44 protein-coding genes, 2 tRNA genes and 1 pseudogene (1 of these 47 running past the window's edge) are annotated in these 42,568 nt (G+C 52.2%); 17 read left to right on the forward strand and 30 right to left on the reverse strand.

Annotated elements, in window-relative coordinates:
- A protein-coding gene (locus MJ768_RS05240; protein WP_239288631.1) for a hypothetical protein crosses the window boundary here: on the forward strand, positions 1-633 show its final stretch. Its footprint begins 876 nt before the window's first position; the window shows 633 of its 1,509 coding nt (coding positions 877-1,509); its start codon lies off the left edge, out of view; it ends in the stop codon at positions 631-633.
- A gap of 205 nt (positions 634-838) precedes the next feature.
- On the opposite strand, the gene MJ768_RS05245 is transcribed toward MJ768_RS05240, so the two are convergent.
- A tRNA-Gly gene (locus tag MJ768_RS05245) sits at positions 839-912 on the reverse strand.
- Positions 913-953: 41 nt separating this feature from the next.
- On the opposite strand from MJ768_RS05245, the gene thiS reads away from it, so the two are divergent.
- From thiS to trmB, 3 genes are read left to right on the forward strand one after another with little or no spacing between them, the layout of a single operon-like run.
- Complete coding sequence (gene thiS, locus MJ768_RS05250; protein ID WP_239288632.1) at positions 954-1,157, forward strand: sulfur carrier protein ThiS; 204 nt, start codon at positions 954-956, stop codon at positions 1,155-1,157.
- 15 nt (positions 1,158-1,172) lie between these two features.
- Positions 1,173-1,958: a thiazole synthase gene (locus MJ768_RS05255; protein WP_239288633.1), complete on the forward strand. Its 786-nt coding sequence runs from the start codon at positions 1,173-1,175 to the stop codon at positions 1,956-1,958.
- Positions 1,955-2,632 carry a tRNA (guanosine(46)-N7)-methyltransferase TrmB gene (gene trmB, locus MJ768_RS05260; protein ID WP_239288635.1) on the forward strand — a complete coding sequence of 226 codons (678 nt, stop codon included), beginning with the start codon at positions 1,955-1,957 and terminating at the stop codon, positions 2,630-2,632. The genes MJ768_RS05255 and trmB overlap by 4 nt, the downstream gene beginning before the upstream one ends.
- Before the next feature lie 43 nt (positions 2,633-2,675).
- Here the strand turns inward: trmB and hemW are convergent, their stop codons facing one another.
- Entirely contained in the window at positions 2,676-3,869 is a 1,194-nt protein-coding gene (gene hemW / locus MJ768_RS05265; RefSeq protein ID WP_445082970.1) for a radical SAM family heme chaperone HemW, read from the reverse strand.
- A 31-nt stretch (positions 3,870-3,900) separates the two neighbouring features.
- Here hemW and msrA point away from each other — a divergent pair, with 31 nt between their 5' ends.
- Positions 3,901-4,368, forward strand: coding sequence for a peptide-methionine (S)-S-oxide reductase MsrA (gene msrA, locus MJ768_RS05270; protein ID WP_239288636.1), 468 nt, complete (start codon positions 3,901-3,903; stop codon positions 4,366-4,368).
- 199 nt (positions 4,369-4,567) lie between these two features.
- Here msrA and rdgB read toward each other — a convergent pair whose 3' ends face one another.
- Both rdgB and rph read right to left on the reverse strand, forming a co-directional pair.
- Entirely contained in the window at positions 4,568-5,161 is a 594-nt protein-coding gene (gene rdgB / locus MJ768_RS05275) for an RdgB/HAM1 family non-canonical purine NTP pyrophosphatase (protein WP_239288642.1), read from the reverse strand.
- A gap of 6 nt (positions 5,162-5,167) precedes the next feature.
- On the reverse strand, positions 5,168-5,884 hold the full coding sequence (gene rph, locus MJ768_RS05280) for a ribonuclease PH (protein ID WP_239288644.1): 717 nt from the start codon (positions 5,882-5,884) through the stop codon (positions 5,168-5,170).
- A 260-nt stretch (positions 5,885-6,144) separates the two neighbouring features.
- On the opposite strand from rph, the gene MJ768_RS05285 reads away from it, so the two are divergent.
- Positions 6,145-7,011 (forward strand): YicC/YloC family endoribonuclease, encoded by an 867-nt coding sequence (locus MJ768_RS05285; protein WP_239288646.1) that lies wholly within the window; start codon positions 6,145-6,147, stop codon positions 7,009-7,011.
- 222 nt (positions 7,012-7,233) lie between these two features.
- Complete coding sequence (locus MJ768_RS05290; protein WP_239288648.1) at positions 7,234-7,719, forward strand: GNAT family N-acetyltransferase; 486 nt, start codon at positions 7,234-7,236, stop codon at positions 7,717-7,719.
- Between the two features lie 268 nt (positions 7,720-7,987).
- On the opposite strand, the gene MJ768_RS05295 is transcribed toward MJ768_RS05290, so the two are convergent.
- Positions 7,988-8,125: a DnaJ domain-containing protein gene (locus tag MJ768_RS05295; RefSeq protein WP_239288654.1), complete on the reverse strand. Its 138-nt coding sequence runs from the start codon at positions 8,123-8,125 to the stop codon at positions 7,988-7,990.
- Between the two features lie 142 nt (positions 8,126-8,267).
- On the opposite strand from MJ768_RS05295, the gene MJ768_RS05300 reads away from it, so the two are divergent.
- Together MJ768_RS05300 and MJ768_RS05305 are read left to right on the forward strand one after the other, a co-directional pair.
- Positions 8,268-8,687, forward strand: a complete 420-nt coding sequence (locus MJ768_RS05300; RefSeq protein WP_239288655.1) for an Hsp20/alpha crystallin family protein — start codon at positions 8,268-8,270, stop codon at positions 8,685-8,687.
- A 14-nt stretch (positions 8,688-8,701) separates the two neighbouring features.
- Entirely contained in the window at positions 8,702-9,076 is a 375-nt protein-coding gene (locus MJ768_RS05305) for an Hsp20/alpha crystallin family protein (protein ID WP_239288657.1), read from the forward strand.
- A gap of 112 nt (positions 9,077-9,188) precedes the next feature.
- Here MJ768_RS05305 and pepN read toward each other — a convergent pair whose 3' ends face one another.
- The 4 genes from pepN to MJ768_RS05325 all read right to left on the reverse strand — a co-directional run bounded on the left by pepN (position 9,189) and on the right by MJ768_RS05325 (position 14,576).
- Positions 9,189-12,065, reverse strand: a complete 2,877-nt coding sequence (pepN, locus tag MJ768_RS05310) for an aminopeptidase N (protein WP_239288658.1) — start codon at positions 12,063-12,065, stop codon at positions 9,189-9,191.
- Between the two features lie 324 nt (positions 12,066-12,389).
- Entirely contained in the window at positions 12,390-13,415 is a 1,026-nt protein-coding gene (locus MJ768_RS05315; RefSeq protein ID WP_239288659.1) for a RelA/SpoT domain-containing protein, read from the reverse strand.
- Positions 13,416-13,918: 503 nt separating this feature from the next.
- The gene (locus tag MJ768_RS05320; protein ID WP_239287719.1) at positions 13,919-14,263 is read right to left on the reverse strand and encodes an HVO_A0114 family putative DNA-binding protein; all 345 of its coding nucleotides are present in this window, start codon (positions 14,261-14,263) and stop codon (positions 13,919-13,921) included.
- On the reverse strand, positions 14,244-14,576 hold the full coding sequence (locus MJ768_RS05325; RefSeq protein WP_239288660.1) for a toxin-antitoxin system TumE family protein: 333 nt from the start codon (positions 14,574-14,576) through the stop codon (positions 14,244-14,246). The genes MJ768_RS05320 and MJ768_RS05325 overlap by 20 nt, the downstream gene beginning before the upstream one ends.
- Before the next feature lie 227 nt (positions 14,577-14,803).
- Here MJ768_RS05325 and MJ768_RS05330 point away from each other — a divergent pair, with 227 nt between their 5' ends.
- Positions 14,804-15,286, forward strand: coding sequence for a YicC family protein (locus tag MJ768_RS05330; protein ID WP_320415725.1), 483 nt, complete (start codon positions 14,804-14,806; stop codon positions 15,284-15,286).
- A 256-nt stretch (positions 15,287-15,542) separates the two neighbouring features.
- Here MJ768_RS05330 and MJ768_RS05335 read toward each other — a convergent pair whose 3' ends face one another.
- The gene (locus tag MJ768_RS05335; RefSeq protein WP_239288662.1) at positions 15,543-16,418 is read right to left on the reverse strand and encodes an HDOD domain-containing protein; all 876 of its coding nucleotides are present in this window, start codon (positions 16,416-16,418) and stop codon (positions 15,543-15,545) included.
- A 445-nt stretch (positions 16,419-16,863) separates the two neighbouring features.
- Here MJ768_RS05335 and MJ768_RS05340 point away from each other — a divergent pair.
- A pseudogene (locus tag MJ768_RS05340) lies at positions 16,864-17,019 on the forward strand (transposase); the annotation flags it as partial.
- Positions 17,020-17,385: 366 nt separating this feature from the next.
- On the opposite strand, the gene MJ768_RS05345 reads toward MJ768_RS05340, so the two are convergent.
- The 7 genes from MJ768_RS05345 to hrpA all read right to left on the reverse strand — a co-directional run bounded on the left by MJ768_RS05345 (position 17,386) and on the right by hrpA (position 25,485).
- Positions 17,386-17,462 (reverse strand) — tRNA-Met (locus MJ768_RS05345).
- A gap of 110 nt (positions 17,463-17,572) precedes the next feature.
- The gene (locus tag MJ768_RS05350) at positions 17,573-18,256 is read right to left on the reverse strand and encodes an SPOR domain-containing protein (RefSeq protein WP_239288663.1); all 684 of its coding nucleotides are present in this window, start codon (positions 18,254-18,256) and stop codon (positions 17,573-17,575) included.
- 90 nt (positions 18,257-18,346) lie between these two features.
- Entirely contained in the window at positions 18,347-19,075 is a 729-nt protein-coding gene (locus tag MJ768_RS05355; protein WP_239288664.1) for a type III pantothenate kinase, read from the reverse strand.
- A complete protein-coding gene (locus MJ768_RS05360; protein ID WP_239288665.1) occupies positions 19,072-20,118 on the reverse strand; it encodes a biotin--[acetyl-CoA-carboxylase] ligase in 1,047 nt (348 codons plus the stop codon). The genes MJ768_RS05355 and MJ768_RS05360 overlap by 4 nt, the downstream gene beginning before the upstream one ends.
- Positions 20,115-21,281: a patatin-like phospholipase family protein gene (locus MJ768_RS05365; protein ID WP_239288666.1), complete on the reverse strand. Its 1,167-nt coding sequence runs from the start codon at positions 21,279-21,281 to the stop codon at positions 20,115-20,117. Before MJ768_RS05365 ends, MJ768_RS05360 begins: the two co-directional genes overlap by 4 nt.
- Before the next feature lie 24 nt (positions 21,282-21,305).
- Entirely contained in the window at positions 21,306-21,563 is a 258-nt protein-coding gene (locus MJ768_RS05370) for a hypothetical protein (RefSeq protein ID WP_239288667.1), read from the reverse strand.
- Between the two features lie 163 nt (positions 21,564-21,726).
- Positions 21,727-25,485, reverse strand: coding sequence for an ATP-dependent RNA helicase HrpA (gene hrpA / locus MJ768_RS05375; RefSeq protein ID WP_239288674.1), 3,759 nt, complete (start codon positions 25,483-25,485; stop codon positions 21,727-21,729).
- 896 nt (positions 25,486-26,381) lie between these two features.
- Here hrpA and MJ768_RS05380 point away from each other — a divergent pair.
- Positions 26,382-27,188 carry a class I SAM-dependent methyltransferase gene (locus MJ768_RS05380; RefSeq protein ID WP_239288676.1) on the forward strand — a complete coding sequence of 269 codons (807 nt, stop codon included), beginning with the start codon at positions 26,382-26,384 and terminating at the stop codon, positions 27,186-27,188.
- A gap of 522 nt (positions 27,189-27,710) precedes the next feature.
- On the opposite strand, the gene MJ768_RS05385 is transcribed toward MJ768_RS05380, so the two are convergent.
- From MJ768_RS05385 to MJ768_RS05395, 3 genes are all read right to left on the reverse strand, one after another.
- Positions 27,711-28,772, reverse strand: a complete 1,062-nt coding sequence (locus MJ768_RS05385) for a serine hydrolase (protein ID WP_239288678.1) — start codon at positions 28,770-28,772, stop codon at positions 27,711-27,713.
- Positions 28,773-29,035: 263 nt separating this feature from the next.
- Positions 29,036-29,725: a VIT1/CCC1 transporter family protein gene (locus tag MJ768_RS05390; RefSeq protein WP_239288680.1), complete on the reverse strand. Its 690-nt coding sequence runs from the start codon at positions 29,723-29,725 to the stop codon at positions 29,036-29,038.
- Positions 29,726-29,976: 251 nt separating this feature from the next.
- On the reverse strand, positions 29,977-30,225 hold the full coding sequence (locus MJ768_RS05395; RefSeq protein WP_239288682.1) for a hypothetical protein: 249 nt from the start codon (positions 30,223-30,225) through the stop codon (positions 29,977-29,979).
- Between MJ768_RS05395 and MJ768_RS15130 the strand changes: the two genes are divergently transcribed.
- Together MJ768_RS15130 and MJ768_RS05405 are read left to right on the forward strand one after the other, a co-directional pair.
- Positions 30,173-30,580 carry a tetratricopeptide repeat protein gene (locus tag MJ768_RS15130; RefSeq protein WP_256449827.1) on the forward strand — a complete coding sequence of 136 codons (408 nt, stop codon included), beginning with the start codon at positions 30,173-30,175 and terminating at the stop codon, positions 30,578-30,580. The genes MJ768_RS05395 and MJ768_RS15130 overlap by 53 nt on opposite strands.
- 109 nt (positions 30,581-30,689) lie before the next feature.
- Positions 30,690-31,115, forward strand: a complete 426-nt coding sequence (locus tag MJ768_RS05405; protein ID WP_239288684.1) for a hypothetical protein — start codon at positions 30,690-30,692, stop codon at positions 31,113-31,115.
- A 167-nt stretch (positions 31,116-31,282) separates the two neighbouring features.
- Here MJ768_RS05405 and MJ768_RS05410 read toward each other — a convergent pair whose 3' ends face one another.
- From MJ768_RS05410 to MJ768_RS05445, 8 genes are all read right to left on the reverse strand, one after another.
- Complete coding sequence (locus MJ768_RS05410) at positions 31,283-31,720, reverse strand: OsmC family protein (protein WP_239288685.1); 438 nt, start codon at positions 31,718-31,720, stop codon at positions 31,283-31,285.
- A gap of 318 nt (positions 31,721-32,038) precedes the next feature.
- The gene (locus tag MJ768_RS05415) at positions 32,039-32,497 is read right to left on the reverse strand and encodes a hypothetical protein (RefSeq protein WP_239288686.1); all 459 of its coding nucleotides are present in this window, start codon (positions 32,495-32,497) and stop codon (positions 32,039-32,041) included.
- A 90-nt stretch (positions 32,498-32,587) separates the two neighbouring features.
- Positions 32,588-33,172: a hypothetical protein gene (locus MJ768_RS05420; protein ID WP_239288687.1), complete on the reverse strand. Its 585-nt coding sequence runs from the start codon at positions 33,170-33,172 to the stop codon at positions 32,588-32,590.
- Between the two features lie 134 nt (positions 33,173-33,306).
- Complete coding sequence (locus tag MJ768_RS05425; protein ID WP_239288688.1) at positions 33,307-34,068, reverse strand: hypothetical protein; 762 nt, start codon at positions 34,066-34,068, stop codon at positions 33,307-33,309.
- Between the two features lie 216 nt (positions 34,069-34,284).
- Positions 34,285-37,167: an AMP-binding protein gene (locus MJ768_RS05430; RefSeq protein WP_239288689.1), complete on the reverse strand. Its 2,883-nt coding sequence runs from the start codon at positions 37,165-37,167 to the stop codon at positions 34,285-34,287.
- 28 nt (positions 37,168-37,195) lie between these two features.
- Positions 37,196-38,533, reverse strand: a complete 1,338-nt coding sequence (locus MJ768_RS05435) for an MFS transporter (RefSeq protein ID WP_239288691.1) — start codon at positions 38,531-38,533, stop codon at positions 37,196-37,198.
- A gap of 7 nt (positions 38,534-38,540) precedes the next feature.
- Positions 38,541-39,323 (reverse strand): ceramidase, encoded by a 783-nt coding sequence (locus tag MJ768_RS05440; protein ID WP_239288694.1) that lies wholly within the window; start codon positions 39,321-39,323, stop codon positions 38,541-38,543.
- Positions 39,320-40,669, reverse strand: a complete 1,350-nt coding sequence (locus tag MJ768_RS05445; protein ID WP_239288695.1) for an alpha/beta hydrolase — start codon at positions 40,667-40,669, stop codon at positions 39,320-39,322. Before MJ768_RS05445 ends, MJ768_RS05440 begins: the two co-directional genes overlap by 4 nt.
- A 174-nt stretch (positions 40,670-40,843) precedes the next feature.
- Between MJ768_RS05445 and MJ768_RS05450 the strand changes: the two genes are divergently transcribed.
- The 3 genes from MJ768_RS05450 to MJ768_RS05460 are packed head-to-tail and all read left to right on the forward strand — an operon-like array spanning position 40,844 to position 41,629.
- A complete protein-coding gene (locus tag MJ768_RS05450) occupies positions 40,844-41,074 on the forward strand; it encodes a hypothetical protein (protein WP_239288697.1) in 231 nt (76 codons plus the stop codon).
- Between the two features lie 52 nt (positions 41,075-41,126).
- Entirely contained in the window at positions 41,127-41,378 is a 252-nt protein-coding gene (locus MJ768_RS05455; protein WP_239288699.1) for a type II toxin-antitoxin system Phd/YefM family antitoxin, read from the forward strand.
- A complete protein-coding gene (locus MJ768_RS05460; RefSeq protein ID WP_239288701.1) occupies positions 41,375-41,629 on the forward strand; it encodes a Txe/YoeB family addiction module toxin in 255 nt (84 codons plus the stop codon). Before MJ768_RS05455 ends, MJ768_RS05460 begins: the two co-directional genes overlap by 4 nt.
- 257 nt (positions 41,630-41,886) lie before the next feature.
- Here the strand turns inward: MJ768_RS05460 and brnA are convergent, their stop codons facing one another.
- A complete protein-coding gene (gene brnA, locus MJ768_RS05465) occupies positions 41,887-42,132 on the reverse strand; it encodes a type II toxin-antitoxin system BrnA family antitoxin (protein WP_239288703.1) in 246 nt (81 codons plus the stop codon).
- Positions 42,122-42,385 carry a BrnT family toxin gene (locus MJ768_RS05470; protein WP_239288705.1) on the reverse strand — a complete coding sequence of 88 codons (264 nt, stop codon included), beginning with the start codon at positions 42,383-42,385 and terminating at the stop codon, positions 42,122-42,124. Before MJ768_RS05470 ends, brnA begins: the two co-directional genes overlap by 11 nt.
- Positions 42,386-42,568: the final 183 nt, after the last annotated feature.

Consider the following 42,568-nt stretch of genomic DNA (forward strand, 5'->3'; position numbering starts at 1 on the left):
CTAATGCACGACAATATCATCAACGAGTTTGTTTTGGACAGCGCAACCCTGTCTGGCACTGACTGGGTGATAACGATGCCGACCAAACGATATGATGTCCCGGTGCACAGCAAGTTTTTGGCGACGGACTCCACTCAATTGTATAGTCCGTTTACCAGCAAGTTTTGGCTTGGTGGCGCGTGTGAGCGATTTCAATATCTCTTCACCAATCGCGAAAATTATTCCATCTACTTCGCTTATTTTACAGGACAGCTCAGCGGAGAACTCCTGTGCTGGGCGTCATCCGTTGTAGGTTTATTCAAAACGCCGGGATTGGCCGTTAATAGTAGCTTGCTGGGATCGACCAACAAAACCGAGCTTGCTAGCTACTTAGAGAATGGTTGGCTGAAGATGTCTTTTAACGAAACCTACATATCTGTCGTCAATGGCCAAACTGATGGTAATGGATTTAGACATGACTGGGCCACCCAATCATTAACGAGTAAGAATGGAGACACGTATTTCGGTTTGCCTACCGTTGGATTCATGGTGCAAGATTTTATTAACCAGAATGCGGCACCCGGAATTTTGGCAACATACGGTGGCAATTTCAATCATAAATATACGACCAGGATATCTCGACTCCCCCCGTGACGTAGAGAGTCTGGAAAATTGTCGGCATGGCTGCGCCAGCCGTAGCGTACGTGCATCAACTTCTATGCCATGCACTGTCGCCGATGTTGTCGCCGCGATATGTCTGGATAAATGCCCAAGGCTAACCGCTTTTCCTTGCCCTCAAAACGCTTAAGCCGCCAACAAGCGGAATTTGTGTACGGGAATGAATGTAGTAGAAAAAAAGTGGAGCGGGCGATGGGAATCGAACCCACGGCTCTAGCTTGGGAAGCTAGGGTATTACCATTATACGACGCCCGCATGTAGAATGGATGTTACCTTAACACGGCCAGAATTTGAAAGTGATTTCAGTCTCAATTAACGGCGAAGTTCGCCAATTTGATAATCCTATTTCCGTCGCTACGCTCCTCGAACAGATGCAACTGACTGGCAAGCGTATCGCGCTGGAACGCAACGGTGAAATTTTGCCGCGCGGACAATTCAACCAACAACTGCTGGCAGATGGCGACCGACTTGAAATTGTTGTCGCAGTCGGTGGCGGTTAATCACGGAATACATTAATGAACAAAGACACATTGCTCATCGCGGGCAAAAGCTATAACTCGCGCCTGTTGATTGGCACCGGCAAATACAAGGATTTTACCGAGACGCAGGCGGCGGTAGAGGCCAGTGGCGCCGAGATCATCACCATCGCCATCCGTCGCAGTAACATCGGGCAAAACCCGAATGAGCCGAATCTGCTGGACGTTCTCCCACCATCGAAATATACCCTGTTGCCCAACACGGCGGGTTGCTACAGCGCGGACGACGCCGTGCGCACGCTGCGACTCGCACGCGAGCTGCTGAACGGACACAGTCTGGTCAAGCTGGAGGTGCTGGGTGATCCGCAATCGCTTTATCCGAATGTGGTGGAGACCCTCGCCGCCGCAAAAACGCTGGTGGCGGATGGCTTTCAGGTGATGGTGTATACCTCGGATGACCCCATCATCGCAAAGCAACTGGAAGATATTGGCTGTGTAGCCATCATGCCGCTGGCTTCGCTGATCGGCTCCGGCATGGGCATCCTCAATCCGTGGAATTTGCAGCTCATCATGGATCGCGTGCAGGTGCCCGTTATTGTGGATGCGGGAGTGGGCACTGCCTCAGACGCGGCCATCGCCATGGAGCTCGGTTGCCATGGCGTGTTGATGAATACCGCCATTGCCGCCGCACAAGAGCCGGTATTGATGGCCTCTGCCATGAAGCAGGCCGTGGAGGCTGGCCGCATGGCATTCCTGGCCGGACGCATGCCAAAAAAATTGTATAGCGCTTCGCCCAGCTCGCCTACCAGCGGATTAATAAATTGATACCGCAGCGCTCCTCACACATTCGCAGCTATGTGCTGCGACAAGGGCGCATCTCCAATGCGCAACAGCGTTGCCTCGATGCGCTCCTGCCGATTTATGGCATTCCCTACCTTTCTCAACCGCTGGATTTGGAAAATGTTTTCGGCAGGACTGCGACTAAAATCCTTGAGATCGGTTTCGGCATGGGCGAGACCACTGCCGCCATCGCCCAGTCGCATCCGCAAAATGATTATCTTGCCCTTGAGGTGCACACCCCGGGTGTGGGCAGTTTGCTCAAACAGATTGAAGAATTGGGCTTGAAAAATATCCGCATCATCCAGCATGATGCAGTTGAAGTGCTGCGCGACATGCTGGCCGATGACGTGCTGGACGGCGTCCATATTTTTTTCCCCGACCCTTGGCACAAGACACGCCACAACAAGCGTCGCCTGATTCAGCCTTCGTTTGTGGCGCAACTGGTGAAGAAAATAAAACCGGGCGGGTATATTCATGTCGCCACTGATTGGCAGGATTACGCTGAACAGGTACTCGCAGTGTTGAGCAGCGAAAAATCACTGGAAAATACCGCAGCGAATTATGCTCCACGCCCGGCTTATCGCCCGCTTACTAAATTTGAACAGCGCGGGCTGCGTCTGGGGCATGGCGTTTGGGACTTGGTATTCAAGAAACTCTGATCAAAATCCGTGAGTCATCGCGGGCTGACAATTCCACAAAACCTTACTTGCGCAAAAAAATCTGTAGCAAGTCATTCAAAAAGTGCCGCCCCAACTCGGTTGGTGCGATGCGCTGCAGGCCACGCTCAATCAAGCCGCGTTGCTCGGCCTGCTCCAGTTCACGGCGGATCAGCAGCAAAGACAGGCTGGTACGCTCGGCAAATAGAGCGTCAGCAAAACCTTGATTCAAGCGCAACGCATTCATCATGAATTCAAACGGCAAATCCTCGCGCTTCACTGTATGTTCAGTCTGCACCGGCAAACCTTGCGCTACCTGTTGCAGATAGGCCTGCGGCTGTTTATAACGCACCTGTCGCACTACCCTGTCCGGGAAACTCAGCTTGCTGTGTGCGCCCGCGCCTATGCCCAGATAATCACCAAATTGCCAGTAATTCAGGTTATGGCGTGCCTGTTTTTTTGGCTGTGCAAAAGCCGAGGTTTCGTAATGCTGATAGCCGTGCACGCTTAGTATTTGTTCAATATCCTGCTGCATGACGCTGCACAGATCATCGTCCGGCAAGGCTGGCGGATAACGGTGAAAAAGTGTATTCGGCTCCAGCGTGAGGTTGTAGCAGGACAAATGTTGCGGTGCAAATTCCAGTGCGGCATGCACATCCTGTGCCGCTTCCGCCTGCGTTTGCTGCGGCAAACCGTACATTAAATCCAGATTAATGTTGTCAAAATGCTGCTGCGCGATTTCTACTGCGCGCCGCGCCTCGGTCGCATCGTGGATACGTCCCAGCGCCTTGAGATGAGTATCGTTGAAACTCTGAATGCCGAGCGATAGCCGATTAACACCCGCATCACGGAAGCCCGCAAACTTGTCTGCCTCCACTGTGCCTGGATTTGCTTCCAGCGTGATTTCCGCGCCATGATCCAGCGGCAACAACATGCGTACTGAAGTGAGAATTTGTTCCATAGCCTGAGCAGAAATCAGGCTGGGCGTGCCTCCACCGATGAACACGGTGTACACCTTGCGCCCCCAGATTTGCGGCAGAGCCAGCTCCAGATCGCGCACTAACGCAGCCACGTATTCCTGCTCTGGCAGAGACTCGCGCGCCTCATGCGAATTAAAATCACAATAAGGGCATTTACGCACACACCACGGAATATGGATGTACAAAGACAACGGCGGTAAAGCCTTAAAACTGATCTCTTGCGTCATGGAGTCGAGTGGGTGTAAAAGGTGAATATTCATGGGTACGATAGGCTCAACTGAGAGGATAAATATGGAACAGGCAACTTTTGCAGCAGGGTGTTTCTGGGGCGTGGAAGCCGCATTTCGGCAGATTCCAGGCGTGCATGAAACGAGCGTTGGATATACTGGCGGCAATACAGACAATCCAACTTATCCGGAAGTGTGCAATGGCACCACTGGCCACGCCGAAGCGGTACAAATCACCTTCGACCCGGCACAGGTCAGCTACACACAACTACTGGAAATTTTCTGGCAATGCCACGACCCAACACAGCGCAACCGCCAGGGGCCGGATGTCGGCACGCAATACCGCTCTGCAATTTTCTTTCATTCACCACAACAAGAAGCCGCCGCAAACGCCTCAAAAATACAGCAGGAAGAAAGTGAACGGTACGACAAGCCGATAGCCACTGAAATCGAAGCTGCCACCACTTACTATCGCGCCGAGGAATACCACCAGCAGTATCTGGAAAAACGCGGGCAAAGTTACTGTCATTAGCAATAACGGTGCGGGCGATTTCATCGGCAACAGTGCGCAGTTGGAATACCCGGGCGTTGTTTGTAAATTTTAGTATTTAAGGCTACACCGAACAAATCCGTTCGCGTTGAGCCTGTCGAAACGTACCCGCTGTAAATCAATAAATTACAAATGGCTTCGACAGGCTCAGCCCGAACGGAAGGACTTGTTTAAAATTGCATTAATGCTCTGCAATTTGCAGCCTTTGTAGCAGAATATGCAGTGCCTGTGCACGGTGGCTGATCTGCGCCTTCTCGTCGCGGCTCAATTCCGCACTCATTTTGTTGAGTTGCGGCAACCAGAATAGCGGGTCGTAACCAAATCCTCCTTCGCCGAGCATCTGCTGCGCAATTTCGCCATGCCATTCGCCTTCCGCAATCAGCGGTTGCGGATCGTCAGCATGACGCACCATCACAAGCACACAATAATAATGCGCACGCCGGTCAACCACGCCTTCCATCGCCTGCAACAATTTTTCATTGTTGCGCGAATCCGATTTCGGCTCGCCCGCATAACGTGCGGACTGTACACCCGGTGCGCCGCCCAAAGCAGCTACGCATAGTCCAGAGTCATCCGCCAGTGCAGGCAGGCCACTGATGCGGCTGACATGACGCGCCTTGGCCAGCGCATTCTCAACGAAAGTGCAGTGAGGTTCTTCAGCCTCGTCAATGCCAAGTTGCGCCTGCGTCAGTATCTCGATGGACAGAGACGCAAGCGTTAACTGCAACTCGCGCAACTTACCCGGATTGTTGGAGGCTATAACCAGCTTGTGCATGGTGAATTATTTCGCCAGCGCCGCGCGCTGCATCTCAATTAACTGCGCGATGCCAGATTGCGCCAAATTGAGCATGGCATCCATCTCAATGCGGTTGAAAGCATGACCCTCTGCCGTACCCTGCACCTCTATGAAATGTCCCGCACTGGTCATCACCACATTCATATCGGTATCACATAAAGAATCTTCGGCGTAGTCAAGATCAAGCACCGGCATACCCTGATAAATACCCACCGAAATCGCAGCGACGAAATCACGCAATGCGTTCTCCTGGATCAACCCTTGCTTGACTAACCCACTAACGGCATCGTGCAAGGCGACAAAAGCGCCGGTAATACTGGCCGTGCGCGTCCCGCCATCGGCCTGAATCACGTCGCAATCCACTTGGATAGTGCGCTCGCCCAATTGTTTCAAATCCACCACAGAGCGCAAACTGCGTCCAATCAGACGCTGGATTTCCTGCGTGCGTCCAGACTGTTTTCCCTTGGCTGCTTCGCGCCCCATACGGCTACCGGTAGAACGCGGCAACATGCCATATTCCGCCGTGACCCACCCCTCACCGGAGCCTTTTTTATGAGGCGGCACACGCTCCTCCACGCTGGCGGTGCAAATCACTTTTGTGTCGCCACATTCGATCAGCACCGAACCTTCGGCATGCTTGGTGTAATGACGCGTGATGAGAATGGAACGAAGCTGATCGGTTTGCCGCTGACTGGGACGCATAAAAATAATCCAAAAATGAAATGGCACGCATTATAACTTGCGCCGCTTAGGCAATCAGAATTAGTCCAATATGATTGTTGCAGACTCGATTGGAATTTTATATAACAAATTTCACCATATGCAATCGTCATATAATGCACACACTGCAGTTCAATCCATTTTTCCAGAAAAAAGCGTAACAAGTCATTAATAAATCATGGCCTTGTTTAACGTTGGAATCGGGTTGAATAATCACCCAAACTATATTATCTGGAGTCCCAATGATTTTTAGCATGACCGGCTTTGCCACTGCCGCAACAGAACTCGATACCGGATCGCTTGCAGTGGAACTGCGTGCGGTCAATCATCGTTACCTCGATCTCCAGTTACGCATGCCAGATGAGCTGCGCATGCTGGAGCCCATGTTGCGCGAGATTCTTGCCGCGCAACTGACGCGCGGCAAGGTTGAATGCCGCATCGGTTTCGCCCCGCGGCCATCCGTACAACACCCGGCGCAGCTCAATCAGCCCCTCGTACGACAACTTGCTCAATGGAGCGACGAGGTTCAGACCATCTTGCCCGAAGCAGATGGCTTGAGTGTCGCCGATGTGTTGCGTTGGAATGGCGTGCTGCAAAGCGCCTCCATGCCTACCGACACTCTGCAGACCATGGTGCCCGAACTGCTGCATCAGGTGCTGCGCGAATTCACCGCAGCACGTGGACGCGAAGGCGACAAGCTACAAGAATTTCTGTTGCAGCGCATAGAGCAAGTCGAAACCTTATGCACCTTGGTCTCACCGCGCATCCCGACGGCAATTGCGGCGTACGAAGAAAAATTGGCCGCGCGTTTACGTATAGCGCTGCAAACGGGAGATGATGAACGCGTGCGGCAGGAAATCACACTATTCGCCAGCAAGATTGATGTGGATGAAGAACTGTCGCGTCTGCAAACTCATCTGGTAGAAATGAAGCGAGTGCTTGTCAAAGGCGGCACAGTAGGCAAACGGCTGGATTTTCTGATGCAGGAACTACACCGCGAGGCGAACACGCTAGGTTCGAAGTCCGTCGATGCAGAAGTATCACGTGCGTCCATGGAAATGAAGCTATTGATTGAGCAGATGCGTGAACAGATACAGAACCTGGAGTAATGTTTCATCCTACGCACGTCATGTGATGTATTTATAGCTCCCCGTTACTTGAACTGGGAAAATGAAGATGATGTATAACGAGAATAAAACGGTGCATTTATCAACTAAATTCGGGTGTGATGCAGGTTTTTCCTTCAATTAAAATAATGAATTATCAAATAAGCGCCAGTTTATGCACCTTACAGGTGCCTTTGTCGGCATTTTTTAGCCAAAGGTGACGCAGTGAAAGATATTCAAATACGCCATGTAGAGCCATCCGACTATCCGTCCATCATCTCCGTAGTTAACGACTGGTGGGGTGGCCGAAACATGGCTGATATGCTGCCAAAGCTTTTCTTCGTTCACTTTCGGCAAACCAGTTTCGTGGCTGAGCGCGATGGAAACATCGTAGGCTTTCTCGTCGGCTTCGTTTCACAGAGCTTCAGTAACGAAGCTTATATTCACTTTGCAGGCGTGCATCCTGAGTTCCGAAAGAAAGGTTTAGGTGGCGCGCTCTATGAGCGGTTCTTCGATGCAGCAAAGAAGCTTGGCCGCAATGTAGTCCGTTGCGTTACATCGCCAAGTAACAATGTGTCGGTTTCGTTTCACCTCCGCCTGGGTTTCTCTATGGAACCGAGCAAAAAAGACATTGCGGGTATTCCTGTGGCAGAAAACTACGATGGGAGAGGTGGAGACCGTGTGCTGTTCTATAAAACGTTGGGCGCATAACATGGCGTTCGAGAGGGACGCGCCAAAAGCAGCGAGCGAAAGCGCGGGGTCAGTTCTAACATTCAATCAAAATACTGGAATGTTAGAACTGACTTCATAACTGGGGTCAGAGCAAATTTAAAGCTTCCGTTATGCCATCTTAAATTATTCACTTCACTAAATTTACTCTAACCCCACCCATGTAACTATTGGTAGCCTTGGCCAATGCGGTCATAGACGGCAAACTTTTCCGGATCGGACAGCACTGCGTAGGCATCATTAATTTCTTTCATCCGACCCTCCGCGTTTTTTTGTGGGACACGTCCAGATGATATTTGCGCGCCAGTTTGCGGAAAGATTTCTTGATCTCTTCCGCCGTGGCATCACGCGATACGGCCGGTATCTTGTAATAGTCCTGATATTGCATGAATCTCTCCAGAATATTTCTGACCCATAAACTATATATGGTCAGATTTTTCCACTTTCAAGCACTTGAAAATTTATGTTCGTGTCCACAGATTGCGGGGTATGGCAATCCTGCCATCATTTACCCGTTGAAAGGAGACATCATGCATTATCGAGGTATTTTTCCCCGCGATCTGTTCACGGAACTGGAGCGGTTGCAGCGTGAGTTTGACAGCTCCCCCAGCATTCGCGGTGCGGCGCCAGGCTATCCGGCCATGAACGTTGGCACAACACCGAAGTCGGTTGAGGTCTATGCCTTTGCGCCCGGCATGACACCGGAGGAATTCGATGTGCAAGTCGAGAATGGCGTGCTGACCATAAGTGGCGAGTGCAAAGATATAGTGCCGCCTGAGGGAGCGACCATACATATTGGCGAACATTTCTCCGGGCGTTTCCGACGTGTCATATCGCTGCCGGACGACATCGAGCCGAATTCAACTATGGCCAGTTATCGCGATGGCGTGCTACACGTATGCGTGGCGCGCAGGGAAGCTGCCCAATCGCGCCGGATTTCGGTTCAATGAGAAAGGGGAACACCATGAGCGAGAAATTCATCAAGCGTGAAAATGCGAGTGAAGAGAGTGCAGCCATGCGCCCTGCAGTGAACGTAGTTGAAGATGCGACCGGCATCACACTGTATGCCGATCTACCTGGAGTGCCAAAAGAAAAGTTGTCCATCCATGTGGAAGGCGACAATCTGATTCTGGAAGGCGAGCTGGAAATAAATTCCCCGCCGAACATGGAGGCGATCCACGCTGAAGTCGATCGGTCGCGTTACCGCCGGGTATTCACTCTGTCGCGGGAACTGGATGGCGACAAGGTATCGGCAGGATTCCGACATGGCGTGCTGGAATTGCGCATTCCGAAGGCCGAGCATGCCCAGCCGCGCCGGATCGTAGTGCAGGCTACCTGATCTCATCACCCGGCGGTGGATTCACTCCACTGCCGGATATAGATAGGAGGCTCATCATGCAAATTGAAAGAATTTAAGAGAACATAGGAGCTGCTAGCCCCTTTGATTTCCCTCACCCCAACGTCTTGAATACCACCTCCTGCACATCCTTGGACAAGCCTTTGGTTGCGGCGACTTTCTGCAACGCGGCCTGCATCTGCTGTTTCAGCGCAGGCTGGTATTTTTTCCAGTGATCCAGCGTTCGTACCAAACGTGCGGCCACCTGCGGATTGAGCTTGTTCAACGCAATCACCTGTTCTGTCCAGAAGGCATAGCCGCTGCCATCCGCTGCATGGAACTGTGACGGATTGCCGTTGCAGAAACTGGAGATCAGGCTGCGTGCGCGGTTGGGATTTTTCAGCGTGAACGCGGGATGGGTCATCAGCTTGCGCACCGCTGTTACATCGGTATGCATCGCGATCGCCTGCAGGCTGAACCATTTGTCCACCACTAGCGCCTCGTTTTTGAAATCCCGATAGAAGTTTTTCAATGGCTGTTGTGCCGTCTTGCTGCCGGTGTTGACCAGCGCCATCAGCGCGGCCAGGCGGTCGGTCATATTGTCGGCTGCGTCGATCTGCGCGTGGGCCAGTTGCAGCGTGGATTCATCTTCCCAACCTAAAAGATAAGACAGGCACAGGTTCTTCAGGCCGCGCTTGCCGGCCGATTTTGCATCGGGGCTGTATTTGCCGGGTGTCAGGTTGGCTGCATAGACAGCGATGAAATCGGCCTTGAGTTTTTCAGAGATCGTCTTGCGCATGTACTGGCGCGCAGTGTGGATCGCCTGCGGGTCGATCACTTCGCACTGTTCGGCCAGCATCAATTCAGAAGGCAGCGTCAGCACCACTTCACGGAAAGACGGATCAAGCGCCGTGTCGATGAGCGTGGTGCGCAAGGCGTTGATGAACAGCTCATCCAGCGTCAGCGCTTCACCCGCCTGCACCTGTTTGATCAGATTCAACAGACGTTGTATTGCCAGGCGTTGCCCAGCCTCCCAACGGTTGAAGGCATCGCTGTCATTCGCCATCAGCTGCGCCAGCTCCTGATCGGAATAGTCATATTCCATCACCACCGGCGCAGAGAAGTTGCGCAGCAAGGATGGCGTGGGTTTGGTGGTGACGCGGTTAAAGATGAACGTCTGTTTTGCCTTGGTCAGCTCCAGCACGCAGGTGGTGGCAGGTTTATTGATCCGGCTCGATTTGAACGGGACTCCCGTTCGTGCTGAGCTTGTCGAAGCACGAGCATCCATCCGCATTTCGACAGGCTCAATGCGAACGGATTCTTGAATAAACGGAGCCGGATCAATAGTAGCATCGTCAAGATACAGCGCCATGTCGCAGCCCCGGTCATCGAGCAGGCCAACCGCAACGGGGATATGGAAAGGCAGCGGCTTCTTTTGCCCGGCGCCGGGCTTGCAGCTTTGGCTGAGCGTCAGCTCATAGGTCTGTTTGGCGGCGTCGTAGTGGCTTTGCACTTTGAGCTGCGGCGTGCCGGGCTGGCTATACCAGCGCTCGAACTGGCTCAGGTCGCGCCCGCTGCTGTGTGCCATGGCCGCGCGGAAATCGTCGCAGCTAACCGCCTGCCCGTCATGCCGTGCAAAGTACAGGTCCATGCCCTTGCGGAAGCCGTCACGCCCCAGCAGGGTCTGGACCATGCGCACCACCTCGGCCCCTTTTTCATAAATCGTGACCGTGTAAAAATTGCTTATCTCCACAAAACTGTCCGGCCGCACCGCATGGGCCATCGGCCCCGCATCTTCGGAAAACTGCACCTGGCGCAGCATGCGCACATTTTCGATGCGACTCACCGCGCGACCGCTGTCCGTGCCGATCATGTCGGCGGAGAATTCCTGGTCGCGGAACACGGTCAGCCCTTCCTTCAATGACAACTGAAACCAGTCGCGGCAGGTGACGCGGTTACCGGTCCAGTTATGAAAATATTCATGGCCGACCACCGCCTCGATATTGGCGTAATCGGTGTCGGTGGCGATGCTGGGGTTGGCCAGCACATACTTGGTGTTGAAAATATTCAGGCCCTTGTTTTCCATCGCGCCCATGTTGAAGTCGCCCACCGCAACGATCATGAAGCGGTCCAGATCCAGCTCCAGCCCGTAGCGTTCCTGATCCCAGCGGATGCTGTGCTTGAGCGAATTCATCGCATGCTGCGTCTTGTCCAGATTGCCCGGCTCCACCCACACTTGCAGCAGCACTTTTCGTCCACTATTTAATTTGAATTTTTCTTCCTGGCACACCAGCTTGCCTGCCACCAGCGCAAACAGATAGGAAGGTTTCTTGAACGGGTCTTCCCACTTGGCGTAGTGGCGGCCTTGGGGCAGGTCTCCCCGTTCGATCAGGTTGCCATTGGACAGCAACACCGGATATTTTTTCTTGTCGCCGCGCAGCATCACCGTGTATTTCGCCATCACGTCCGGGCGATCGGGAAACCAGGTGATCTTGCGGAAACCTTCGGCCTCGCATTGGGTAAAAAAATTGCCGTTGGAGACATACAGACCCATCATCGAGGTATTTTTCTCGGGCTCAACCAGTGTCTCGATCTCCAGCGTGATCTCGTCCGGTGCGTTGGCGATGCGCAATTTCCCGTCTGCTATTGAGTAACCCTTAACGCCTTTGCGCAGCGTCTTGCCGTTCATGCGCAAGGCCACCAGCTTGACGCCATCGCCCAGCAGCTCCACATCCTTGTTGGGCGATGCGCTATTGCGCTGCAGGGTGATGCACGTGGACACACGCGTTGCCGCGGGGTCGAGATCAAAACCCATTTCAACGGTGTTCACCCAATAAGCCGGGGCAGTGTAGTCTTTGCGATGGATGGTGACGTGTGGTTGCTTGGTCAATTTCTGGGTCGATTTTTTGGTCATGAGCGGCAGGTCAGGCAGGTGTGAGAAGGAGCGGATTTTAACAGTGTTGCCTCTGACAGGGCTGTCTGCTTGAATCAATGGAAACTGAGCCTATCGAATTTTAAGCTGCCCCATTTGATGCTCGGTGGCGCGTCTGCTTTTCGGTGCGATTTCAACCGGTCGCAGGTAGCCGGATTTCATAGGCTGCGAACGTCTGTTCCTATTTATATCGAAAGTCAGCAACCGACACGTTGCTGCCCTTGGCGAATGTCAGCCATCCAGTAAGGTATTGTGTGAAATTAATTATCCAAACGACCCGAAAGAACCCTTCACATTGCACTCAAAACTTCTACATATCGACCTTGCCTCACCAAGCCACTGCCAACTAAGACAACGTCAAAGGCCACTTGGCGCAACAGCTAATTACCCCTTTATTTTTTCCAGTCTCTTTTTAATTACTTTAATTTGTTTGGAAAAAAGTTCCGCATCCAAGAAATAACTTGGATACGCCTTCTTAAGTCCAATTATTGATTCCGAAGATACTAAAACCACCTGCATTTTTCTGCCAGAAGTAATCTCCGCTTCCTTCTTGGAGTATTCCTCATTAGCAGTAGCAATATCTTTAGCGGAGTAACTTTGTATGCTGGCCTTCATCAAATCGAGGTCTAATGTTACTAGGTGATATTGCCCTCTCTTCTTGTCGTTGCTTATATGACGGGCCACAACTCGAAAACCTGCGAGTTTGTTTATAACATCCAGTCGCCTCTCCATTTCAAGTAATTTCTCAAAAGTTTCTTTGTCAGTCAAACTGTTGTGCTTTGGAATTCTTGGCGTACCTTCTAGTACAGCGAATGCTGAACTTGCCAAAGCAAAGAAATCTAACCATTCATCTGGCCCCTCGCTAGATTTTAGTGAGTGATCGAGAAAAGTTCCCATTGTTTCGACCGCAGTTGCCCAAGCGTGTTGAATCTGTGTTCGAACCTGCAATTCAATAGAGAAGCCATTTTTACATTTAAAAACGAGATGAATCCCTCGATATCCAGAATCCTTGGGAAAGATTATGTAATCCTTCCCACCTTGAACAACTGAGAACGCCCGAGTCCCTTTTTTGTAAGCAGCCTCTAGGGCTCTTACATTCTGCATGCTCCCAGTTACGGCCCGAATGCCGCCAATGTCTTGCATTCTGGAGAGCAACATTTTCGAGTTCCGCTCCAACTTTGAAATAATTGAAGGTGACCGCTTCAATCTTTGGGAGATCAGGGCATCTCCATCAATAATTTTCAATTTATTTCTTAGCGATATTTGAAAGCTATTAAGGGGAGCAACATGACATGCACGCCAGTTATCAAGAATCCCCTTCGCCTCAGCATATTCCGGACGAATATTATTCAGCAAATTCAAGCCGGCTCTATTTACCTCACCCTTGCTATAATTTTTTTCAATTTTCATATTAGTATGATTTTTAAAATCACAGAAAAATTAAACGGGTCAGCTTCGAATTGTTTTTGCACGTACACAAACCCCCTCATGCCAGTCAATTTTTCTTCGGCTTTTCATCGCCGCTGATAAACTCGATAGGCCGTTTTTTCAACGAAAGCGCGGGCAAAGCGCGGGGGTCAGTTCTAATATTCAATCAAAATACTGGAATGTTAGAACTGACTTCGTTAACCATTTTGACCTTTTTCGTCTCTGCCTACCAACACACTGCAAACCATAGTGCCCGAACTGTTGCATCAAGTATTGCGCGAATTCACCGCAGTACGTGGACGCAAAGGCGACAAGCTACAAGAATTTCTGTTGCAGCGCATAGAGCAAATCTAAACCTTATGCACCCTGGTCGCACCACGCATCCCGATGGCCATTGCGGCGTATGAAGAAAAACTGGCCGCGCGTTTGCGCATCGCGCTGCAAACGAGAATTGATAGATAGGGTCAGACTCGGTGATCCTTACCTCAAGCCGCCTTGAGCATGAAGTCCACATGGATGGCATCGAACGGAAACACGATCATGCCATCGTCTGTTTTTGACAGCAGCCCGGCGTTAAGCAATGCGGTCACGTCGCCATGCACGGCTTTGACGTCGCGCTCGACGCGCCGCGACGCCTCGCGGATGGACATTGCGCCTGCACCTGTCATTGCGATCAATAGTTCCCAGCGTTTGCCGGCCAACACTTTAAATAGCAGTTCGGGCGATTCAAAGCTGATGCGCGGCGCGGTAGGCTTGCCGCTCTTCCATGTCTTGGTGAAATCGCCCAGCGTGTCCGTCAATGGTCGTACATCAATCGTTACTGTTTTCATCGCGCCACCTCTTCACATCTTCAAAAAAATCCGCCATCAGTTTGTCAGCCGAAACAAAGCGGTATTTCACTTCCTTGCCACTCACGTGTTTATGATCGCCCTTGTCTGATTCGTTGTCATAACGCAACACACACTTTCCGGCAACGACGAATGCCAGACGATATTTGTAGCGATGCTTGCTGCTGGAAAGCGGCTCGGGCACCTCCCACAGCACCATCTCCGCAAAGGCCTGCTCCGTAACAGCAACGCGTCGGTTGAATAATTCGCGGGCTTTCATGTTGGGGACAATAACAACATGTGGACGTGTTGTCAAATTGAACAACACATGGGGGCTTAACAATAAACTGATTAAACAGGCTCAGCTTCGAATTGTTTTTGCACGTACCTCATAGGTTGGCATGATGAAATTGAAACCGACTCCGAAGAAGAAAGCGCGGGGGGCAGTTCTAACATTCAATCAAAATACTGGAATGTTAGAACTGACTTCGTTGACCTTTTTGACCTTTTTCGTCTCAGCCTACCAACACACTGCAAACCATAGTGCCCGAACTGTTGCATCAAGTATTGCGCGAATTTACCGCAGCACGTGGACGCGAAGGCGAAGGCGAAAAGCTACAAGAATTTCTGTTGCAGCGCATAGAGCAAATCGAAACTTTATGCACCTTGGTCGTACCGCGCATCCCGACGGCCATTGCGGCGTATGAAGAAAAACTGGCCGGGCGTTTGCGCATAGCGCTGCAAAAGGGTGATGATGAACGCGTGCGGCAGGAAATCACACTGTTCGCCAGCAAGATTGATGTGGATGAAGAGTTGTCGCGTCTGCAAACTCATCTGGTAGAAATGAAGCGAGTGCTTGTCAAAGGCGGCACAGTAGGCAAACGGCTGGATTTTCTGATGCAGGAACTACACCGCGAGGCGAACACGCTAGGTTCGAAGTCCGTCGATGCAGAAGTATCACGTGCGTCCATGGAAATGAAGCTATTGATTGAGCAGATGCGTGAACAAATTCAGAACTTGGAATAACGTTTCATGTAGCCTCATGTCATACTGACAAATAATGCCAATAATATTGGCTTGCCAGGGCAAGTATGTTGGTTATTTTGCCAGACTATTTGTGCTAGCGAGAAGGCGGTTCAAATCACAAGTGCCAGAAACGCACCATAATGTTGGTGCCCTATAGTCATGGCAATTTCATTTTGTTTTATTGTTGTTTTTAATGAGCCGAGAGTGGCTTGGATACCTCTTCCCGAGAAGATTTAAATCTGTTCGCTGCTCGAATTTAGGGGAAATTACCTGCCACCTGCTTGGCTTCTTCTGCTTGCTTGATTATCTTCGTTATCAACTCATCTGCCTTTGACGGATCAATGCCCAAGGCTTGCCATTCTTCAGGGCTAATTTCGGTTGACCCATGCTCGGAGATGCCAAAGGCGACTAGCGTTTTTTCCGCGAGATTAACCATGCTGACCAGCGGTTGACCAACAGCCGCAAGCTCATTTTCAGGATCATGGTGGTAGCGCAACACAGCAATGATGCTGTCCGGTAGATCCCAAAAACGAGCTAGCTCGGCACCCAGTTCACAGTGGTTCATTTCCAGCAGTTCGGCTTCGATCTCAGTGGAAAATCGATCCGGCTGAGAAACAAATCGGGTTTGCAGTTCATCACTAAGTTTCTGGTCGAGATAATTCAGCACCATGTAACCGATATCATGCAGCAGTCCCGCCAAAAATATTTCGTCATCCTGTGGACGTGTGTTGCGCGGCATAGCTTGTGAAAGAGTTTTCACGGCCAGAGAAATAGCCAAACTGTGTAACCAGAGACCTTGGACGTCGAGCTTACCCGCAGAATTCTTTATCAATGACGACATCACTGCAATACCCATGGTGACAGCTTTTACGCGTGTAATACCAAGTAACATCGAAGCGTCCGTAACGGAGGAAACGCGCCTGGAAGCGCCGAATAGCGGCGTGTTTGCCAAGCCAATAATCTTCGCTGCGATCTGTGGGTCTTTTTCAATTAGCTTGAGCATTGCCCGTTCACCCGCGTCGCTTTCAAGATCAAGAGCAAGAATCTTTTGCGCTATAGCTGGCATAGCGGGCAACATGTCTAGGTGATGTATGGCGTCTTTCAGATTAACTGGCGAACTGCTGGCGCTCATGTTGCCTCCCATGGATTAATTTCATAAATAATCGTTTAGATCCTGCAACCGCGAATTCTAAATCAAACAGCTAACTGTTCATGATCATCGTGGAACTTCACGATCATCTGGTTTCAGGCAGCGTGTTTTCAACCATGAATGAAGGCTCATGGCACTAAGCGGAAGTTGTGGATAATAAAGCAACTATTTTTCTTTGCCTAGGTTTAGTTCTTCGTGATTGCCAAGTCAAAAAAAGTCAAAAGCGGTTTTGCAGAGAAAGTAGGCTAAAAAATTTGTGAATTTCCAGAAAGTTTCCAGCAGGTTCGCAGATAGCCCATGTGGGCTAGTGCACCGTCAAAACCGGATTGCATTCTTCCGCGATGTAGCTCGGTAAATTAGGCTGAATGAGATGAAACCCAACATCACAAGGAGTGGATGAACAGATGCTGCAAAAAGGAGGTGCGGCATGGAATACAAATATGGAAGTTATACGGTTTTTCAAATTGAGTACTGCTTTGTATGGGTAACGAAGTACCGATACCAGGTTTTGAGAGGAGAGGTGGCTGAGCGAATTCGAGAGCTGGTGAGAGAGACCTGTGAAGCCTTTGAGATCAGGATAGTCAACGCGACGTTCGCGGGCTTGGGTTAGGCTTACATCTGGATATACGCCGAAGGCCAGACGCTTTTCCTTGCCGCCAATACTTTGATCCCATCGGCATAACCTCAAGATACATGCCGCCCCCATCCGCCTTTTTGTAGGTCGTCACTTCAGACTTTGCTTTGCTTTTCTTGCCGCTGCATCTGATAGCTTCACGTCATCACTTCGCTGGGGGCATAAAATTTTATTTGGGGCATAAACACAATAATTATGCCCCCTGAGCGCTCATGATTGCAATATGCGAGAATGGACGCGGTAAAGCAAAAACCCGCGCACTCATCAGGAGAACGCGGGTTTATGTATTTCTTGGGGCTTCTTGAAACATTTTATTGGTGGTGATAGGTGGAGTTGAACCACCGACCTCAGCGTTATGAGTGCTGCGCTCTAACCATCTGAGCTATATCACCTGAAATCGTGTCGTCGCTTTAGTCAAACCGCCTTAAATTGCCACGAAGAGCGCGGCATTCTCCATATTTAACCGCTACTTGTCAATTGCGCTGGTACTTGCTCATTGCGCTTAAGTCTGATCACAGGCCACCAAATGCACCGCGCTGCCGGCAAATTCCTTTTGCAAGGTTACCATTTTCTCAATTGCCGCTGCGTCTGGGGATTTCAGCACAAATACCGTAAGTTTAAACTTGCTCATGAGCTCTCCCATCACGGCAGATTTAACGCCTTTCGCCCGGAGGCTATCGAAAGCTTTACGCGCTGCCTTGTCTGTCTTGAATACGCCCAGCGAAATAGCGTTCTTCCATGGCCCGACCTCCTGCACGGTGAAGTAGTCCTTAACATTATGTGCCTTGAGTTCGGCGATATTGTTATCCATTTCCGCACGAGTTTGTGCGGGCGGCATATATACCCAGTAACCAATCGCATATTCAGATTGTCTCTGCGTCAGCCTGTCAGCTAGTTTCAATGTGGTCAAAGCTGCCGTGGCACGCGCGCTGTCAGTGCCGGAAAATTCTCCCCACTCCAGGCAAACATCAGTAAATGCTCGCTGATCCTGCGATGTTGCCAATACAGCAGAAGGCAACGAAGATGCCGGTGCTGCATTTGGCGCATCCAGTAACTTGATCTTTTCCTCGTTCAGTGATGATTGATGCTTCAAGATTTTATTTTCACCAATCAATATGTCGCCCCATTGAATAAATGAAAAAAACATCAAATTCGCCAGCAGCAATAGCCAGAATAGCCACTTCATTATTACCTCATTTTTTATCTTGGTTTTAAAACATGGAAATCTTTTCGTCAGAGCGACACGCCGTTTATTAAAAGCTAAAAATTAACGCGTTCAGGATAAATTTTCCTGGCCAATTATTTGCAAGCCACGCAATACCAGATTATCCACCCGCACCAACGGTAACTTGAGACGCGACTGTACATTATCCGCTGCGCCACCGCTTAACAGGCAGCGGACACCGCCACGCACGGCCAAGGCCTCGAATTGCAAACGGATAGCGCCAATGGTCGCCTGGATTGAGCCGCTGAACGTGGCATCGGCGGTATTGCGCGGAAATTCGCGCCAGACACCCTCTGTCTGTACTAATTGGGCAGCGCCTGCAGCCAAACTGCTTTGCATCATGTCCACACCCGGCAGGATTAGCCCGCCCAAAAATTCGCCCTCGGCAGACAGTGCATCCACCGTAGTTGCTGTGCCGCAATTTACCACCAGACAGGATGCGCGCTCTTGATGCCAGGCCGCGATCAGTGCTGCCCAACGGTCGCTGCCAAGTTGCGCAGGGTGTTCATAGGAGTTAAGCACACCACATTGCGTTACTTGGGCCACGATGAATTCGATGGGACAATGCCATGCTGCACAGGCTGTGGATAGCTGTTGCGCCATATTCTCGCCAGCAACATTGGATATGAGAATTCTGTCCGGTGGCGGCAATTCCGAAAATGCCATGTTCAATGCTGGTGCATGTGTATTTTCAAGCACGTTTTGCTGCAACCACTTGCCGCCTTCTACGATGGCCCACTTGACGCGACTATTGCCGGCATCAATCAGTAACATTTTCATGATGCGCGTAATCCAATCTCTCCCGCATTAAATATTTGCATTCCGCCCACCGTTTCCAGAATAAGTGCGCCATTCTCTGTTACGCCTCGCGCAATGCCAATTTCAGTTCTGCCATCCGGCAACAGTAGTCGTACCGTCTGGTTATGCAACGCGTGATGGCTTTCCCATTCCGCACGCAGTGCCGCAAAACCATTACTGGCGAATTCATGAAGTATTGCCTGCAACTCACGTAAAACTACCGCGAACAAGTAGTTGCGTTCCGGCACATTGATCCCCGGCATGCCAGCCACCATGTCTTCCAGGCTCGATACCGGTTGGTCAATCTGCGGCAACAGGTGTTTAGGTGTGGACAGGTTGAGGCCAATGCCTATCACTACAGCGCTTGGCCCCAACATATCACCCTGTGCCTCGAGCAGAATGCCGGCTAGTTTACCGCCATCTCCGCCCAGCACATCATTCGGCCATTTAAGCCGTGCGCTTGTCATGCCAAGCGCGTGCAACGCACGGATCAACGCCACTCCAACTGCCAAGCTCAAGCCGGACAGCGCCGACAAATCAAGTTCAAAGCGCCACAACAGCGAGAACGTAAGCGCGTTGCCCACGCCGGAATGCCATGACCGTCCCAATCGCCCACGTCCGCCGCTTTGCAGTTCCACCACCAGCACGCTGCCGCTGGGTGCGCCTTGCGCTGCGCGCTGCAACAGCAGAGTATTGCTGGAGGGCAAGCTGTCGAAAATTTCAATCTGGAATTGTCCCGCCTGCTCACCTAGATGGCGAGCAATAAGTGCAGCATCAAGCCATTGCGGCGGATTGCTCAGGCAATAGCCACGGCCGGGCACGCTGTATAAAGCCAAGCCATAGCCATCTACCCCATGCAAGGCATTGCTCACGCTGGCGCGCGATATGCCCAAACGCTGCGCCAGCATTTCCCCGGAATGGAATTTTCCGTCCACCAACAGGCGCAGCAGGGCGAAAGTAAGCGGCTTCATCGTGGTGCATGGGTGGGGCGTGCCCATACTTGCACCCGTACTGGCAGCTTTCATTGTGGCAGGCTTTCCGCCGCTTTCCCGCGCTGATTTATAAAAGCCAGGATTTCTTGCTTCTGTTTCAGTGCATCCTGATATCCCAGCTCGATCATCGCACGACAAAAATTCTTTTCGAACAGCAGGTAGCTCACCAGATTTGCCCCGCTGCGGCGCATCGCGCCTATCCCGCGCAACAGAAAACGGATAGTCCATGGCAAGTGCATGGCATAACGCTGAGCAATTTGCTCAATAGCCTGACTAGGCTCAATCACCAGAACATCGACATGGCGCCAATTAATTTGCTGCTGAGCATCTTCAGTCAACATTCCAATCGAATGATTGATGCGCTGCAAACGCTCCACATCCACTTCCAGACTGTCGAGAAAAATGCTATCCATAACATGGCCGGCAATCTGCGCTAGCGAAGGATAGTCACATACGTTGCTACGGTTTTGTTCCTCTTCGCTATGGCCTAAGCCGATGATGAGTACGCGCGTAGCGCCCAGATGCAGCGCAGAGCTGATAGGCGCGATCTGACGCATCGAGCCATCGCCAAAATATTCACGGTTGAGGAGTACCGCTGGAAAGATAAACGGGATGGCTGAAGAAGCCAATAAATGTTTGGGCTCGATCTTGGTTGGAATGCCAAGACGATGCGCCCGCTTCCAGGGCGGAATCTCCTCCACTCCCTGGTAAAAAGTCACCGAGCACCCCGAACCATAGCCCGAGGCAGTAATACTCAGCGCGTGCAGATGTCCTGCGTCAATATTCTCCTGGATTTTTTCATAGGGCAGGGTTGCTTCCAGCATCGCCACCATCGGCGCATTATCCAGCAGCGACACCTGGTTCAACTTATTGATACCCATGCTGCTCAAGATCAGCCCTGCGAACCAGCGCGAACTGTTCTTTAAAACGCCTACCGGGTCGGTTCGATAAACATGTTCAACGTGAGAATTTTTCCAGATATTAAGGAGGTATTGCACACCTTTACGAAAGGACCGGGCATTCACCGCAAGCGTAACCGCATTAAGCGAACCTGATGAGGTTCCGCAGATAATAGGGAAGGGATTGTGTGCATGACGCGGCAGAAACTCGGCGATGGCCTTCAGTACACCTACCTGATAGGCGACGCGCGCGCCACCTCCAGTCAGAATCAAGCCAAGCTTCTCTGGCGCATTCATCTGACCTCCGCCCCCATCAAGGATTTACAAATCGCCGGGTCCAACCTCAGCATGCACAGTTTCCAGTGCGTCTTTTAGTGTTTCCTCGGACAGATCATTCACGCACTTCGATAGCATCTCTGCCGCTTCTGCCGCCTCCGGTGGCAGGTTGCGACCATCGGTATTGGCCACCAGCACAGCGGCGGCTCCCACCACTTTAAGTAAGCAGGTACGCTCATTCATCAATATTTCCAGCTCCTCGCGGAGCATGCCAACTTCTTGAGCATTTAGTTTGTCCGGCATATAACCTCCTTACAATGAGTTTCAACCCCCCGTTACCGCCAGCGTACTCATATTCACGATACGATGCACGCGCGGTGAGGTTGTGCGGATTATACCTGACAGCGAATCCTCCCCAAATTCCCATTGGCAGACTAGGAATCAAGGAGCAAAAAATTGGGCAGAGTTACATTGTCTCCCACAACTTTCCCAGCCGCTTCACCGACACAATCACCGGCGTCTTCAATTCCTGCGCAAACAACGACACGCGCAACTCCTGCAATAGCCAACCAAATTCTTCCAGCCGCGCATCTATATTGCCTTGTTGCGCAGTTAATTTGCGTTGCCAAGCCTGCTGCAAGGATTGCATTTGCGCGTATTGACGCGCATCACGTGCCGCATCGACGCGCAGCTTTTCCAATCGCACATTGATCGCTTTAAGATAGCGCGGAAGATGCTGTAAATGCTCGTAAGGAATGCGCGCGATAAACTCCTTATGCAACAGCCATTCGCACTGCATGCGCATATCCTGGACGGCCTGCTCGTTTGATTTGGCAGCTTGAATTTTTTTATGCACGAGTTGATATTCGGCCAGAATTGCGCCGATCAGCCGTGCTATTTCCTGCGCCACCAACGTCAAGCGGCTCTTGGCTTCCTTGCAACGCGTAACGAATTCAGTTTCATTTGTTGGCCAGGGCTCATTCATGCAGCAGCGATCAAAGGTAACCGCCAAAATCTGGCGGCGCAAATCCTGGATGCTACCAAAGGACAAGAACTGCATTGCCATTGCTTGCAAGCCAAGATTCTTTTCCAGAAATTTGACCTGATCCTTGAGCGCCAGCATAAATAAGCGCCGCAATCCGATACGATGGGCACTCAGCGCTTCATCGCGGGTATCGAATGTTCGTAAAGATACCGCATCGCCTTCATCCACCAAGGCGTTGAACAGCGTTACAACTTGTCCGGCGCGGTGTATTTCTGAAGTTTCCTTGAATTCACCCAAACCATCTACACCCATACTCCAATCGGTAAAATGCACAGGCTTTTGTTCTGCGGCTGCACCCTTGGCAGCGGACGGCGCAAGCTTGGGCGCAAGCTCGGCACGCAGCTGAACGAAATTGCGCGAAACCCCCAGCTGTCTGCCATGCTCGTCTATCACATAAAAATTCATGAGCAGGTGGGTCGGCAATTGCTCTAACCGAAATGCATCCAGTGGTACTTCCAATTGTTTCTGTTCGCGAATATAGCGTGCCAAAGCCTGCAACAGTGGCGTATCCGAAGGCGGCACCGCACGACAAAACGAGGCGGCGAATTCCGGCACCGGCACCATATGACGGCGCAGCTTCTGCGGCAAAGTCTTAATCAATTGCGTCACTTTTTCTGCCAGCAGGCCGGGCACCAAATACTCGCAACGCGGAGCGGATACCTGATTAATCAGAGCCAGCGGCACGGTGAGATTCACACCATCGTCGCTCTTGCCCGGCACAAAATGATAAGCCAGCGCATAGCTAATATTGTTCATCACCAGTTGCGGTGGGAACTGGTCGGTGGTGATGCCTGCTGCCTCGTGGCGCATCAGGTCGTCACGTTGCAGATATAGCAGGCGCGGATTGGCGCGTTCCGCCTCCTTGCGCCATGCTTCGAATGCCGCGCCATTGTAAATGTGCGGCGGGATGATGCTATCGTAAAAGGCAAAGATCAATTCGTCGTCTACCAACACATCCGGTCGGCGCGCCTTATGCTCCAGCGCTTCAATGTCCTGGATTAATTTCTGGTTGTGCGAGAAGAAGGGCGCGAGTGTATGGAATTCGCCCTCCAATAAAGCCTGGCGAATAAATATCGCGCGCGATTCCGGCACGTTCATCGGCCCGTAATGCACGCGCTTTTTCGGGTTGATAATCAGGCCATACAAGGTGCTGCGTTCGAATGCCACTACCTGTGCTGCCTTCTTCTCCCAGTGCGGATCAAAATAGTGGCGCTTGATCTGATGCGCACCCACTTCTTCCAGCCATTCCGGTTCGATGCGCGCCACACAACGGGCATACAGTTTCGTCGTCTCGGTTAATTCAGCTGCCACGACCCATTTTGGACTTTTTTTCGCCAGCACCGAATTCGGCACGATAAAAAATTTTATTTCGCGCGCGCCCTGATAATGCACTTCGCGGTCCACGCTCTTGCAGCCGATATTACCCAGCAGACCCGTTAACAGCGCCTTGTGGATTTCCTCATAGCTGGCAGGAATTTCATTCAGCCGCATGCCCATCTCGGCAACCTGCGCGTGCAACTGCTGATACAACTCATGCCATTCGCGCAGACGCAGTGGCGACAAGAATTTCTCGCGGCATTCATTTGTCCACAGGCGCTTGGATTTTTTATGCTTCACCGCCTCTTGAAACCATGCCCACAAATTCACATAGGCCAGGAAATCCGAGCGCTCATCATTAAAACGCTGATGCGCGTCATCGGCCGCTTTGCGCCACTCCGACGGACGGTCACGCGGGTCCTGCAATGATAGCGCGCTGGCGATGATGAGAATTTCCTGCAGGCAGTGATATTGTCTTCCCGCCAGCAGCAGGCGTGCGATTTTTGGGTCGAGCGGCAGCTTTGCCAGCTCGCGTCCCAGCGGCGTCAGCTGCCGCTCTTCGTCTATCGCATTCAATTGCGCCAGCAACTGGTAGCCATCGGCAATTGAACGCGATCCGGGCGGCTCGATGAACGGGAATTGTTCGACTTCGCCCAGACCCAGCGCACTCATACGCAATATTACTGTTGCCAATGACACACGGAAAATTTCCGCATCGGAATATTCTGTGCGCGCCAGGAAATCCGGCTCATCATACAAGCGCACGCATATCCCGCTCATCACCCGCCCACAACGCCCGGCGCGCTGATTGGCGGCGGCACGCGCGATTTTCTCCACGCGCAATTGCTCGACTTTTTGCCGTATGCTGTAACGATTGATGCGAGCCTGCCCGCTGTCGATCACATAGCCGATATTCGGAACGGTCAAGGAAGTTTCCGCGACATTGGTGGCCAGCACGACACGGCGCATGCCGGAAGTTTTGAATACGCGATCCTGCTCAGCCGCCGACAAGCGCGAGAACAGCGGCAAGATTTCCACGCCAATGGGATGATGCTTGCGCAAAGCTTCCGCCGTGTCGCGGATTTCGCGCTCACCCGGCAAAAATACCAAAATGTCGCCGCGTAAACCATCCACAGCCAGTTCGTCCAGCGCGGCACATACCGCCTGCGGAATATCCTGCATCTCGCCTTCGGCATTTTCCTGCAACGGACGGTAACGCACCTCTACTGGATAACTGCGGCCACTGACCTGCATGATCGGCGCACCGCTGAAATGTTTAGCGAAGCGCTCCGCATCCAGCGTTGCAGAAGTGATAATGAGCTTGAGATCACGACGGCGTGGCAACAGCTGCTTGAAGTAACCCAACAGAAAATCGATATTCAGGCTGCGCTCATGCGCCTCGTCGATGATGATGGTGTCGTATTTTTTCAGCAGCCGATCGCTCTGAATTTCCGCCAGCAAAATGCCATCGGTCATCAGTTTGATGCAGGTATCTGGCGATACCTTGTCATTAAAACGAATCTTATAGCCCACCAAGCCGCCCAACTCGGTTTTCAGTTCAAACGCAATGCGCGTTGCCACAGACCGCGCCGCGACACGGCGGGGCTGGGTGTGGGCAATGACGCCTTGCACACCCCGGCCCAGACTCAAACAGATTTTAGGTAACTGCGTGGTTTTACCAGAACCAGTCTCACCACACACGATGATCACCTGATTGGCAACGATGGCTTGCGCTAATTCTTCGCGCCGCAATACCACCGGCAGGTCAAGCGGAAACTCGATTGGAGCAAGCAATTCAATACGTGCGGCACGACGAGCTTGAAGAGATCCAGCTTGAATGGGGTGGGATGGGCGGTCAGTCATTGCGCACGATTGTACCTGAAACCGGTAGGTGTAGAAAAACTGGGGGGAGCAAGAAGTAGCAGGGTTGGGGGGACGGTTTATTGGTCTGGTTGCTGACCGGTTGCATGTGCCTTCCGCTGTATAGGCGCGTTGGTAACGTATCTGTTCATCCGCCTCCTGTGATGTTGGGCTTCATTTCATTTAGCCCAACCTACCGGGCTGATTTTTTGCTTGCGTTGCACCATGATTATCTCCATCATTCGTTTTGGAATGTGGTGCCACATCGGGTACGTCGTCAAGCTCACTCTCTTAAACGGGATATCGGCCAAGCGCCCATATAACGCCAGGCCGATTCACCAATGTCGATGACGTCACCCATGACCACGCTAACCCTCGGGCAACATGCACCATTGCTATTCCGGTCTTCCGTGGCACCTCATTCCACTTTGCCACATTCGGAGGGTGGCGTGTTTCTTCGGTGCGATTTGCGGCACAGGGCCGATTACTTCGCTGATAGGTTGCGGCCCCGAGCGAAGGAAATAACTGCGCAGTGGCGGTAACACGAACCGCCGCGCTTCATGAACATCGGGGGTTTATGATATTGTGCGAAGCGTTTTTCGTTTTTCGTGCTGTCTCATAAAGCGAGCTTTGATGCCAACAAGCCGAAACAACGCTTCGCAGCCTCGAATAAAATCATCACGGATTTTTCTGGAAGGGAGTTGGTTATGAACGCTTTGTTGCTCTTTCCACATTCAAGCCACACCCTCTCCAGTCGAACCTCTCGTTCAAGCGGACATCACGCCTTAAAGTACAGCAAAGCGCAACGACCCGTTGTGCGTGATGCCGCTTAACTCAATTACGTTAGGCCGCGCAATGAACAGTATAGATCATGCCGTCAACTAAATAAGGAACAACTGATGAACTTTAAAGCAATTGCAAAGCCTTTAATGCCAGATGTTTTATTTAAATGGTATAGAAAAAAATACGCTCACGAAGGTATAAAACAATTCAGGTTCAACTTTGACGCAACCTCTGATGTTAAGAGAGATATACAGGAAAAGTATGGACATGATAGCGAGTTACTTGAGCTTTTCGCTAATAACGAAGGGGTTGTCGTTCATAAGTGGCACCACTACATCCCCTTATACGATCGCTATTTTTCATCTTTTCGAGGGCGAAAAATAAGATTTCTTGAGATTGGCGTAAGTAAAGGTGGCAGTCTTCAGATGTGGAGAAAATACTTTGGCGATGATGCCATTATTTTTGGCATTGACATTGATCCTGAGTGCGAGAAACTTAACGGTCTGGCCGGGCAAGTAAGAATCGGCTCTCAAACTGACAATGTTTTCCTGGAGTCTGTCGTTAAGGAGATGGGAGGCGTAGATATAGTTTTGGACGATGGCAGTCACCATATGGAACATATTCCGGCTACATTGAAATATCTATTTCACCATTTAAGTTATGGCGGAATATATGTAATCGAAGATTTACACACTGCCTACTGGAAAAGCTTTGGCGGAGGATATCGATCCAAAGGGAATTTCTTTGGATTTTTGATGGATGTGATAGATGATATGCACCACTGGTACCACACAAACAAATTGAAGCAAGCCGCTATCAGTAACGAGTGCTCCGGCATTCATATCTACGAATCTATAGTGGTTCTTGAGAAAAACAAGATTTTTAAACCCGTTCATTCTCAAGTTGGTCGGATTATCAGGTGATATAAAGTTACACCTTGTGCAATGTAACGGCACTCGGAAATACACGGGGTCTACCATCGAATTTGCAGCCCGGTAGGTTGGGCTGAATAAAATGAAGCCCAACACTTCACGGTTCACCATAACCATCTGCTCCATCACCCATTTTCCCACCCCAATCCGATGCTGCCATCCCCCACTCAATGAAGAAGCATGGGGTCAGTTCTAACATTCCAACATTTTGATGGAATGTTAGAACTGACTCCATTGATTTGTGTGCGCAAGTCAAAGCCCGGTAGGTTAGGCTGAATGAAATGAAGCTCAACCTACCGGGCTGGAAATCGGCGCATGTCTAGTGTGAAGAACATCGGAAAGCTGTGTGTGCGGGAATTGGGGTTGGCAGGGCTTTTGCGAAGCAAAAACTCGCAAAACCGCATGCACGGTGGTTTGATGAGGGAGGGCCGGCGAGAACCTATCTTCTGCTCTACCTATTTATTTTATTTTCCCGTTGCGGAAGAAAACTGCAATAGCGAATTTGAGTAAAATTTAGTGATACCATTCTTTAAATGCGTCCCAAGCAATATGCTTTAGTCCCAGGTTCGAAGTTGACATCATTGCAAATTGAATACCGTTTTCAAAACCCATCGTTAATGCACAAAAATCGCGACCGTCAATACTTGAAAGGCCTGATTTATAATAGCAATTTAAGCCTTCTATTTTTTCAATTCCATAACCTAGGTGTTCCTCAATAAGCCTGTCTGACAATGATTTTGTCATTATTTTTTCAGTATGATGCAGCGTTCTAAAAAAATCGGCCATCTGCGCGGTAGACATTACCCAACCACCCGAACCTGCATTTAAGGTTTGGTCGCCCATATTTTTTCCTTTTAATGTTTGGTCAGTAAATGAGTAAAAAAGTGCAGGCTCAATTCCACTTTGATTGCAGTCTACCTCGAACATACTTCCAACTTTGTCAAATAAATTTTTCTTTAAATAATCTATATAAGCATCAGCAAATGCCTGAGCCTGAATTGGTTCACCTAATACTAGTTCAATTCCCGTTTTGCCTTTCAAAGAGGCAATAGGGTATTTGGCGAGTTTAGGAATGATAAGTCGAAGCAGCGCATAGTTACTGTTGTTATAAGAACCTTCTTCTTTATCGTGGCTATTTATACCCGCTGCCACCAATTTTTTAAGGTCGGAATACGATCGAGCACTGGTTCTAAAACCAGAGTGATGAGTAAGTAATTCTTTAAAAGTAATTGTTTTAATGCCTGTACCTTTTGGCCAATGTGAAGGTAAGTAATTCCACATCAATGAGTTTAGACCAACACCATCAGTTTTGAATAAAAGTAACATAAGCGCAGCAGCACTGATTGGCTTACTTACCGAGGCACAGTTATAGGCTTCAAAAATAGTCATTGCTCGGATCGGCTTATCTTGTTGGAGCCTACAAAAACCCCCAGAACTTCCCGTTCCAAATTTTTCTTTGTAGGAAATCACATAAGCAAAGCCAACGCTTTTTCCTGAGAGTTTTGTTTCTAAAATATGAGATAAATCTGTAATGGATAAATCCTGATTATTACTTCCGGCTGGCACTATATTCATAATTAAATACTTTATTTATAAAGGTTTAGCGTATAGGAAAAATAAATATCCTTTTTCATAAGAAATAAATGTACTGGAAGCCAGATTGGCTGTCAAACATATTGGTAAGCGATGAAAAAACACTTAATTCCGGTTCTATCAGCCCGGTAGGTTAGGCTGAATGAAATGAAGCCCAACATCTCACCGCTCATCATAGTCACAAGCACGGGGTCAGTTCTAACTTTCCATCAAAATGTCTGAATGTTAGAACTGACCCCGTTGATTCAAGCGGCTACCCCAAAAAGGGCGCCAACTCCAGCGGTCAATGCCATTGCCAGCGCTCCCCAAAAAGTGACGCGAATGACAGACGCAATCACTGGTGCGCCCCCTGTGTGTGCAGCCAGGAAGCCCAACAGCGCGAGAAAGAAGAGCGAGCTACTAGCGACACCCCACATCAGCGCAGGAACCGGAAGCAGGAGAACCATCAGAAGCGGCAGGACTGCGCCCACTGCAAACGTTCCCGCCGAGGCTAATGCCGCCTGCACAGGTTTTGCGGCCAATGTGTCGGATATGCCCAGCTCATCTCGTCCATGTGCGGCCAGTGCGTCATGCTGCATTAATTGGGTAGCAACCTCTGAGGCTAGCTTCTTGTCGAGCCCGCGCTTCACGTAAATGGCCGTTAGCTCTGCGCGTTCCTGCTCGGGATTCTCAGTCAACTCTATGCTCTCTCGAGCGAGATCCGCGCGCTCGGTATCTGCTTGTGAACTAACCGATACATACTCGCCAGCAGCCATTGACATGGCGCCCGCGACAAGACCGGCAACTCCTGCAACCAAGATACCCTGAGTGCCCGCGCTGGCTGCCGCGACGCCCAAGATAAGGCTGGCTGTAGAAACGATACCGTCGTTTGCGCCAAGAACAGCGGCACGGAGCCAGCCTGTTCGGTGTGTTCTGTGTCTTTCACTGTGTTTCATAGGGTCTGCAGCATAATGGGACGTTCATTGCATCGCCCAACGTAATATAGAAAACATTTTCATAAGCTAACAATGTCGCCTATATCGGCAAGCATTGTCAAGCATCTGCATTACCAACTCCCCACTATTTTTCATTACCTTAGCCGTTTGTTTGGCTGGACTTTAATTTTAGGGCAACCTAAAATTCTTGGAAATGCGGGGCTTGTTCAGCGTAGCCTTAACACAGTGTCACCGATGAAATAAAATTGGAATCAGGCGGCCGCGTCAGGTTCTTCAAGCCGTGTCAGGATATGGCGGCGCGCCGCATCGCGCAGCTGCAACGCTGCTTGCCAGTCATTCCCCGCCGTAAGTACAGGCTCGCCAATCAGTACTTTCAGTTCAGTGCGGCGTGGCCGCCACTGTCCGTCGCGCAGCAGGGAGCGGGTGCCGATCAGGGTGACCGGCACCATGGGCGTGCCGGATCGTGCGGCAGCCAGAAACGCAAGCAAGCACGCAAGCAAGCACGGGGTCAGTTCTAACTTTCCATCAAAATGTCTGAATGTTAGAACTGACCCCATTGATTCGAATGGGATCGCATTTGCAGAAGACTCTCCAACGCTCGACCAAGTCTATCAAGCAGCCCACGCGGGTAAGTTGGCAGACGCGCAAAAAATGATGGATAAAGTTCTTAAGGAACATCCAAACAGTGCCAAGGCACATTTTGTAGAAGCAGAAATATTGGCCAAGCAAGGCCAAATGGGGCAAGCCGAAGCCGAGCTGAATATCGCGGAACGCTTGAAGCCAGATTTGTCATTTGCCAAACCGCAAGCTGTGCAAGACTTAAAAAAAAAGAATTGCCGCTGCCCAGCGTGTTAGCCAAGCTCCGGTCAGTAATGTGCAATCTGTAGTAGGCAACAGTTTTCCATGGGGGATGCTATTCCTCGGGTTGGGTGTAACTGCGATAATATATTTTGTTATACACGCAATGAAATCGCGTAACACAGCGACCTTTCCAAACAACTATCAACCGGGTAGTCAAAACATTTCCGCTTCCCCCGTGCCTAGGCAACCTTATGGCGGAGCAGCAGCACCGGCGGCTGGCGGAGGAGTAGCGCCCGCAGCAGCACCTGCTGGCGGCGGGATCGGCAGCGGGATTATGGGTGGACTTGCAACCGGTGCTGCAGTTGGCGTGGGTATGGTGGCTGCTGAAGCTCTGGCCCATCGCTTCATGGATGGAGGGCATAGCGCTACTAATGCCGCTAGCAGCCCGGCTCCTGTTGCGGACACTTGGGGGGGTTCCTCCAACGACATGGGGGGAACCGACTTTGGCATAGCCGATAACTCTTCCTGGAGTGACGATTCAAACATCGCTGATAATAGCTCAGCTGATAGTGGGGACAGCTGGGGCTAACAGCATGCTGGAGGGCGCGATCCGGCTGTAGAAGGATTCATCGCACCTTTAGTCATATCGACTTCCAGCGGACGTAGGTGAATGCTCTGCATTTCTGCTATGTGTCCGCGACCTGTCCGGGTGCTCAGCCCTACCGCGCTTCTTGTGATTATTAGGTTGCATCACGACTAGGACTTGACCAATACCACAGCGTTCAAGTGTGTTGCGCCGGATAGAGAGTTTGTAATTAGACAACTCTCTTCGGCTTTCTCAAGTATGCGTCGTGCTCTTGGTTCGTTGGTATCTGCGGGCACGTTAAGCGTGGCATTCACCTTGAACTCTGTGAACTTCGCTATTCCCTCTACACGTTCGAGGGTACCTTCAACGTCACAGTTCAACGACAACCACGATAACTTCGAGGCCCTGGCGATGGCCCGAAAACTGAGAATGAAACAATCCGCGACAGCCGCCACCAATAGTGTTTCGGGGGACCAACGATCTCCGGGCCCACCGAACTCCTGGGGTGGTGCCGAAGCTAGTGTTTCCAGCTTCTCTGCCGAGAGGCTAACGTCGCCATCTGGAGCCGCATTCGCCGCAACTCGGTAGTGATGAGGAAAGTCTTGCATCGTGGGTCTCCAGTACCTTAACGTTTGTATTTTATTGCAATGGGGTCAACTCGATTGATCCGTGTGGTGAATGGTGAGATGTTGGGCTTCATTTCATTCAGCCCAACCTACCGCGCTACCACGCTAATTTAAATCGTTCGGTGTTAAGTTACGACATACGAAATGGCGCGATTCAAGCTCATGTTTGTGATGCATTTGTTCATCTCCTTGTAATATTGGGCTTCGCAAGCTCAGCGCCAACCTACGCTAGCCCAGGCTACGCTTGCTTAATTCCGCTTTTTAAAATCAATTGGTTGGGAGGTGTTTCTTAAGAGGCATTTATTGCTCATAATGACCCGCTTTAAAATCTGAATAAGTTATGCGTTTTCTAGTGGCAGCACAAAAATACTCTGGCTCTTCAATTTCGTGCGATTCTTCGCAGTTACCGAATCGATCACAGCCACCCTTGGAATATCCTGTAATAGTTAAACCCATATTTTTGCAGCGGTGCTCTGATAAATAGATTCTAAATCTATTTGCGTCTGCTGAGTCTTGATAGCCAATCCACAATGCGCCAAGTGCAGGCAGAATAAACGCGGCTATTGCAATATAAACTTGTGTTTGTTGCTCTTTCTTGTTTTTCACGTCAAACGGTACGGTTCCCAATGCACAAACGGCTGATCCACAAAAAGAAAGCAGCGCCCATATTATGTAATCACTTCCGAGAACCCATCCAAGAATGTAAAGCGCGAATGTCGCGTAGGTGAACTTTTTCTCACGATTCTCGGTTAAGTTCATCTTCTATGCCTACGTAAAATTAACCGGCTCCGCGCTTTTGCGGAGACCGGGTTGAATGTCGGGTTGGGCGCATTTCAGGCACTTCGAGCTTTAGATAACGCCTTTTCTAATCAAATCTCTAACCATGGCATTATAGGTAGAGTATTGATTTGCTAAATTCTGCACTTCGGTAGGTGAAATTCGACTTCTCCAATTTTCATGCCTTGATGCGAATTCTGGATAAATATCGGCATCTTCACCTCGGTAATTTGGATGGGACTTTTCAGGGTCATCACAATATATGAATGTTTTTCTTAATTTTTTTTCTGCTTCTTCATCACTTTCGCCGCCCATTGTTAGTGCCATGAACATCGAAAGACGATGAGTCTCAGTCAGCATATTTTCAGCTACTATCCATACATAATCACGATTTAAGAATTTCAATACATCATCTTTGGTTAATCCAGCTTGCAATCTTTTATTAAGGAATTTCTCGTCTTTGATTGCATTATTACCGATAGTTTTAACACCGCGAAGACCTGCTTTGTCAGCTTTCTTTATGGCCTCATCAAGTATTTGTCTCGCTGTAGACTCTACCTCTTTTGATGCAACACCGCTCAACGATACAACTTTCTTTATGTAGTCAAAATATTGTTTTTCATCTTCAGTGTATTTTGTTTTAAAAAACGAAAACATAAGCTACCTCCCAACCAAACTGGTTTCAGTGAAATTTAAAATTACTACATGCCCAACGTAAAGTTAACCAGCCGCGCAGTTGGCGGGCTGGTTGAACGTAAGGTTGGGGGTCGCGGCTCATGAGTGATATGAACTCACTGGACGAGTCCGATTCGTCGCGCCTCAGTTTCCGTAGCCATGACGATGCGCTCGACTTCGCGCACCATAGCGTTGAGAACGTCCGTCACCGAATAGCCTTCAATCGGCGCAATTCCGTCGAACGCTATGCAGTAGGTGCCATTGAGGTTGTACTCAAGCTGCGTATCGGTGGCGATAACCGCGAATACGATTTCGTTTTTGGCGCGATCATAGATAAGGGGTGGAATATGGACTCCACTGCCTCCGGTGCCACGCACCCTAAGATTCATGTCTCTGGGAAATTGAAAGAATGGAACCAACAGCCGATGCTTATTGCTGTTGTTCGCCCTGTTCAGTGCCCAGATCAGATCATTCCCTCCAGCGTATGGCTTGAATGTGCGAAAGAGCGAAACTATCTCGACCGGAATGTCTTTGCAGTTTCTGGCGATCACATTTTCGAGTTCAGTTTCGGAATTGGAAATGGGGAAATAGGCGCTCTTGGTGGTATGTGTGCCGGTAGCAATAGCAATGACATAGGCCGCATGGTCGAGGGCGGGTCGGAGGCTACTGAGGGCATCAATTGCGATGTCTTCGATAATGTCAGGGATGGCGCTGAATTTGATCTTGTGGACTTCGTGAATTCCATCACTATCACGCTCGATCACTCGGGAGCAGGGGTTATCTTTCAAAAATTGATCGGCCTTCCCTTTGAGTTCATTAATATGGGACTTTGCCCGCGAGATGCGGCGCTTTGAACTGCTAAATGGATCGACATTCATGAAACCCCCAACGTAATATAGAAAATATTTTCATAAGCCAGCAATGTCGCCTATATCGGCAAACATTGTTAAGCATCACCAACTCCCCGCTATTTTTCATTACCTTAGCCATTTGTTTGGCTGGACTTTAATTTTAGGGAAACCTAAATTTCTTGGAAATGCGGGGCTTGTTCAGCGTAGCCTTAACACAGTGTCACCGATGAAATAAAATTGGAATCAGGCGGCCGCGTCAGGTTCTTCAAGCCGTGTCAAAATATGGCGGCGCGCCGCATCGCGCAGCTGCAACGCCGCTTGCCAGCTATCCCCCGCCGTAAGTACAGGCTCGCCAATCAGTACTTCCAGTTCAGTGCGGCGTGGCCGCCACTGCCCGTCGCGCAGCAGGGAGCGGGTGCCGATCAGGGTAATCGGCACCAGGGGCGTGCCGGATCGTGCGGCAGCTAGAAACGCTCCTAATCTGAACGGCATCAACCCGGGTTCGCGCCGAAATGTACCTTCGGGGAAGAAAACCATGGACTCGTCGGCGCGCGCGCGCTCCTCCAGTTCGCGCGTGTTTTCGGCGCCGCGCGCATCATCGAAACGTTCGACAAACGCGCTGCCGAGTTGACGCAGCGGGATGGCGGCAAATGGATTGCGCAGCAACTCTTGCTTGGCCACATAGGCGAATCTGGCCGGTAACACTGCGGTGAGCAGGAGCGCATCCAGATAGCTGGCGTGATTGGCCACCACAATCGCGGGGGCGCGGCCGTCGAGGTGCTGCAAACCTTCTACTCGCGGTATTAATCCGGTTAGCACAAACGCAACGCGCGCGCTCGCTCTGGCGATATGCCGGCGCAACGTGCGCGTAGGCATGAACACGATCAGCAGCCAGGCTATAGGCACGATGGTGACAAAAACCGTCCATGCCCACGCGCTCCACAGCCACTCGGCGCTGCGATGTACCACTCGCTCAGCCTGAGCCATGGCACTGATACCGCCAAGACGCAACCACTGCCGCCACGGCGCGCGCTGGGTGCTGCCGGTCTCGCCGCGCTCGTACATTTCGCGGCATGCGGCGCGGCGGAGCTTGCCGCTGGAGGTCTTTAGCACCGTGCGCGGCGGTGCCAGCACGATATCATCCGCCGGCATGCCGGCCAGGTCGACGGCGAGGTTGTTGATCTCGGCCAGTATCCGGCTGCGCTCTGCGGCAGCGCTTTCGCGCGTTTCGGCGAGTACCACCAGCCGCTCTGTGCCGGAGTGCGCATCGGTGGCCGGGAACACCGCCACGCCGCCCTTGCGCACACCGCGCACATTGCTCACTGCCTCTTCCAGCTCCTGCGGGTAAATGTTGTGTCCGGCGCGGATGATGATGTCCTTCTCTCGCCCGGTAAGATACAGCTCTCCTGCCGCGATATAGCCCATGTCGCCGCTGTTGAACCACTGACCATCGAACAGGCGCGCCGTTGCCTCAGGGTTGCGGAAATAACCGCTAGTCGCAGATGGTCCGCGGAACTGCACGCGTCCCTGCATGCGCTCGGGAAGCTCACGTCCGCCGGTATCGGTAATGCGTATCTCGTGGCCGGGCAAGGGCAGGCCGCAGGAAACGATGCGCAGCGCGTTGCGGTCGTCCTCACGCGCGCAACGCGCGATGCCCGAGCGCGTGAGTGCGTCGCGATCCACGCGGTCAACCAGCGGCCCGCGCCCGAGCGGAGGAAAGGCCAGTCCCACGGAAGACTCCGCCAATCCATAGACCGGCGTCATGGCGGTGGGTCTGAAGCCGCAGCGGGCGAGACGCGCGGCGAAATGCGCTATCGTGTCCGGACTGACCGGCTCGGCACCGTTGTAGGCCAGCCGCCAGCAGCTCAGATCCAGGCCATCGAGGTCGCGATCGTCGAGCTTGTTGGCGCACAGCTCATAGGCAAAGTTGGGCGCTGCCGAAACGGTAGCGCGGTGCCGGTGGATGGTCCACAGCCAGTTCTTTGGCCGGGCAAGAAAGGCCAGCGGCGACATCAGCACCAGCCGGAATCCGATGTAGAGGCTGCCCATGCAGGCACCGATCAACCCCATGTCATGGTAGAGCGGCAGCCAAGACACAAAAATATCTGCGGAAGTTATGCCCGAGGCGCGCTCCATTGCCCGCAGGTTGGCGAGCAGATTGGCGTGGGTCAGCATGACCCCCTTGGGGCTGCCGGTGCTGCCGGAAGTGTATTGCAGGAAGGCGATGTCTTCTGGCTTTAGTTGCGGGGAGGGCGCCAGCGTGCCAGCGACAGACAATTCTGCGACGGTTGTGACCTCGCGTAGCGATTCGCACTGCGCACGCAGCAGATGACCGAGGGGTTTGGCTTGGTCGACCGTGATAAGAAAAACGGCTTGGGAATTAGCGACGATGCCTGCGATGCGCCGCATATGATCTTCGATTTGCGAAGGGCGCGTCGGCGGGTATAGCGGGACCGGCACGCAGCCGGCGTAGAGCGCGCCATAGAAGGCTGCGAAAAACCCGCGTCCGGTGGGCAGCATAATTGCCACCTTGTCGCCGGAGCCTGGCCCATGCTTTAGCAGGCCGGCAGCCAGTGTCTTGGCCTGATCTTGCAGCATGCGATAGGTGATTTCCTCCGTGCTTTCATCTTCGCCATAAAGCGTGATGTGCACCCGTTCGCCGTGCTTTGCGACATGCCAGTCCAGCATCTCGATTAACGTGGATATAGTGTCCGGCGGATGGTCGGCCTCTGTCTGGACGGGCTCAAGTGACCTGACAAAGTCAGGTGCAGCGTTGCCGCGTTGTGCGGTGGACGTCTCGGCACTTATCGACCCAGCTATCAGCCTGAGCAGATCACGCGGCGTTTCGGCATCGACGAACGCTTTTTCGTTTAGCCTTGCACCCAGTTCGCGCTCGATGCGGACCAGCAGTTCCACGCGCGCCAAGCTGTCCAGACCGAAGTCGCGCTCCAGCAAATTGTCAAAACCCAGATGTTCCACATCGCGTGCGTTCGGCCGCAGCTCGCGGGCGAGGTTGCGCACAACGCCGAGCAGCCGCTCCGTATCGTTCCGGGAATCAAGAAGAGGCGGCGATATTTGCGTGTCGCGCGATTCTTCGTGCTGAGATTGGGAAGGTGGAAGGTTCATTTGCGTAACCTTGTACGAAATTGGAGCATCATAGAATTAACCGCTGTATGCGGTCAGCGCGCAAGGCGGCCCGTCGACCCCGCGCCGCATTCACGCCGGAGAGCAGGAGCAGCCCGATGACGAAATAACTTCCAGTGACCAGCAATGATTGCCGGTGGTTGCCGCCTGTCAACCAAGTCGCCGCACCGTACGTGAGCGGCCCGGCGACCGATGCGAGTTTAACTGCCAAACCCCACAGTCCGAAGAATTCCGCTGCGCGAGAGGGTGGCGCAAGCACGCCCACCAGCGCCCGGCTGGCTGACTGCGATGCCCCCAGGCATAATCCGGCGACATTCGCCGCCACCCAAAACAGAGTCGGCTCGCGCGCCGCCCACGCGAGCAGTATGGTCACGATCCAGCCTGCCAGCGTCAGTGCAATGGTCTTGACATGGCCGATGCGGTCCTGCACGTGACCGAACAGAAATGCGCCGACCGCCGCCGTGAGGTTGACTACCAGCACCAACAGCAGGGTCTGTTGTATGGAAAAGTTCATGGCCTGGTTGGCATAGACGGCAGTCAGGGTGATGACTGCCTGAATGCCCGCCTGATAAAACAGGCTGCACAGCAGAAAGCGGCGCAGGTCTGCGAATTTCCGCAAATTGTGCATGGTCTGCCGAACCCTAAACCAGGCCATGCCGACCGCCACACCTTCATTCCCCCTATCTTCGAGCATCTTCGGCGTGGCGCGCTCGCGCAGCAACAAGAAGGTCGGGATGCTTGCCAGCGCAAATATGCCAGCGGTGATCAGCATCGTTATCGGCACGAACTGATTAGCCGTTTGGCCTTGTGCTTCGGCCCAAGTAACATACATCAGGCACAGGCCGAGTGTGACCAGCCCTCCGATGTAACCGAGGCTCCAGCCCCAGCCGGATATCCTCCCCATCGCCCTGGTTTTCGATATTTCAGGTAAAAACGCCGCGATCAGGTTCTCTCCGCTGCCAAAAAAGAAGTTGGACACAATCACGCAAACGATGGTGAGCCACAGCGTGTCCGGCTGAGCGAAACTGAGCAGGGAGGTGAACAGAACGCAGCCCACAGTGGTGATTGCCAACAGCTTCTTTTTTACTGCGTGCAAGTCGGCATAGGCACCAATCAGCGGGGCACTTAACACGATCAACATGTAGGACACGGATAGTGCGGCAGTCCAAGCGAAAGTGGCCCACGGAGCATTGCCCGCGACTACCGCCACGAAATAGGCGTTGAACAGCGCGGTAATGACTACCGTGGTGTAGCCGGAATTGGCGAAGTCGTACATTGCCCAAGCCCACAATTCGCGCGGGCGGACATCGGGGCGCAGCATTGTCTGGAAATGTTTGGGCATCGTCATTTCTTCCTTACAAGATTCGGCGCTGCCTCAGCTGCAGCACGACCCAATATATAGCAAGCGCGGCGATCGCGTGCTTCGCCGTGTGTCCGCTGAACAGGCCGGTCAGCGCGGCGATCGGGTGATCGGTGAGATCGCACAGCAAGGCCAGCAGATAGAGCCCGGTGACGATCAGGATATTTCTGTCGCCGCTGTAGCGCGGCGGATAAAGCCAGAGCAGCAGCGGGATCAGCAGCATCGGATAGAGCTGCATCAGTCCATAGGGACGCAGGTCGCCCATGCCATGCGCCTCACTCCAGCCCCAGTAAGCGACACTGCCCAGCCCGGCGGCGAGCAGCAGCGGCAGCAGGCGCAGCCCGGCGACGAGGCTGATGCGCTCGCACAGGATCGCGGCGAACCACGACATGAGCGCCAGCGCAACTGCCGCCCGATCCCACAACAGCCGATCGTTGTCAGGAGCAATGTGATAATAGCCGGAGCCTAAGCCGACCAAGATCGCAGCGAAAAAGAACAGCGCGTAGGGCAAGGCCTCGTGTGGCTCAATGAAAGCGCCTCGCCCCGACTTGCTGTGCAGGAAGCGCAGGCCAGCCACGCCCGCCAGCATGAACAGGGCATTGGAGGTTGTATCGAGGCAATGGGGCACGCCGAAGCAGGCGCGCTGGTCGGCGAAATAATGGTATTGCAGCGGCTGCGGGATGCGCGGCAGCGCCCATGCCAGGCTGGCCAGCACTGCACCCAGCAGCCAGAGGCCGAGTGCCTTGGCGCGTGGGTCGGCATGCCGCCATCCGCTCATGCCGCCTCCTGCCGCTGGGCGAGCAGCAGGTCAATCGCCCGCCACAGCCGCCAGAGGTCGGGGAGATCCTCGCTCCAGAATTGCCGCGAGAATACACGGGCGATATTCAGATCCACGTGGCCCAGGACACGATGGATGAGAAACACGGCGGCTTGACCCTCCGGCGCGGCGGCGGCGAGCGCCAAGCTCTCCGGGTAAGGAATGAGATTGTCGTTCATTCCGTGTACCAGGATGAGCCGCGCTTTGAGCCGCTTCAGGTCGTGACGCGACAGATCGAGCTGGGAGATGTCCGCACGCATGGCTTCGGGCAGCCGGGCCAGCAGTTCGTGAAAACGTGCGGGATCGGTGTGGGCAGCCAGCTCATAAACTGCCCGACTGTCAGCACTCAACTCCGCAGCGAGCGGCGTCAGATCGGCGTGGGGATCTCGGGTGCGCAGCGCCACCATGCGGTCGAACACGGCACGTGCGCGACTGTCCGTCAGGTAGCCCAAGCTGGAATAGAGCAACACCATTTCGCCGGTGTCATCCGGGGTGATGTAATGCCACTTGTCCTCATGCTCGAACCAGCCAGTGGTGAAGAAGCGCATCGCGCGGTGCAAGTCATGGTAACCGCCCACGCCCATGACGAAGCGCACCTGTTCCCGGATGTCATTTTCCAGCGCGGCGAGGAGCGCTGGGCCGACCGCGTAACTGAAAGCAATGATGCCCGCGCGCCCGTCGCGGGCAAGGTCGGGCCGACCATGCAGATAAGCGAACGCATCCGCAATTTCGCGGGCATCCGAGGGACGGATAGACAGCTCACGAAAACCTGCCAGGTCGGGTGTCAGCACCGCAAAGCCGGCGCGCGCCAAGGTCGCAGCGAAGGCCATGAGCCGCGGGTCGTCCTTGCCCCGTGGCACGGCACCCGGCACCAACACGATGGCGGCGCGCGGGCAGCCAGGGCCACGCACGGTTGCCGGAAGAAGATTGACCGCAGCATCTGTGCGTTCGCAGCCCTCGAGCGTGCCGGGCAGATAAAGCTCGCCGTTGCGCGACCGCCCGGACACCTCATATGAAATCGAGTAATGCAACTGCGCAGCGGTTACCTGTTTTAATCGGGAGGGGCCTTGAGCCGCAGCGATATCCTGGAGCACCAGCGCGGCATCATAGTGTTGAGTTGGCTTACAGCCCGCCAGCAACAGGAGGAGCACGACGAAAAAAAACCGCCGATCCATATTGATTCCGCAGCGGTATTCGCGCAGTTTCGGCGGAATGCAGAGCAGGCCGAATTGCTGCGCACCCTGGACTATCAGCCGGTCGGCGATATTTTCTAAGATGTCGGCGTTATGCAAGGGCATGTCTGTCATGGCTCCTCTGGTTGCATCGCCTGAAATTGGTCCGAAAAGGATTTTTCACAGGTTGTGCGCTGTTTGTGTTGCGGTTGGCTAATAAACTCCATACTGGGCGGCTCGTCAAGTTTTGCGTGGGTAGTTGTTGCGCCGCTTACTTAGCGCACATAAGGCCGGCATCACAGGGGGTGGATGAACAGATGCGTTACCGACGTGCCGATGCAGCGGGAGGCACATAAGGCCGGGTTCTCGCGGCGACTGGCAAAAGACAAGCACATTCGTGCATGCCACCAAGCCAAGCGTGAGATGTTGGGCTTCATTACATTCAGCTCAACCTACTACACTGACGATAGCCAAACGCAGGATGCTTATCGGCGCGTCCGTTCTCGAACGCGCGGTTGGGCGTCCGTACCAGCGCGCTAGACAAGCCGTTGTCAAATATGTACAGTAACATGTACATATTTGGAGGCTTGTTATGGATGCGATTACCTATACCACCGTTCGTGCAAATCTCGCGAGCGCCATGGACCGCGTTTGCGACGATCACGAACCCTTGATCATTACCCGCAATGGAGAACAGTCCGTCGTGATGCTCTCGCTCGAAGACTACAAGTCGCTGGAGGAAACCGCCTACCTCTTGCGCACCCCCGCCAATGCCAGACGCCTTCTCGCTGCCGTCGCGCAACTGAACGCCGGTAAAGGCGTTGAGCGGAAGCTGGTGGAGTGAGGCTGGTCTTCGCTGATGATGCATGGGAAGACTACCTAGATTGGCAGAAGCAAGACAAGCGCATGGTCGAGCGAATCAACAAGCTGATACGTGAGACACAGCGCGAGCCCTTCGCGGGAGTCGGCAAACCCGAACCATTGAAGCATGCCCTGTCAGGGTTCTGGTCACGCCGAATTACGGATGAGCATCGCATGGTGTATCGCATAGAGGGTGATGCATTGATGATCGCTCAGTTGCATTTCCACTACTGAGACGCTCAATCGGGGTAGGAAGAAGCCTCACCACCCCTCCCTCCCACACCACCGTGCTTACGGATCACGTACACGGCGGTTCGATGAATAAAATCCCTACGTTGCAAGAGCAGGTAGCAACTTTTAGCGGTGGAATTTGGGGTGTGACGCGGAGGATCCGATGGCGCCGCTACGATCAGAGAGATATTTCCATAACAAGGTTCACACCACCATCGGGCTTGTCCAACAAACGGTTCAGATTGTGGCTCGCTTCGCGATCACGATCTAACCTTGCTCGTTAGAGGCAACGCTTCGAGGCGTTCAGCAAGCCATACCTTAATAATAGATTGCCGAGTTACGCCAAGCCTTCCTGCTTCTCGATCTAATGATTCGATCATCCATGTAGGAAAATCAACATTAACGCGCTTTTGCTCTTGCAATACACGCTTCGCTTTGGATATATCCAGCGAACCAGTAATGTCAACACCCTTGTCAAATTGTTGGTCAAAAATTTTAGCTTTCATATAAGGCAACCTCCTCAGGCCGTGAACGACGAACAGAAATTAGTCGGATACTTGCATTTCTATAAGTGATCACGGCTGACCAGTGCTTTCTGCTAATCAGCCCTATCAGCAAGTACCGGGGTTCATCCTCTGTTTTTGCAGGAATTTCCAATAATCTTGGGTCATCCCATAAAGGTTGTGCATCAATAAGATTGATGCCGTGCTTCCGAAGATTAGCTTGGCTTTTCTGCTCATTAAATTCAAAAGTAATCACGGTATAGAAAATATACCATTATTGGTGTGAATGCAAGTGCCATAGAGTGCTTCTAACGTGGAGGTGACCGCTGCGCGGCTTCATAGCGCAGCCCGGTAGATACCGCACTTTATCAATCGAGTCTGACCCTGAGGTCTCCCCTCAAAGTTGCAGCACAGGATGATCATACCGCAAGGACTCAAG

This window comes from Candidatus Nitrotoga sp. 1052, from assembly GCF_927312905.1.
Taxonomy (GTDB): domain Bacteria; phylum Pseudomonadota; class Gammaproteobacteria; order Burkholderiales; family Gallionellaceae; genus Nitrotoga.

Excerpts from the sequence above, each read along its gene's own strand:
- MJ768_RS05435 (WP_239288691.1), bottom strand. The coding sequence starts at position 38,533 with ATGACGATGCCCAAACATTTCCAGACAATGCTGCGCCCCGATGTCCGC.
- msrA (WP_239288636.1), top strand. The coding sequence starts at position 3,901 with ATGGAACAGGCAACTTTTGCAGCAGGGTGTTTCTGGGGCGTGGAAGCC.
- brnA (WP_239288703.1), bottom strand. The coding sequence starts at position 42,132 with ATGAAAGCTAAAATTTTTGACCAACAATTTGACAAGGGTGTTGACATT.
- MJ768_RS05370 (WP_239288667.1), bottom strand. The coding sequence starts at position 21,563 with ATGCCGGACAAACTAAATGCTCAAGAAGTTGGCATGCTCCGCGAGGAG.
- MJ768_RS05305 (WP_239288657.1), top strand. The coding sequence starts at position 8,702 with ATGAGCGAGAAATTCATCAAGCGTGAAAATGCGAGTGAAGAGAGTGCA.
- MJ768_RS05255 (WP_239288633.1), top strand. The coding sequence starts at position 1,173 with ATGAACAAAGACACATTGCTCATCGCGGGCAAAAGCTATAACTCGCGC.
- MJ768_RS15130 (WP_256449827.1), top strand. The coding sequence starts at position 30,173 with ATGGGCGTGCCGGATCGTGCGGCAGCCAGAAACGCAAGCAAGCACGCA.
- MJ768_RS05455 (WP_239288699.1), top strand. The coding sequence starts at position 41,127 with ATGGATGCGATTACCTATACCACCGTTCGTGCAAATCTCGCGAGCGCC.
- MJ768_RS05335 (WP_239288662.1), bottom strand. The coding sequence starts at position 16,418 with ATGAGCGCCAGCAGTTCGCCAGTTAATCTGAAAGACGCCATACATCAC.
- rdgB (WP_239288642.1), bottom strand. The coding sequence starts at position 5,161 with ATGCACAAGCTGGTTATAGCCTCCAACAATCCGGGTAAGTTGCGCGAG.
- hrpA (WP_239288674.1), bottom strand. The coding sequence starts at position 25,485 with ATGACTGACCGCCCATCCCACCCCATTCAAGCTGGATCTCTTCAAGCT.
- MJ768_RS05385 (WP_239288678.1), bottom strand. The coding sequence starts at position 28,772 with ATGAATATAGTGCCAGCCGGAAGTAATAATCAGGATTTATCCATTACA.
- MJ768_RS05420 (WP_239288687.1), bottom strand. The coding sequence starts at position 33,172 with ATGTTTTCGTTTTTTAAAACAAAATACACTGAAGATGAAAAACAATAT.
- MJ768_RS05390 (WP_239288680.1), bottom strand. The coding sequence starts at position 29,725 with ATGAAACACAGTGAAAGACACAGAACACACCGAACAGGCTGGCTCCGT.
- MJ768_RS05295 (WP_239288654.1), bottom strand. The coding sequence starts at position 8,125 with ATGCAATATCAGGACTATTACAAGATACCGGCCGTATCGCGTGATGCC.
- MJ768_RS05315 (WP_239288659.1), bottom strand. The coding sequence starts at position 13,415 with ATGAAAATTGAAAAAAATTATAGCAAGGGTGAGGTAAATAGAGCCGGC.
- rph (WP_239288644.1), bottom strand. The coding sequence starts at position 5,884 with ATGCGTCCCAGTCAGCGGCAAACCGATCAGCTTCGTTCCATTCTCATC.
- MJ768_RS05355 (WP_239288664.1), bottom strand. The coding sequence starts at position 19,075 with ATGAAAATGTTACTGATTGATGCCGGCAATAGTCGCGTCAAGTGGGCC.
- MJ768_RS05440 (WP_239288694.1), bottom strand. The coding sequence starts at position 39,323 with ATGAGCGGATGGCGGCATGCCGACCCACGCGCCAAGGCACTCGGCCTC.
- MJ768_RS05415 (WP_239288686.1), bottom strand. The coding sequence starts at position 32,497 with ATGAACTTAACCGAGAATCGTGAGAAAAAGTTCACCTACGCGACATTC.
- MJ768_RS05425 (WP_239288688.1), bottom strand. The coding sequence starts at position 34,068 with ATGAATGTCGATCCATTTAGCAGTTCAAAGCGCCGCATCTCGCGGGCA.
- MJ768_RS05350 (WP_239288663.1), bottom strand. The coding sequence starts at position 18,256 with ATGAAGTGGCTATTCTGGCTATTGCTGCTGGCGAATTTGATGTTTTTT.
- MJ768_RS05405 (WP_239288684.1), top strand. The coding sequence starts at position 30,690 with ATGAAATCGCGTAACACAGCGACCTTTCCAAACAACTATCAACCGGGT.
- MJ768_RS05445 (WP_239288695.1), bottom strand. The coding sequence starts at position 40,669 with ATGACAGACATGCCCTTGCATAACGCCGACATCTTAGAAAATATCGCC.
- MJ768_RS05320 (WP_239287719.1), bottom strand. The coding sequence starts at position 14,263 with ATGAAAACAGTAACGATTGATGTACGACCATTGACGGACACGCTGGGC.
- MJ768_RS05360 (WP_239288665.1), bottom strand. The coding sequence starts at position 20,118 with ATGAAAGCTGCCAGTACGGGTGCAAGTATGGGCACGCCCCACCCATGC.
- hemW (WP_445082970.1), bottom strand. The coding sequence starts at position 3,869 with ATGAATATTCACCTTTTACACCCACTCGACTCCATGACGCAAGAGATC.
- MJ768_RS05285 (WP_239288646.1), top strand. The coding sequence starts at position 6,145 with ATGATTTTTAGCATGACCGGCTTTGCCACTGCCGCAACAGAACTCGAT.
- MJ768_RS05365 (WP_239288666.1), bottom strand. The coding sequence starts at position 21,281 with ATGAATGCGCCAGAGAAGCTTGGCTTGATTCTGACTGGAGGTGGCGCG.
- MJ768_RS05450 (WP_239288697.1), top strand. The coding sequence starts at position 40,844 with ATGAACAGATGCGTTACCGACGTGCCGATGCAGCGGGAGGCACATAAG.
- MJ768_RS05430 (WP_239288689.1), bottom strand. The coding sequence starts at position 37,167 with ATGAACCTTCCACCTTCCCAATCTCAGCACGAAGAATCGCGCGACACG.
- MJ768_RS05410 (WP_239288685.1), bottom strand. The coding sequence starts at position 31,720 with ATGCAAGACTTTCCTCATCACTACCGAGTTGCGGCGAATGCGGCTCCA.
- MJ768_RS05300 (WP_239288655.1), top strand. The coding sequence starts at position 8,268 with ATGCATTATCGAGGTATTTTTCCCCGCGATCTGTTCACGGAACTGGAG.
- MJ768_RS05380 (WP_239288676.1), top strand. The coding sequence starts at position 26,382 with ATGAACTTTAAAGCAATTGCAAAGCCTTTAATGCCAGATGTTTTATTT.